This is a genomic window from Pseudarcicella hirudinis (genome assembly GCF_900115665.1).
Lineage (GTDB): Bacteria > Bacteroidota > Bacteroidia > Cytophagales > Spirosomataceae > Pseudarcicella > Pseudarcicella hirudinis.
Genome location: NZ_FOXH01000003.1, coordinates 478,724 through 536,394 on the forward strand (window position 1 = coordinate 478,724; position 57,671 = coordinate 536,394).

General features: G+C 38.8%; 44 protein-coding genes and 1 tRNA gene (2 of these 45 running past the window's edge). 33 read left to right on the plus strand and 12 right to left on the minus strand.

What is annotated here, in order from left to right; genetic code table 11:
• From uvrA to msrC, 9 genes are all read left to right on the plus strand, one after another.
• On the plus strand, positions 1–638 hold the 3' portion of the coding sequence (uvrA, locus tag BM179_RS07840) for an excinuclease ABC subunit UvrA (protein ID WP_092014778.1). The gene continues 2,206 nt to the left of window position 1, outside the view; the window shows 638 of its 2,844 coding nt (coding positions 2,207–2,844); the start codon falls outside the window, past its left edge; the stop codon is at positions 636–638.
• A gap of 437 nt (positions 639–1,075) precedes the next feature.
• Positions 1,076–2,407: a 4Fe-4S dicluster domain-containing protein gene (locus BM179_RS07845; RefSeq protein ID WP_092014781.1), complete on the plus strand. Its 1,332-nt coding sequence runs from the start codon at positions 1,076–1,078 to the stop codon at positions 2,405–2,407.
• Between the two features lie 54 nt (positions 2,408–2,461).
• Positions 2,462–3,460 (plus strand): alpha/beta hydrolase, encoded by a 999-nt coding sequence (locus BM179_RS07850; RefSeq protein WP_092014785.1) that lies wholly within the window; start codon positions 2,462–2,464, stop codon positions 3,458–3,460.
• Positions 3,461–3,487: 27 nt separating this feature from the next.
• On the plus strand, positions 3,488–4,375 hold the full coding sequence (locus tag BM179_RS07855; protein WP_092014797.1) for a sterol desaturase family protein: 888 nt from the start codon (positions 3,488–3,490) through the stop codon (positions 4,373–4,375).
• Between the two features lie 77 nt (positions 4,376–4,452).
• Complete coding sequence (locus BM179_RS07860) at positions 4,453–5,247, plus strand: (Fe-S)-binding protein (protein WP_177219325.1); 795 nt, start codon at positions 4,453–4,455, stop codon at positions 5,245–5,247.
• Positions 5,248–5,281: 34 nt separating this feature from the next.
• The gene (locus BM179_RS07865) at positions 5,282–5,776 is read left to right on the plus strand and encodes a hypothetical protein (RefSeq protein WP_092014798.1); all 495 of its coding nucleotides are present in this window, start codon (positions 5,282–5,284) and stop codon (positions 5,774–5,776) included.
• A gap of 56 nt (positions 5,777–5,832) precedes the next feature.
• Complete coding sequence (locus BM179_RS07870) at positions 5,833–8,010, plus strand: glycosyltransferase family protein (RefSeq protein WP_092014800.1); 2,178 nt, start codon at positions 5,833–5,835, stop codon at positions 8,008–8,010.
• A 309-nt stretch (positions 8,011–8,319) separates the two neighbouring features.
• Positions 8,320–10,311 carry a glycosyltransferase family protein gene (locus BM179_RS07875; RefSeq protein ID WP_218159177.1) on the plus strand — a complete coding sequence of 664 codons (1,992 nt, stop codon included), beginning with the start codon at positions 8,320–8,322 and terminating at the stop codon, positions 10,309–10,311.
• A 31-nt stretch (positions 10,312–10,342) separates the two neighbouring features.
• Complete coding sequence (gene msrC / locus BM179_RS07880) at positions 10,343–10,828, plus strand: free L-methionine (R)-S-oxide reductase MsrC (protein WP_092014804.1); 486 nt, start codon at positions 10,343–10,345, stop codon at positions 10,826–10,828.
• Between the two features lie 42 nt (positions 10,829–10,870).
• Here the strand turns inward: msrC and BM179_RS07885 are convergent, their stop codons facing one another.
• Positions 10,871–11,530, minus strand: a complete 660-nt coding sequence (locus BM179_RS07885; RefSeq protein ID WP_092015045.1) for a phosphatidylserine decarboxylase family protein — start codon at positions 11,528–11,530, stop codon at positions 10,871–10,873.
• Between the two features lie 353 nt (positions 11,531–11,883).
• Between BM179_RS07885 and BM179_RS07890 the strand changes: the two genes are divergently transcribed.
• The 3 genes from BM179_RS07890 to BM179_RS07900 are packed head-to-tail and all read left to right on the plus strand — an operon-like array spanning position 11,884 to position 18,731.
• Complete coding sequence (locus BM179_RS07890; RefSeq protein ID WP_143095174.1) at positions 11,884–13,251, plus strand: glycoside hydrolase family 2 TIM barrel-domain containing protein; 1,368 nt, start codon at positions 11,884–11,886, stop codon at positions 13,249–13,251.
• The gene (locus BM179_RS25225; protein WP_177219326.1) at positions 13,252–17,028 is read left to right on the plus strand and encodes a glycosyltransferase family 2 protein; all 3,777 of its coding nucleotides are present in this window, start codon (positions 13,252–13,254) and stop codon (positions 17,026–17,028) included.
• A 26-nt stretch (positions 17,029–17,054) separates the two neighbouring features.
• On the plus strand, positions 17,055–18,731 hold the full coding sequence (locus BM179_RS07900) for a glycoside hydrolase family 26 protein (RefSeq protein WP_143095175.1): 1,677 nt from the start codon (positions 17,055–17,057) through the stop codon (positions 18,729–18,731).
• Positions 18,732–18,792: 61 nt separating this feature from the next.
• On the opposite strand, the gene BM179_RS07905 is transcribed toward BM179_RS07900, so the two are convergent.
• A complete protein-coding gene (locus tag BM179_RS07905; RefSeq protein ID WP_092014808.1) occupies positions 18,793–19,914 on the minus strand; it encodes an FAD-dependent oxidoreductase in 1,122 nt (373 codons plus the stop codon).
• Positions 19,915–19,963: 49 nt separating this feature from the next.
• Positions 19,964–20,797, minus strand: coding sequence for a helix-turn-helix domain-containing protein (locus BM179_RS07910; protein ID WP_092014811.1), 834 nt, complete (start codon positions 20,795–20,797; stop codon positions 19,964–19,966).
• 473 nt (positions 20,798–21,270) lie between these two features.
• On the opposite strand from BM179_RS07910, the gene BM179_RS07915 reads away from it, so the two are divergent.
• Positions 21,271–22,269 carry a hypothetical protein gene (locus BM179_RS07915; protein ID WP_092014814.1) on the plus strand — a complete coding sequence of 333 codons (999 nt, stop codon included), beginning with the start codon at positions 21,271–21,273 and terminating at the stop codon, positions 22,267–22,269.
• A 63-nt stretch (positions 22,270–22,332) separates the two neighbouring features.
• Here the strand turns inward: BM179_RS07915 and BM179_RS07920 are convergent.
• From BM179_RS07920 to BM179_RS07930, 3 genes are all read right to left on the minus strand, one after another.
• Positions 22,333–22,404: transfer RNA gene (locus tag BM179_RS07920), tRNA-Arg, on the minus strand.
• 94 nt (positions 22,405–22,498) lie between these two features.
• Positions 22,499–23,215: an RluA family pseudouridine synthase gene (locus BM179_RS07925; RefSeq protein WP_092014816.1), complete on the minus strand. Its 717-nt coding sequence runs from the start codon at positions 23,213–23,215 to the stop codon at positions 22,499–22,501.
• Positions 23,216–23,246: 31 nt separating this feature from the next.
• A complete protein-coding gene (locus tag BM179_RS07930; RefSeq protein ID WP_092014819.1) occupies positions 23,247–24,446 on the minus strand; it encodes an anhydro-N-acetylmuramic acid kinase in 1,200 nt (399 codons plus the stop codon).
• A gap of 302 nt (positions 24,447–24,748) precedes the next feature.
• Between BM179_RS07930 and BM179_RS07935 the strand changes: the two genes are divergently transcribed.
• From BM179_RS07935 to BM179_RS07945, 3 genes are all read left to right on the plus strand, one after another.
• Complete coding sequence (locus BM179_RS07935; protein WP_092014822.1) at positions 24,749–25,285, plus strand: hypothetical protein; 537 nt, start codon at positions 24,749–24,751, stop codon at positions 25,283–25,285.
• Between the two features lie 109 nt (positions 25,286–25,394).
• Positions 25,395–26,594, plus strand: coding sequence for an L-2-hydroxyglutarate dehydrogenase (gene lhgD, locus BM179_RS07940; protein WP_092014824.1), 1,200 nt, complete (start codon positions 25,395–25,397; stop codon positions 26,592–26,594).
• 212 nt (positions 26,595–26,806) lie between these two features.
• Positions 26,807–28,570: an ABC transporter ATP-binding protein gene (locus tag BM179_RS07945; RefSeq protein ID WP_092014827.1), complete on the plus strand. Its 1,764-nt coding sequence runs from the start codon at positions 26,807–26,809 to the stop codon at positions 28,568–28,570.
• Positions 28,571–28,624: 54 nt separating this feature from the next.
• On the opposite strand, the gene BM179_RS07950 is transcribed toward BM179_RS07945, so the two are convergent.
• Positions 28,625–29,911, minus strand: a complete 1,287-nt coding sequence (locus BM179_RS07950) for an esterase-like activity of phytase family protein (RefSeq protein WP_092014830.1) — start codon at positions 29,909–29,911, stop codon at positions 28,625–28,627.
• Positions 29,912–30,607: 696 nt separating this feature from the next.
• Here BM179_RS07950 and ilvD point away from each other — a divergent pair.
• From ilvD to ilvA, 5 genes are all read left to right on the plus strand, one after another.
• Positions 30,608–32,290: a dihydroxy-acid dehydratase gene (ilvD, locus tag BM179_RS07955; protein WP_092014833.1), complete on the plus strand. Its 1,683-nt coding sequence runs from the start codon at positions 30,608–30,610 to the stop codon at positions 32,288–32,290.
• A 90-nt stretch (positions 32,291–32,380) separates the two neighbouring features.
• Positions 32,381–34,123 (plus strand): biosynthetic-type acetolactate synthase large subunit, encoded by a 1,743-nt coding sequence (gene ilvB / locus BM179_RS07960; protein WP_092014836.1) that lies wholly within the window; start codon positions 32,381–32,383, stop codon positions 34,121–34,123.
• A gap of 138 nt (positions 34,124–34,261) precedes the next feature.
• Positions 34,262–34,792, plus strand: coding sequence for an acetolactate synthase small subunit (gene ilvN / locus BM179_RS07965; RefSeq protein WP_092014839.1), 531 nt, complete (start codon positions 34,262–34,264; stop codon positions 34,790–34,792).
• 58 nt (positions 34,793–34,850) lie between these two features.
• The gene (gene ilvC, locus BM179_RS07970) at positions 34,851–35,894 is read left to right on the plus strand and encodes a ketol-acid reductoisomerase (protein WP_092014842.1); all 1,044 of its coding nucleotides are present in this window, start codon (positions 34,851–34,853) and stop codon (positions 35,892–35,894) included.
• A gap of 170 nt (positions 35,895–36,064) precedes the next feature.
• The gene (gene ilvA / locus BM179_RS07975) at positions 36,065–37,333 is read left to right on the plus strand and encodes a threonine ammonia-lyase IlvA (RefSeq protein WP_092014845.1); all 1,269 of its coding nucleotides are present in this window, start codon (positions 36,065–36,067) and stop codon (positions 37,331–37,333) included.
• A gap of 45 nt (positions 37,334–37,378) precedes the next feature.
• Here ilvA and BM179_RS07980 read toward each other — a convergent pair whose 3' ends face one another.
• Entirely contained in the window at positions 37,379–39,814 is a 2,436-nt protein-coding gene (locus BM179_RS07980) for a TonB-dependent receptor domain-containing protein (protein WP_092014854.1), read from the minus strand.
• Positions 39,815–39,963: 149 nt separating this feature from the next.
• Between BM179_RS07980 and BM179_RS07985 the strand changes: the two genes are divergently transcribed.
• The 3 genes from BM179_RS07985 (at position 39,964) to BM179_RS07995 (ending at position 42,879) form a co-directional block, all read left to right on the plus strand.
• Complete coding sequence (locus BM179_RS07985) at positions 39,964–40,827, plus strand: helix-turn-helix transcriptional regulator (RefSeq protein WP_092014857.1); 864 nt, start codon at positions 39,964–39,966, stop codon at positions 40,825–40,827.
• 44 nt (positions 40,828–40,871) lie between these two features.
• Positions 40,872–42,122, plus strand: a complete 1,251-nt coding sequence (locus BM179_RS07990; RefSeq protein ID WP_092014860.1) for an MFS transporter — start codon at positions 40,872–40,874, stop codon at positions 42,120–42,122.
• A gap of 73 nt (positions 42,123–42,195) precedes the next feature.
• Positions 42,196–42,879 (plus strand): Crp/Fnr family transcriptional regulator, encoded by a 684-nt coding sequence (locus BM179_RS07995; protein WP_092014863.1) that lies wholly within the window; start codon positions 42,196–42,198, stop codon positions 42,877–42,879.
• Between the two features lie 15 nt (positions 42,880–42,894).
• Here BM179_RS07995 and BM179_RS08000 read toward each other — a convergent pair whose 3' ends face one another.
• Complete coding sequence (locus tag BM179_RS08000; protein WP_092014866.1) at positions 42,895–43,536, minus strand: LysE family translocator; 642 nt, start codon at positions 43,534–43,536, stop codon at positions 42,895–42,897.
• A gap of 37 nt (positions 43,537–43,573) precedes the next feature.
• Positions 43,574–44,287, minus strand: a complete 714-nt coding sequence (locus tag BM179_RS08005; RefSeq protein WP_177219327.1) for an NRDE family protein — start codon at positions 44,285–44,287, stop codon at positions 43,574–43,576.
• Between the two features lie 363 nt (positions 44,288–44,650).
• Between BM179_RS08005 and BM179_RS08010 the strand changes: the two genes are divergently transcribed.
• From BM179_RS08010 to BM179_RS08045, 8 genes are all read left to right on the plus strand, one after another.
• Positions 44,651–45,196, plus strand: coding sequence for a YbhB/YbcL family Raf kinase inhibitor-like protein (locus BM179_RS08010; protein ID WP_092015051.1), 546 nt, complete (start codon positions 44,651–44,653; stop codon positions 45,194–45,196).
• A gap of 41 nt (positions 45,197–45,237) precedes the next feature.
• Positions 45,238–46,641 carry a 3-isopropylmalate dehydratase large subunit gene (gene leuC, locus BM179_RS08015; protein WP_092014872.1) on the plus strand — a complete coding sequence of 468 codons (1,404 nt, stop codon included), beginning with the start codon at positions 45,238–45,240 and terminating at the stop codon, positions 46,639–46,641.
• A gap of 61 nt (positions 46,642–46,702) precedes the next feature.
• Complete coding sequence (locus BM179_RS08020) at positions 46,703–47,062, plus strand: four helix bundle protein (RefSeq protein ID WP_092014875.1); 360 nt, start codon at positions 46,703–46,705, stop codon at positions 47,060–47,062.
• Between the two features lie 60 nt (positions 47,063–47,122).
• Positions 47,123–47,719 carry a 3-isopropylmalate dehydratase small subunit gene (gene leuD, locus BM179_RS08025; RefSeq protein ID WP_092014878.1) on the plus strand — a complete coding sequence of 199 codons (597 nt, stop codon included), beginning with the start codon at positions 47,123–47,125 and terminating at the stop codon, positions 47,717–47,719.
• Between the two features lie 75 nt (positions 47,720–47,794).
• Positions 47,795–49,318 (plus strand): hydroxymethylglutaryl-CoA lyase-like TIM-barrel protein, encoded by a 1,524-nt coding sequence (locus BM179_RS08030; protein ID WP_092014881.1) that lies wholly within the window; start codon positions 47,795–47,797, stop codon positions 49,316–49,318.
• A 163-nt stretch (positions 49,319–49,481) separates the two neighbouring features.
• A complete protein-coding gene (gene leuB, locus BM179_RS08035; RefSeq protein ID WP_092014888.1) occupies positions 49,482–50,552 on the plus strand; it encodes a 3-isopropylmalate dehydrogenase in 1,071 nt (356 codons plus the stop codon).
• 109 nt (positions 50,553–50,661) lie between these two features.
• Entirely contained in the window at positions 50,662–51,759 is a 1,098-nt protein-coding gene (locus BM179_RS08040; RefSeq protein ID WP_092014892.1) for an acyltransferase family protein, read from the plus strand.
• A 323-nt stretch (positions 51,760–52,082) separates the two neighbouring features.
• Complete coding sequence (locus BM179_RS08045; protein ID WP_092014895.1) at positions 52,083–53,222, plus strand: 2-isopropylmalate synthase; 1,140 nt, start codon at positions 52,083–52,085, stop codon at positions 53,220–53,222.
• 83 nt (positions 53,223–53,305) lie between these two features.
• On the opposite strand, the gene BM179_RS08050 is transcribed toward BM179_RS08045, so the two are convergent.
• On the minus strand, positions 53,306–53,935 hold the full coding sequence (locus BM179_RS08050; protein WP_177219328.1) for a phosphatase PAP2-related protein: 630 nt from the start codon (positions 53,933–53,935) through the stop codon (positions 53,306–53,308).
• 374 nt (positions 53,936–54,309) lie between these two features.
• Here BM179_RS08050 and msrA point away from each other — a divergent pair, with 374 nt between their 5' ends.
• The gene (gene msrA / locus BM179_RS08055; RefSeq protein WP_229632920.1) at positions 54,310–54,882 is read left to right on the plus strand and encodes a peptide-methionine (S)-S-oxide reductase MsrA; all 573 of its coding nucleotides are present in this window, start codon (positions 54,310–54,312) and stop codon (positions 54,880–54,882) included.
• A 95-nt stretch (positions 54,883–54,977) separates the two neighbouring features.
• Here the strand turns inward: msrA and BM179_RS08060 are convergent, their stop codons facing one another.
• On the minus strand, positions 54,978–57,671 hold the 3' portion of the coding sequence (locus BM179_RS08060) for a putative LPS assembly protein LptD (protein WP_092014901.1). It continues 186 nt past the right edge of the window; the window shows 2,694 of its 2,880 coding nt (coding positions 187–2,880); its start codon lies beyond the right edge, outside the window; the stop codon is at positions 54,978–54,980.

Sequence of the window (57,671 nt, forward strand, 5' to 3'; positions counted from 1 at the left end):
GTTTTAATGTAAAAGGAGGGCGCTGTGAAACCTGTGAGGGAGCAGGGATGAAGAAAATCGAAATGGAATTTCTTCCGGATGTACATGTTGCCTGCGAAACCTGTAAAGGAAAGCGTTTTAACCGTGAAACATTGGAGGTACGATTCAAAGGAAAATCGATCGCAGATATTCTGGATATGACTGTAGAGCAGGCTGTGACATTCTTTGAAAATCAGCCTAAAATTCTGAGAAAAGTTCAGACCCTTTCAGACGTAGGTTTAGGATATATTACCTTAGGACAGCATGCCACGACTCTTTCAGGCGGAGAAGCACAAAGGGTGAAACTGGCAGAAGAATTATCCAAAAAAGATACAGGAAAAACTATGTATATTCTGGACGAACCTACTACAGGTCTTCATTTTCAGGATATCAGCCATTTATTGGATGTTTTGAACAAACTGGCTGACAAAGGGAACACCGTATTAATTATTGAACATAACCTGGATGTAATTAAAGTGTCTGATCATATTATCGATCTGGGGCCGGAAGGTGGAAATAAAGGAGGACAAATTATTGCAGAAGGAAGCCCTGAAGAAGTGGCGAAGTCTAAGAAAAGTTATACAGCAAAATTCCTGAAGGCAGAACTGGAAATGAAATAATTACGAAAGAGTATCAGATTGAAAATAACGCAAAGGAGCAGGTGAAAGCCTGCTCTTTTGCGTTATTTTCAAGTCTAATTATAAAGAGGAGTCAGGCATATTTGCTATTATTTAATAAACCTCAGAGATAATAGTTAAACAGAAAGAGATAAATTTGGAAGGGCTCCCATAATGCATTTATATGAAACAATTTTCCTTTTTAATATGAAATAGCCTGAATTTGATCCCGATAAGTTTTCCGGAACAATATTTTGAAAATAACATGCAATTTGAATAATTTTCAAATGTTATGCTTGCATACTAATATTGATTTTATCATCTTTGTATTGTACAGTTTAATAGGGAAATTGTTTAAATTGACTATAAAAAAGGCGGAGGTTTTGAGAACAATACTCTGTAAACTGTCTGACAGGCACTCAAATTGAAATTATAAAACCATGCACATTCTTCAACAAATATTATTTTTAGTCATTCTGACTGCGGCAGGTTATTTAATAAGCAGAAGAGTAAGGACTATTAAAAGGACGATTGAACTTGGTCGCCCGGAAGATCGCTCCGATAATCCATCCCTGCGAATGGCCACCATGCTCAGAATTGCTTTCGGTCAGAAAAAAATGTTTGACAGGCCTATTATAGGACTGATGCATTTTATAGTATATGCAGGTTTTTTACTGATAAATATTGAAGTCCTTGAAATTGTCCTGGACGGAATTTTAGGAACGCATCGCCTTTTTGCTCCTTTTTTAGGAAATACTTATTTGTATCTCATAGATTTCTTTGAGTTTTTGGCAGTTGGTGTACTTCTCGTTTGTGCAATTTTTCTTATTCGCAGAAATATTACGAAAGTCGAACGACTGCAACCAACACGTCATCGGGAATTAAATGGTTTTCCGGTGATTGATGCCAATATCATTCTGACTTCTGAAATTGTGTTAATGATCGCATTACTTTCTATGAATGCAGTGGATAGTATTTTGCAGCAAAGAGGAAATGAGCATTATCACCTGATAGGTACTTTTGCTTTCAGTGGTTTTTTGAAACCGATTTTTTCTGGCTGGACTGATTCAGCGCTTGTTATTTATGAGAGAATTGCCTGGTGGTTTCACATCGCGGGTATTTTGGCATTCGCTGTTTATGTGACTTACTCGAAGCATCTTCACATTTTTCTGGCCTTTCCAAATACCTATTTTTCAAATCTGAATCCGAAAGGAGAAATGTCAAATATGCCTTCTGTGACAAAAGAAGTTCAGATTATGCTGGGTTTGGTACAGCCTGATAATGAAGCTCCGGCCGAAATTGCAAGATTCGGAGCAAAGGATGTCAAAGACCTTTCCTGGAAAAATCTGATGGATGCCTATTCCTGTACAGAATGCGGGCGTTGTACATCTCAATGTCCTGCCAACTTAACCGGAAAGCAGCTTTCTCCGAGAAAAATTATGATGGACACGCGCGACAGGCTTGAAATTGTCGGGAAAAACATGGAAGCCAATGGCGGGAATTTTGTAGATGACGGAAAATCTTTACTGGGGGATCATATTTCAGCGGAAGAACTGAGAGCCTGTACAACCTGTAATGCCTGTGTGCAGGAGTGCCCGATTAACATTTCGCCGCTTGATATTATTTTACAGTTAAGACGTTTTCAGATTATGGAAGAGTCTGACGCACCTGCTTCCTGGAATGCAATGTTTTCGAATCTTGAAAATAATCAGGCTCCCTGGAAATTTTCAACAAATGACAGATTTAACTGGGCTGACAGCCTGAAAAGTTAGCAGATATTGTAACAATTGACCTTTAAAACAGCTAAAACTCTCTTTTGTTCAGTTATGAAAAATTTCATTAAAGTTCTTTTTGGTCTGGCAATCTTTCTGGTGATAGGGTATATGGCCGGTCCAAAGCCGGAGGCACCAAAGTTTGAGACTAAAACTTTTGTTTTACCTGATGCCTTACCCGATCTGGAAAAACAGATCAATGAGGAAGAACTTTTGGTAAAAGGACTTCGTCCTGATAACCAGGCAAGGATTGTCTGGGCTGATTCTTCTCAGAAGGTTAAAACGAAGATAGCTTTGCTTTATATACATGGTTTTTCAGCAAGTCAGGGAGAAGGAGATCCAGTGCATAGGGATTTGGCTAAAAAATTCGGAGCAAACCTTTATCTGGCCCGTTTGGCAGATCATGGAATTGATCTGGGAGATTCTACGATGAACCATGTTACTTCGGATGACTATGTTAATTCTGCTGAAAAGGCTTTGGCAATAGCTAAAAAAATAGGGGATGAGGTAATTGTTGTAGGAACTTCTTTCGGGGGAGCCTTAACCTTATATCTGGCTTCAAAACACCCTGAAATTAAATCAATTGTACTCTACTCTCCCTGCATTAAGGTATATGATAAAAATGCTGAATTGCTTGATAATCACTGGGGAAGACAGCTGGCAAAACTGGTAACAGGTTCAGAAACCAGGGTTATTAACTCACCAAGTGCAAAATATAGTCAGTACTGGTCAACCAGATATGATATAAATGGCGTAATAGCCCTCCAGAATTTCCTGACCCATGCGATGAATAAAGAGACATTTGAAAAGGTGAAATGTCCTGTTTTTCTGGCATACTGGTATAAAAATGAAGAAGAACAGGATAAGGTAGTTTCCGTTCCGGCTATGCTAAAGATGTATGACGAATTAGGTGTTCCGCTTAAATTGAAGAAGAAAGAGGCTTTCCCTAATGCCGGACATCATGTTTTAGCTTCTTATGTGGTTTCGAAAGATTATCAGGGAGTTGAAAGAGAAACGGAGGCTTTTTTGAAAGAGGTTTTAAGTTATAAATAAACCCGTAAATATATTCAGGTTAATACAATGGGCCCTAGTTTAATATTATATGCTGTCCCCTTTTTTCTGATTACTGTTATACTGGAAGCAGTGCTGGTAACGCGTGAACAAAAGGATTTTATCGATAAAACTGATTCTTTCACTTCTATCGCATTAGGAATTGGGAATTTACTTACAGGATTGATTACCAAAGGCTTTATCTGGGGTGTGTATGTCTTGTTGTATGAAAAATTCAGAATTTTTACCCTGGATATGTCGGTCTGGTGGGTTTGGGTTTTAGCATTTTTTGCTGATGATTTCAGTTATTACTGGTTTCACAGAGAAGCTCATTTGATTCGTTATTTCTGGGCGTCTCATAAAGTGCATCATTCTTCTCAGAAATATAATCTTGCCACAGCATTGAGGCAAACCTGGACAGGAAATCTGACAGGTTCTTACATATTTTATCTGTGGATGCCTCTGGTAGGATTTCATCCGATAATTATTGTTACGATGCAGCAGGTTAGTCTTTTGTATCAATACTGGATTCATACAGAGACTATTAATAAAATGTGGAAACCTTTTGAGTTTTTGTTTAATACCCCTTCTCATCACAGGGTTCATCATGGTTCTGATGTGAAATACCTTGACTGTAATTATGCAGGAATTCTGATTATCTGGGACAGAATGTTCGGAACATTTGTAAAGGAGCAGGAGCGTCCGAGATATGGTTTAACCAATAACCTGAATACCCATAACCCGGTTAAAATTGCATTCAGTGAATGGGTCGATATTATCAGGGATTTAGGAAAAGCGGGAAGCCTGAAAAATGCGTTTATGTATATTTTTGCGCCTCCGGGCTGGAGTCCTGACGGCTCTACAAAAACAGCTAAGGAAATGCAGAAAGAACTTGATTTTATGGAAAAAAATCGATAATCTCAATCTGACAGCAAATAAAGTTTTGGTTACCGGGAGAGTTCATTGTTTCGGACTCCCTCAGAAATAAAGAAGATATGTCACAGGAAATGGAATATAAAGTGCCGACTATGGCTGAAATGCTCGCTGCGAATGAATCACCTGAAATTCTTTTTTGGGTTGGCTGCGCAGGGTCTTTTGATGATCGGTATAAAAAAGTAACAATTGCTTTTTGTAAGATTTTAAATAAAACAGGAATTAAATTTGCCGTATTGGGTACAGAAGAATCCTGTACCGGAGATCCGGCAAGAAGGGCCGGAAATGAGTTTCTTTTCCAGATGCAGGCTACGATGAATATTCAGGTGCTTGATGGATATGGTGTAAAAAAGATTGTAACAGCCTGTCCGCATTGCTTCAATACGCTTAAAAATGAGTATCCTGAACTTGGCGGGAATTATGAAGTAATCCACCATTCCGAATTTTTGCAACAGCTGATTAATGCCGGGAAAATAAAAATGGAAGGCGGAGGGGAGTTTAAAGGGAAAAAGATTACCTATCATGATTCCTGTTATCTGGGAAGAGCTAATGATGTATATGAAGCTCCGCGTGCCGTGCTGGAAGCCCTTGATACGGATTTGGTGGAAATGAAACGTTGCCGTACAAAAGGTCTTTGTTGCGGAGCGGGAGGAGCGCAAATGTTCAAAGAACCTGAAAAAGGGAAAAAAGACATTAATGTTGAGCGAATAGAAGATGCTTTGGCAACAGGCGCAAATACAATTGCAGTGGCTTGTCCGTTTTGTATGGTCATGATGTCAGATGGCGTTAAAAACAAGGAAAAAGAAGATTCTGTAAAAGTTTATGACCTGGCGGAACTCATTGAGGCCAGTATGTAGTTTTACGGTTATCAATCATTAATCAGAAAGAAGGATGTTAGTTCATTATGATAAAATGCCTGAAACGGCAAGAGTGTGGATTTACCAGGCCGACAGAAATTTAAGCGATGCTGAAGTGATACATGTTCAACAACTATTGGAAGGTCAATTGTCTGAATGGGCAGCGCATGGTGCTTCACTCACAGCGGCGGTGAAGGTTTTCTTCAGAAGATTTGTGGTAATAACGCTTGACGAATTTCAAAATGCAGCCTCAGGCTGTTCTATTGATACTTCCGTGAGATGGCTGAAAGATCTTGGCGCTGAAACGGGAATAAACTTCTTCGATCGTTCTATTGCTTTCTGGCATAATAATGAAATTAAAACGGTTGAATTAACTCAGATAAAGTCATTGGTTTCTGAAGGTATTTTGACACCTGATACTTTGATTTTCAATAATTTAGTTGCTCAGAAATCTGAGTTTCAAAGCAAATGGCAGCAAAAAGCCGGGGAAAGCTGGATGAAAAGATATTTTCAGCAGATTCCGGCTTAATAAGGTTCGCTCATTTTTGAAAAAGGAGTATCTTTGCTCCGAACAAAATTGAGAATATGTCTGTTTTTTTGCTACTTTTTACCTTTTTCAATTTCCTGATAGTTTTTAAAAAACGAAATGAAATTGAAAAAGGAGTTTTTACCCGGTATCGAATTGCCATTCTGGAATCCCTGCTGGCCATATCATTTCTGATATTTATCTTCGTAGAAGTCCTTTCATTTTTCAATAGGTTAAATAGCTTTTACCTGTCAGTTTGCTGGTTTTTTGCTTTTTTGTTAAGCAGTATTATTGCTTATCCGCAAAGAGACGCTTTGTCTGACGGGAAAAAACTACTTAGTCAGTTTGGTATATTGAATCAAAAATACCGCTGGTTCCTTTTCTTTTTGCTCTTATCCGGGATAATTCCCTTGTTATTTCTGGCCATCTATAATGCACCAAATAACAGGGATTCGATGGATTATCATCTTGCCAGAATAGTTCAGTGGGTGCAGAATGGAAATGTAGATCATTTTGCCACAAATTTTCCCCAGCAATTATACCACAATGTTTTTGCGGAATATGTAGTAACCAATGTCATGTTGCTCTGTGGCAATGATTACTTCATCAATTGTATTCAGTTTGTTGCCATGTTGGCAGTTTTGCTTTATGGTACTTTGATTGCAAAACATTTTGGGTTGAGTTATAAAGGCCAGATAATGGCCCTGGTGCTTATTTTTTCGTTTCCCATTGAGTTACTGGAAAGTACTACTACTCAAAACGACATTTTTGCCAGTTTCTACCTTATGGCCTTTGTTTATTATGGCCTGAAACTGATTAATAATCAGCAATTTGTATGGAGGGACGGGTTTTTTATGGTATTGGCTTTAAGTTTGGGTGGTTTTACCAAATATCCGGTATTTTTCTTCGCTTTGCCATTCAGCTTATGGTTTGGAATTGTCTGTTTGAGAAGATTTGGATTGCCACAGAGTATGAAATTACTGGCTTTAGGATTTTGCGGATTAGCACTCGTTTTTTCATCATTTTATGTCAGAAACTATGAATTGTTCGACTCAGTTTTAAGCCCTAGAAAGAATACCAGAATATATGTCGAAAATATTGATGCCGAAAAGCACGGTGTCAGAGAGACATTGGCAAATTTATCTAAAAACCTGAGCTTGCATGTAGGTTTACCAAGTCAGTCATACAATGAGGCCGTAGCCTTAAAAGTGAAGGAATTTAATAACTGGATGGGAATCGATGCAGATGATGAACGGCTTTCCTTAAATGGTGGTGGAAAATATGAAGTATTATTTTCCTTAAATGAAGACACAACCGGAAATTTTTTACTGCTTATTCTTCTGGCTATATCCATACCGCTGTTCTTTTTTATGAAGAATAAACCGAAAGACTCAACCCTGTTTCTGATTTGTATTTTGGCAGGCTATGTAGTTTTTAGTAGTCTGGTAAAATGGCAGGCATTCAGTTCAAGAACACAGATTGGCTTTTTTGTAGGGGCTGCCATTTTCATAGCTATGGTCTTCTCAAGCTTCAGAAAGTTTCCTGCGCTGGGCTTTATGTATGTGTTACTTCTGAGCTCTTTTCCATTTATTTATGGTAACCCGAATAAGCCCGTGTTGCCGTTTAATTACCTGGCGAAAAAAATGATAGGATATGCTCCCAAATCAATTCTGATTGTGGATAAAGAGCAAAATGTGGAAACGTATAAGGAAAATCCGTTGATTCAGCGATATTATGATTTTGAGAAACCTTTTTGCCCCTTAAAAGCCCCTGTAAATAAAACAGAAGAAAGACAGATTTTTCAGACACTCGATTCGCTGAAATATTTCGATTATTTAAAGACAGATGTATTCAATACAACGCGTTATGAACAGTATTTTATTCATGATTCAAATATAAAAGGAGATAAAGATTTTGCAGAACTTTTGAAACACCTTCCTGCCAATACACAGAATCTGGGCATGATGTTTCAGGCAAGAATGGGTTTCTATCATTTATGGAAAATGTTTAGAGATAAATATGGTGATCACGCTTCCATGAAATACATTGTTTACCTGAAAGATTATCAGAAACTGGATAATGTGAAGAAACCTTTTCCTTATCAGTATATTGTAGCCGACAGCGAAAGTCTGGTTAATGAAAATATAATTAAAGGAGATATTGAAAACGTTGAGAAATTCGGTGAATTTCTCCTGATTAAGCTAAAGAAAGTATCCGATAAACATTATCTGCTTTAAAATCTGTAAAAATGTTTATGATGGTGATTGATGCAGGATTAGACTGAATTGTTTTAAGCTGTTTGAAAAAAGCGTAAATTTGAGAACAATAAATATGAATATATGTTCTTACTGTTTTTAATACTTACTGTTGTAAATCTTACAGTTTTTTTTAAAAAGAGTCAACTAACACATCAAGGAGTTTTTACAAAATGGAGAGTGGCAATTTTAGAATCGTTGCTTACTGTATCTTTCCTGACCTATTTGTTCGTTGAAATTCTCTCTTTTTTCAATATATTTAATCAGATCTGTCTTAGCGTTTGCTGGTTCATGGCATTTGGTTTTACGGTAAGACTGGCAAACCGGTCTGACAAAAAAGAGTGGCTGGAATTATTCCGGCAATTTACCCTGCTTAAAAAAAACTATTTCTGGTTTTTAATTCTCTTTTTAACCTTAGGACTTGCTCCTCTTTTATTTCTGGCGATTTATAATGCGCCCAATAACCTTGATTCAATGAATTATCACCTTGCCAGAATAACGCAATGGATTCAGAATCAGAATGTAGGGCATTATGCAACAAATCATCCCCAGCAATTATACCACAATGTTTTTGCAGAATACCTTTTGGCTAATGTATTACTATTGACAGGAAATGATTACCTGGTTGATTGTGTACAGTTTTCTATGATGATTGCTGCATTGATTGCGGGGACATTGATTGCCAGACAGTTTGGCCTGAACTATAAAAACCAATTGATTGCAATGATGCTGATGTTTTCATTGCCCATCAGTTTATTGGAAAGTACCACTACCCAGAATGATTTAACAGCAGGATTTTATTTTTTGGCTTTTTTGTTTTTTGGGATAAAATTCATTCAGAATCAGGAGTTTATATGGCGGGATGCTTTGTTTATGGCACTTGCTCTGGGTTTAGGAGGATTTACCAAATATCCCGTTTTTTTCTTTGCTTTACCTTTTTGCTTTTGGTTTGGAATTGTGTGTCTCAGCAAATACGGTATTCTCCAAAGTCTCAGATTACTTGGTTTGGGTATGGGTTTGATTGTCTTGATCTTTACTCCGTTTTTTATAAGGAATTATACCCTTTTCGAATCCGTGCTGAGTCCGGAGATGAGCTCTTTGATCCATACTGAAAACATAGAAGCCAGTCAGCATGGCATAAAAGAGTCTTTAGCCAATGTTTCCAAGAATCTGGGACTTCATTTAGGATTGCCATCAGGTTCGTATAATACAGCGGTGGAGTCTGCAATAGTTAAATTCAACCATTTTCTCGGATTTGACATTAATGATGAAAGATTGTCTCTTGTCGGGAAAAATGCGTTATTTAAGGTTCAGTTTTTCTTTAACGAGGATACTTCGGGTAACTTTTTAATGTTGTTCCTTCTGATTATTGCCCTGTTTCTGCTCATTTTTCAACGCAAAAATAGCCTTGAACTCAAATTATATACCATATCTATCATAATTGCATATATCGTTTATTGCAGTTTAGTGAAATGGCAAATGTTCAGTTCAAGAACACAATTGGGTGTTTTTCTGGCAAGTGCTGTGCTGGTTGCCTGTGTATTCTCAAGATATAGCAGATTTCCAAGACTGCTTTTGCTTTATTTTCTCCTGCTGGTTTCTATTCCTTACATTTATGGGAATCCCATGAAACCCGTTTTTCCGGTAAACTATTTAGCTAAAAAAGTTATTCATTATATCCCTTCTGCACTGGCAGTAGCAAAAGATGATCCTAATGCTTCGCATTACCCTGAAAGTGCATTACTCAGGAAATATTATGATTTCAGTAAGCCTTTTGCCCCTTTAAAATTCACACCGGATAAAAAGGAAAAAGTATTGGTATTTAATACCCTCGATACATTTGGGTATTACCGGAAAATGGAAGAAGATGTCTTTAATACGAGTCGTTTTCAACAGTATTTTATGCACGATCCCAATCAGGATGGCTATAAGGATTTTGAACTTGTTTTGCAGCATTTACCTGCCGATACAAAACATTTGGGAATGATTTTCGCGAAAAGGGTTGGCTTTTATCATCTTTGGTCGATGTTTAAGACGAACAGAGGAAACGATATTGCAATGAAGCATGTTCTTTATGCAATCAATTATGAAAAACTGCCAAACGTTGAAAAACCTTTTATCTACCAATATATTATCTCTGATAATGAAAAACTGATTAAAGATTTTATTAATCCGGCGGATATAGCTTCAATTCAGAGATGCGGAGAGTTTTTATTGATTAAAATGAAACAATCGTCGGACAAGCGATACACGTATGACCGTCCGATTGAAGGAAAATATTAAGTAATACGAGTTAACAATTTCAGAGAAGAAAATGGCTGAGAGTTTATTGATACCTGAAAGCGGGTCAAGAAAAGAAATTTATGATGCAATTATTCCTCAGATAAAAGCCTTAGTGGAGGGAGAAACAGACCTTACGGCTAATCTGGCTAATATTTCGGCAGTTTTGAAAGAGGCTTTTGGCTTTTTTTGGGTAGGATTCTATTTGAAAAAAGGCCAGCAATTGGTATTAGGCCCATTTCAAGGGCCAATCGCCTGTACCAGAATCAATTTTGACAAAGGTGTTTGCGGCTATAGCTATACCACCAAAGAGGTAGTTTTGGTACCTGATGTTGAAGCTTTTCCGGGGCATATTGCCTGTTCATCTGCTTCAAAATCAGAGATTGTACTGCCGGCTTTAGACAAAAACGGAGATGTATTTCTTGTTTTGGATGTAGACTCGGATAAGTTGGATGATTTTTCAGAAGAGGATTCTGATGGACTTTCAAAAGTAATTAAAATAATAGAGGGGCTTATTTAGCCCCTCAGAATATCTTATAATCCAATCGGATTCAGCTTAATATTACACAAGTTCTGCGATAACAGTCTCACCACCTACAGGTCTGTCTTCCAGATTTACAAGGATTTTGGCATCCAAAGGCAAATAAATGTCAATTCTTGAACCGAATTTAATAAATCCGAATTCTGAACCCTGTTCAACTTTCTGGCCTTCTTTTACATACCAGCAGATTCTTCTTGCCAAAGCTCCGGCAATCTGACGGAAAAGCACTTCTGTTCCGTTATCATGTTTTACAACTACTGTTGTACGTTCGTTATCAGTACTTGATTTAGGATGCCAGGCTACAAGATATTTACCAGGATGGTATTTGAAATAAGATACAATACCGGCAATCGGATTAAAGTTGATATGTACGTTAACCGGAGACATAAAAATTGAAACCTGACGACGAGGGCCTTTAAAATATTCAGTTTCAACAGTTTCTTCAATCACAACGACTTTCCCGTCAGCCGGAGCAATTACGTGCTTAGGGTTAACAGGAGTAGTTCTGGTAGGTTTTCTGAAAAACTGGAGGATAATAAGAGCGAAGAAAACGCTAAATACAATTGTGATTTTTCGTACAAGATCATTTTCCGGAAAGAAATAGGCAATTGCCCCGTTTAAAACTGCCAGAAAAATTGTAGTAACTAAAATTGTACCGGTGCCTTCTTTGTGAATTGTCATTTTTTGTGTAAAAAATTTTGTTTGAGAAATCGTCTTAGCCGCAAAAATAATCAAAAGAATCCGGAGTTAAAAGTCAAAGCTTTAACTCTCTGATTCATAATGAAAATAAGCGCCTGTTTTAAGGTACAGATTCTTCCTGATGATTAAGCACAATGCCGGATAAAAAAATGAGAATTTAACCTTAGCATTATTTAAGCGTTGTCCGGATTTTATGAAGTATGATAGCAGAGTGCATTTTTGCAATTATATTCAGAGTACCATAAAAAAGGGTAATAAATTTGTAAACAAAAGGGTTTTTCTGGCAAATGTGTTAATTTAATCACTAAATTTCCTCTGTAATTTATGAAATTCCTATGTCTTACCATTTAAACCTTAAAGACAGGTATTTCTTCTTGGTAGAATTAAACAGAACACTATTGTTGAAATTCTTTTTTTCTGGCCTTTTATCGATCCTTTTTCTCTCCGGATGTAAAACAGACTCTCGGGAGAAGAATGGATTGGTACATATAGAGCAACATTCCGGGAAGTATATTGTATTTCGGAATAATAAACCCTTTGAAATAAAAGGGGCATCCGGATTTACAAACCTTGAACAATTGTCTCTGGCAGGAGGAAATACCTTCAGGACCTGGGATACTACCAATCTGTCTGCTATTCTTGACGAAGCCAGCCGGAATCATCTGGCGGTTATTGTCGGCTTGCCCATGCCTTTGAATGAAGGAGAGGAATTATCTTTCTACAGTAATGAAAAAGCAGTAGCACAGTTAAATGCTGCTTATACCACTCTGGTGAATAAATTCAGGAAACATCCTGCCTTACTTTTCTGGTGTCTTGGCAATGAACTTTCTTTTCCCAATAAGCCCAAATATCTTAAATTCTACCAGAGTTTTAATGACCTGGTTGACATGATTCATCGGGTAGATCCTGATCATCCGGTGACTACCACAATGATTAATTTTCATCAAAAAAATGTATTTAATATCAAATTCAGGACAGATATTGATATTATTTCTTTTAACACTTTCGGAGGGTTAAGGTCATTGTCTGAAGAATTGAAAGATTTTGAATGGATTTGGGATGGCCCTTTTCTGGTTACGGAATGGGGAATTGACGGCCCCTGGCCCGGACATGATCAAACACTTTGGGGAGCTTATATAGAGCAGACCAGTACAAAAAAGGCAGAACAGTATCTGGCAGTGTATAAGAAGTTTATGCCGGTTGATAATCCTCGTTTTCTGGGAGCATTGGTATTTTATTGGGGAAGTAAACAGGAAACAACACCCACCTGGTTTAGTTTATTTGATGAAAATGGTGCGGCTTCGGAAGCTGTTGGGACAATGCAATATATCTGGACCAATAAATGGCCTGCCAGAAAACCTCCCCGAATCAAATACATGCTTCTCGATAATAAAGGGGCTAAAGATAATATTTTGTACAACCCTCATACTAAAGTTGTGGCCAGAGTTCTGACCGATCATTCTGATACCAGTCATTATACTTATCGCTGGCATATTGAGCCCGAAGACTGGTATGTGTATAATTATGTGGCAAATAGTAGAAAACAAAAGCCTATCGACCATTTGTTTATCGAAGAACAGGATACTACGGCCATTTTCAGAGCACCGGAACGGGAAGGCCCTTACAGAGTCTTTGTCAGTGTTTATGACCGGAATGGTCTGTTTTCAACCACCAATACTCCCTTTTACGTAGTTGAACCATAGATGAGAAAAGTTGCTGAAATAGAAGCACCGGACAAAAGGAAAAAACTGGCATTACGGACGATGATCCTGATTGGGGTGTTTTGTATGCTTTTTTTCTTCCATAGCCTGCTCAGCCAATCAACGATAGGCAGTGTGCCTCTTTTTTGGCTGCTTATCAGTACATTTATTTATACCTGTTTCAAAATTCTGTATGAATGGTATCATTACTGGGATATTTCAGTAAGCAAAGCCCCTAAGACCGGGGAAATATACACAGTAGATATTTTTACTACTTTTTGTGCCGGAGAACCGTATGAAATGATCCAGGAAACGCTTTCGGCTGTGCTGGCGATCCGTTATCCTCATAAAACCTATTTATGTGATGAAGCGGACGATCCTTTTCTGAAGGAATGGTGCAAAGCAAACGGTGTTTATCATATCACCAGAAGCACTAAGGAGAATGCAAAAGCAGGCAATATCAATAATGCGTTAAAACAATCTTCCGGAGAGTTGTGTGTGGTACTGGATCCGGATCACGTTCCCTTACCGGAGTTTTTAGACCAGATAGTAGATCATTTTAATAATCCTGAAATCGGGTTTGTACAGATCGTTCAGGCTTATTATAATCATCACCAAAGTCTGATTGCCAAAGGAGCAGCCCAGCAGACTTACCAGTTTTACGGGCCGATGATGATGACCATGAATTCCTACGGGACAGTCCAGGCAATAGGAGCGAATTGTACTTTCCGGAGGACTGCTTTAGAGTCAATAGGAGGGCATGCCGCAGGATTGGCAGAGGATATGCATACCGCAATGCAACTGCATGCCAAAGGCTGGAAATCGGTTTATGTACCTGCTGTATTGGCGAAGGGGCTTGTTCCGGCTACTTTGTCAGCTTATTACAAACAGCAGCTGAAATGGTCGAGGGGAGTATTTGAACTATTAGTGACCTCTTACCTGAAATTGTTCCGGCAGTTCAACTGGAGACAAAAATTGCATTATGGATTGATTCCCGGCTTTTATCTTTCCGGTCTGGTTTTTCTGATCAACTTTCTTATTCCTATTGTTTCTCTGTTGGGAGATATTTATCCTGTTCAGATTAATTTTTCGGCTTTTTCAATAATCAGCCTGCCCTTAATCACCTCTATTGTACTGATCAGGCTGTATGTACAGCGCTGGGTTCTGGAAGATGATGAGAGAGGAGTTCATGTAGTCGGAGGCCTTTTACTTATCGGAACCTGGTGGATTTTTCTGACGGGCATGATTTATACCATAATCAGAAAAAAGGTGCCTTATATTCCTACTCCCAAAGACCTTAATGCTGAAAATAATCTTAAAATCAATCTTCCCAATATTTTTGTTTTTATACTCTCTCTGATCGCTATAGGATACGGGCTATACAATAACCTGAACCCGTTTTCATTTATAATGGCTGGAATTGCCGGATTGAACTGCTTTTTCATGATGTTTATGTTCGTAGCAGGAGAGGAGCTGAAATGGCAGAAATATCAATTTCGTTATAAGTTGATACACTTTCTGCTGAATTACCTACATAATGCCAAAAAACAATTCTGGCTGTTTCGGAGAAGGGTCTATGCCGGCATCAGAAATATAGCCCTGATGCTTATTGTATTGGTAGTTTGTTTCAGCTTTTATCTGATCTGGTATCCTCTCAAAACGGAGTCAGGAAGGCAAAATTCTTTTCAGAAAAAAGACTTGTTTCTTTCAGGTATTTTTGCCCCTTCAGAAGATAAAGGTCTTTCTTCTCTCAGCCTGATACGAAATCTGGAATCCGGAAATGCCAGTCACTTTGACATCATTTCATTCTATATTCCCTGGGGAAATGAACCGGGTTGCTTTCTGCCATCTGCTTCGATAGATTCTGTGTACCAGAGTCATTCTCTGCCTATGATTACCTGGGAACCCTGGCAGGCTCTTTTTGAAAAGAATGGTATTTCGGAGAAATACGTTGACAAAAATGTCTTTTCTCATATCCTTGAAGGGAAATATGACAGATATATCCATGATTTTGCTTTTCAGATGAGAGCATTGAACCGTCCGGTGTTTCTCAGATTTGCTCATGAAGCCGATAATCCTTTTTATCCCTGGTCTCCCCGAGGAGGTAATACTGCTTCAGATTTTAAGGCTGCATGGCAATACATTTATCAGATTTTCAGAGAAAATCATGCTTATAATGTCATCTGGGTCTGGAATCCATGGAAGCCAGATGCTGTGGAATCATATTTTCCGGGAAAGGAATACGTCGACTGGATCGGAGTAACAGGTTTAAACTTCGGAGCATACAGTCCTGATTACAAATCTTATTCTTTTGAGCAACTCTATCTGCCTTTTCATCGAAAAAAACTTTTCAGGTCCGGTTTGCCGGTAATGGTAACAGAGATGGGTTCATTGAAAGCAGAAGAATCCTCGGGAAACTGGCTTGAAGCCGGTTTCAAAAAGATCAGGTTATTCTTTCCCGAAATCAGAGGATATGTCCTTTTTCATTCAGGTCTGGATAAAAATATTCCTGATGGAAGCAAGGGTTTCTTAGACTGGAGAACTTCTTTTACCCCGGAGACGATTTCAGTGATTGAAAGAAAAAGAAGCAAGATTTCAGGATCTGTTTTTTCCCTGTCAGCAGAACACCTGAAAAAAAATCAGCCAGTGCTTCCTGACAGTAATAAAATGTTTCTTTCTCTGAGAGGCGTAAATTATATAAAAGGGCAATATTGGTATAATAACATCCAGCCTCTGACAAGAAGAATTTTGTCTGAAGATTTTTTGGCAATGAAAGCGGCCGGAATCAATACAATTAAGTTGGTTGGTCCGGGGACATTTGACAGGCTTACTTTGGATGTGGCGGAAAAACAGTCTTTAAACATTCATTATAGTTTCTGGATTCCGGATGAAATTGACTTTGCACAAGATCAGGGGGAAGCAAAGCAGCTGGCAGAGAAAATTCTGAATGCGGTGGAAAGAAATAAGAATCACAAACATATTATTGCCTGGAATATCAGCAATCTGTTTTTACAAAATTTATCCCGAAAGTTTTATAAACCGGAATTGCTATATCAGCAACAGGCATATTTGCAATGGTTAAGACAATTGCTCGGATCAGTAAAGGCTATTGACCCGGGAAGAATGATTACGGCAGATGTGGAGGTTTCAGACACACTGGAAGAAACAGCACAGATGATGAGAGATTTTGTGCCTCAAATAGACTCATTCGGTTTGATTCTGACAGGAAAACCCAAAGAATATGCTCTGATCAAAAGCCTGAAGGTACCTTATTTTATCAGCAGCACTTCCGCGGAATTATACCTGAAGAATTTCAGAAGTAATATCGGTACATTTATAAAAGACTGGCAGGATGTACAGACCGGGAATCTGGTAACCTTTGACGGATTGAAAGATGTATGGGGTCGGAACAAGTCAGGTTTGCTTCAAATCAGCAAATACTGGAAAGGAAAAACCAAAGGAAGTTATTTGCCAGCTGTAAAAATACTTCGACCTGCCTTTGCTACTGAAGCAGGCAAAACATTGCCTTATCATGCTCTGGTATATGCCTACGATAAATGGAATTTTGCCGGCTATATGAAAACAGGGCTGAAATTTGAATGGTATCTGGTTAAAACCGATGGCTATGGTAACGGGATTTCCATGAAAAAACTGGGAGATGGAGCTGATATAATGATAACCATGCCGCAAAATGCCAATATTTATAAATTATACCTGATAGGTTCAGAGGGTCAGAGTATTACAATTGCCCAATCTATTCTGAATATTCCTTTTTATTGATTGATCCAGAAACCTTAATCCAGACAGTGAAAAAAAAGAGCCCCGGTTTATTGCTTATTGCATTATTTCTTGTCTTCCTGGCTTTTGTACTTTTTAACCCGGGAAAAAGGTTTATCAAATCTGTATTGCTGGAGGAGTTTCTGGAAAGAAATTTTGAACCGGTTACAGGTATTTTCCATGGAGAAGAAATTAAACCCGGTACCCTGAAACATTATAGTCTGATCTGGAAAGATACCGGGATCTGGCTAAATCGAACGATTCTCTCTGAAAAAATACAACAGGAAAATGTCTTATTGACAATCGAAACCTGGTCAGGAAATAATGAAAATGTACTGGAAGAAACACTGAGTGGAAAATTTGATCAGAAGGTCGAAGAATTAGCCAAAATACTTTCTCAAAGCCCTAAACAGATTTATATCCGCTGGAATCCGGATATGGAAGTGCCTGTCAGTGAATTTCCCTGGCAATATCAATCTCCTGAATTGTATATCAAATCATTCAATTATTTCGCATCAAAGTTTAAAAGGCTCGCACCCCGCGTTAAAATAGTCTGGGGACCTTCCGGATATCCCGGCGATACTGAATATTGGCCGGGTTCAGAGAATGTGGATTTATTAAGCATTACACTGGGGAGTATTTCGGAAAAAAAAGCAGTGAATTATCCTTTTTCTGATCAGAATCCGGCGGAATTACTCCGGCAGAAATTGCATAGAATGAGGTTTATGAACAAAGCTGTCATTATTCTGGGTTCAGAAAAGATCAATCCTTCAAACTTCAGAGGTAAATGGATTGGTCAGATAGACTCTCTGTTTTTTAAATACAGGAAGAATATTTATCCTCCGGCAGATTTTGCCGTTACTGATCGCCCGAAATTATTTGCCAGAAAGGAATTGAAATTAGGTGTTTATGATCCTGCAAAATTGTTGATAAATGAACCGGGGATTACTACAGAGCATATTTTTACCGATTTAGGAGAAGTGCAAAACGGACTTTTTGAGAAAAAATTTACCGAAATCACAGCAAGAAAACATGATGTGATTGTAACGATGGAACCCTGGAGAGATACCACTGGCAGAGCAGATCCCGATCCTCTTAACCATTTGCTGGCGGGGCGTTATGATCAGGAAATATCCAGACTTTTTAAAGTTCTTTATCAGACTAACCAGACGGTTTATCTCAGATTTGCTCATGAAATGGAAATCCCGATTCACAGGTATCCCTGGCAGAGTCAGGATCCATTGACTTACATACGGGCATTCAGGTATTTTATGCAATCTGATACAAAAAGGGCAAAAAATATCCGGAAAGTCTGGGGGCCGGCAGGAGACAGGGGGTCGGTCGACTGGTGGCCGGGAAATGATGTGGTAGATTTCATTAGCATTGCCATCTATGGATTACCGGATAAAAACATTGAAGATCATAAAAAGCAGGAGGCCTTTTCTACGATATTCAGGCGGAAAGTATATCGGATGAGATTTTTGGATAAACCCATATTCATTACAGAATTCGGAGTAAAAGGTCCGGAACAATATCAGAAAATCTGGCTGGAAGATGCCGCCGGAATACTTCGGGAAAATAAACAGGTATTTGGAGCCAGCTATTTTAATTTGCATGACAATCCCAAAGCATGGGGGAAAATTGAGGCCCCCGACTGGAGTATTTCCCGGAAAACTTTCGGGTATTTTTATCGCAGATTGCCATAAAAATACTCCGGGTGTCAATACTTGTTTCCTTTCAAACGAGCCACAATAAATCATGGATAACTTATTGATAAAATTTTTGGAATGAAAAGTCAGGATGGCACATCTCTGTTTCATTTTTGCCTGTTTCCTGTTGTGCTTCCGCTGCATATACAAACATTTGCTGTTCATAGTCGTGAATTGCAGCTGCTATAGTGTCGTGTTTTCCGTTTGTCAGGTTATCAGATAAAATCAATGCGTCCATCAGCCCTGTATTCACGCCCTTGCCTGCGAAAGGCGGCATTATATGTGCAGCATCTCCAATAAGTGTCAGGGGCAAAGGGCGATTGTTTTTCCAGGGTTTATCCAGGGGTATTTTTCTCGTTGACCATATAACAAAAGAAGAAGTTGACCGGAATAATTGTTTGTAACATTCATCCCAGTCGGAAAGTCGACTCAAAAGAAATCCGATAATATCATCTGTATGCTGAACATTTTCCTGTTCCCATTCTTCGGGCTTTTTAAAAATGACACTGTAGCTCAATAAGCCACCGTTTTTGGGGTTTGCCACTAATAAATTGCCTTTGCTGGCAGTCATTAATATACTATCATTACACAGTTTGAAGAATTCAGTGCATGTTATTTCCGGTTGAAGTACATCCCCCTGTAAAATAAGGGTTCCGGTGTATTTGATAGTTGCATCAGTAACAAACCTTCGTGCTTGGGACATCCCTCCGTTTGCTCCGATAACAAGGTCTGCCGTTGCATTTAAACCATTTTCAAATTGCAGAAGCCATTTCCCATCATGTGCTGAAAGTCCTGTGAATTTTCTGTTCCACACAACAGTATTGCTTGTTAAACTGTCAAGCAATAGCTTCCTTAAATCGTTTCTGTTTATTTCAGGATTGTCATATTGGTCCTCGCAGGTAGGTTTTTTAGAAAATAACCGATTGCCTTGTTCGTCAGCAATGGTTCTTCCCATGGGTATAGCCATAGCATAGTAACGTTCCAGCAATCCGGCTTCTTTCAAAGCATCCTGCCCTGAACCTTTATGTAAGTCAAGGGTACCACCTGAGATTCTTGTTTGCGCATCTTTATCTCTTTCATAAACGGTTACATCTATTCCTTTTTGCTGAAGTAATTTTGCCATTGTCAAACCAACTGGTCCCGCACCGATGATGACTACTTTTTTGTCTTTCAATAACATGATTTTGTATTGTTTAATTATGAATACAAAATTCCGGGATGTTCCTGACTTAGGCTTGTATAAATGCGACAAAATCGGCGTCCAGGGTACTTTGCCCTGTTTTTGCTTTTCGGGCGAATGCCGCTGGCGTAGTACCGCTGTAACGTTTGAAATCTTTGGTGAGATGGGCCTGATCCGTATAGCCCAGCTCATGAGCCAAGCCGGCAAGGTTGGAATCCGGATAAAGCCATAAATGGTTTCTTACCTGTTCAAAACGCATCAGACCCGATACGTCTTTTACACTATAACCGGAAGATTGCTTAAATTTTCTTTCCAAGGTTCGGACTGTAGCATGAGCCGCTTCAGCTACCTGACTTACGGGGATAGTTCCGTTCGCTTTCCTCATGGCAATTCCGGCTTTGAATAACAGGCTGTCAGGAGCAATTCCCGACCGTGCATTGAGGAAATACTGCTTTACCAGTGCCATCGCTTCCGCTATTTTGCCGGTATTGATACATTCTTCTAAAATAGATTGAAGCTGAGCGATCGGGTGTTCAAAAATATGCAGTTTGTCCTGGCCGGAAGGCAGGCCAAGCAAATCGAATACAGTCCAGGGAAAGCACCTGATTCCAATGATTTCTAAACAGTTTTTCGTATAAAAAACAACCGGTTGATTAAGCAGTCCCATCAGAAAAGGGGACGGCAAGGGTTGCAGGCCTCCATTGTAAGAGATGCTGCAGGCATTTCCAAAATGAAAAATAATTTCAGCATAGCCATCAGGGATTACTTCAAAACCCGATTGCAGCTCTCCAGAATCTCTTTTGTCGTACCAAAAGCATTTTATGGCATCCTGTAGTTCTTCAGGAGGGGCAAATTCCTGGTGTTGAATGTTAGGAGATAGCATAGGTTATTCTTTTACCGAAGATAAATGTTTCTCTGCCGGAAGCAAATTAAACAGGTCTTTTTCGGGTTGAAAAACCTTCCTGTTTCCCTTAATATTTTCAGGATTAAATGAAAAAGCAAAACCTATAGAGGCAAATCATCCTTCGTTTTTTATGAAATATTTACAAAATAATGAAAACTAAAACTAACTGATCAAGTCGTGCGGGTCAGATAAAAGATTCGTACAGATTTCATCTGAGGAATACTCTGTTTTACTGTTTTAATGTATTTCCGAAACTATTTTGCCCAGCCATATTCATAGTACAAAGATGATAATCAGTCTTACAATCCGCAAGCGTTTCGTTTACTGAGATCCGTTTTACTGTTATTTGTTTTCCGATGTATTTAAAATTTTCCAAAGGTGGAAAAATAGATTATATTTAACTATTGAAACACCTATCGGAACTATGAAAATCACCTAAAACAAATATTAAAATGAGTTCTGTAATCAGACAATCATACGAAGAAACTTCAGAGAGTATATCTCCTGAGAAATTAAAAGAAATACTTGCCCAGCGGAAATGGCAAACTGTCGAAATTAAAATTTCGCAGGAAGACCTCGAAAAAAACATTAAGTTTTTAGACGACGCAGTTGTTTTAAGAGCAAGTGCAGAGGGCGTACCGTTAATGACCACCACGGCTATTTACGGACCGATTCGTCCCGGTACCAAGGTTGCTTTAACACCCGGAGAGGGTACCGGAGTTCGTTTAATAGCGGAAAACTGTCAGGAAGAATCGCTTATTAAGATTCTTGAAGAACTGGAAAGTAATGCCTCAAGACCTAAAGAGGGTAATGCTGTAACGGTTCATGCTAATTGGGTAAGCAGTAAAGATGGCGGAGCATTGCCAAATCTTGACGCATCAGCCAATGTATTCGGGAGTACAGGTTCATTGTACGTAAATGATAAAGCAGTTGTCTTGCCGGTGCTTGACGTCAATCATCCCGACTATCATGAAACGCTTGCCTTTTACGGAGGCAAACTCCTTAAACCGCAGGAAGCATTTTGTCTGGGCTTCAATCAAATATTATTTGGTATGGAATATGACACATCGCTGCCCGATTATATACGAAACTATGCAATGTCACCTTCCGGTGGAGGAGGAATGTTTGTGGAACACCACCCATTCCCGCACATTTTTCTGCCAAAACCTACAGTAAAAGGCGAGGTATTTTGCGAAGCCAAAGTGACATTAGGGCGCAAAGCTAAAAAATTACTTGGCGGTAACGATGTTCCCAAATTTATATTTACCACGTTCAGGATTCCATCTGACGGATCAGCTATTGCAATCAAGCCCTCTGCCATTCATAACGATAGCTTTACAAATGGCAGACTGGCGGTTTTTGTCGCTAACACTCCGGCAGATACCGTAGCCTTCCGGGAAACATCGCCATTTAAAAATATAAGTGTAAAGGATAATGAGTTCAGGAGTTAGGAAGTGAGTTTGAAACTCCCCTGAAAAAGCAAAACCCCCGCTGTTTGTTGCAGCGGGGGTTTGTAGCCCCGGCAGGAATCGAACCTGCATCTTAGGTACCGGAAACCCACATTCTATCCATTGAACTACGGAGCCATTTTACCATTATATGGAATGTTTTGCCTAAAGTGCTGATTCTGAAAGAAATCCGAAAAATCAGGCTGAATTATATTCTCATATCCCTGCAAATTTAAGAAAACTTCTCCAACTGCTTAACCAAAACATCAAAATCTTTCGGATATGGCGCTTCTACTGTAATTCTTTCTCCATTCATCAATGCGAATGTCAATGACCTCGCATGCAGAGCAACCCTTTGCATCAGCGGTAATTCTTCTGTGTCTTTTTTAAGATTGAAACCTTTTTTGATCTCAGAAAGATAGATCATATCTCCTCCATAAGTCGGGTCACAGACAATCGGGGCTTTCAGACAGGTGAGGTGAATACGGATTTGATGCATTCTTCCTGTAATAGGCATGCATTCTACCAGAGTATGTCTTCTGTAAGCTTTAATAGTATTGAAAATGGTCTCGGCATCTTTCCCTTTTTGTCTGTCAATTTTCACTATTCCATCCTTCATCGCAAGAATAGGAAGATAAACTGAAATCATATCCAGATCATGGACTCCATTTACTACTGCGTGATAACGTTTGGCTACCTGACGATGTTCAAACTGCATAGCTAGATGACGATAGGCTTCCGGATTTTTAGCAATTGCCAGAATCCCTGAAGTTTCCTTATCCAGTCGGTGAGCCACCTGGGCATCATCTGAATAGGCTTTTGCCAGCCTTAATATACTGATTGAATTATCTGCCTGCCGCTCATCTAACGTAGAGACATACGGCGGTTTGTTGATTACAATAAAATCTTCGTTTTCAAAAAGTATTAAATCCTGAAACTTTATTTTCATAAGAAATATCAGACGCGGAGGCCTGAGTTAATTAAGAAGGGAAGGAAATTTTACCCATTGAAACTGATGGAATCCCTTTTCGTTCCCCAAAGTTACTAAATCCTCCTGAAACAGTTTCATTTGCAAGGATCGCAAAGAGAATTGCTTCTTTGGCATCGCCCGAAATACCAAGCTCATTAGTCGGAGAAAAATGGCAGTTCGGAAGCAATTCTTTAATCCATTGAATTAAAAGAGGATTATGCATTCCTCCTCCGGAAAGATAAATGTAATAGGTCGAAGATGAATCAAGAACCTGCTCAATTGCTTCCACAATCGTTTCTGCACTAAAGCGGGTCAGCGTGGCAAGTAAATCATTCACAGAAATGCTTTCGGTGTTACTGATTTCCCTGGCTTTTTTTACATAATCAATACTGAAAAGTTCCGGGCCTGTAGTTTTTGGGAAAGGTTTATGGAAGAAATCGTCATTTTTTAAGGCTTTCAGCAAAGCGTTGTTTACTTCGCCTTTTTTTGCAATTTCTGCATCTTTATCATAAGCTTTTTCCGGAAAATAATGGCGGGTAAAGGCATCAATAAGGGTGTTTCCTGTTCCGGTATCTGTTACAAAAACCTCTTCAGGGTTCATATTCGCTGGTAAATAGGTGAAATTAGCAATTCCTCCCATATTCAGCATGATGCGGTTTTCTCCCTTTTTGCCAAAAATAAAATAATCTCCGTAAACGGCCAGGGGAGCTCCTTCACCACCCGCAGCAATATGTTTTTGCCTGAAGTCAGAAAGCGTAATAATTCCGGTTTTTACAGCAATGTGATCGCCATCTCCTATTTGAAGCGTAGCGTTACCAAATTTTTCCTGACCATGCAAAATTTTCGGGGCATGCATAACCGTTTGTCCATGTGAGGCAATAAGATCTACTTCATCTGCCGGAATATCCCATTTTTGAAGACAGGAAATAATCATCTCTGCATGGAGCAAACCGATCCATTCATTGAGCATGGCTAAATGCGGGAAATCTATTGTCTGCTTAGCGAAAACCTTCCTGATTTCGTTTTTTACTTCTTCTGAATAATCTACTGTTTCAAAATCAAGAAGCTCAACTGTCGTATTTTCACCGTCCCCGGTTATTTTGCAAAGAGCAACATCCAGCCCATCCATAGAAGTACCGGACATCAGTCCAATGATTTTGCGTGAAGGTTTTTGTGCAATTTTATAAAGTTTATCGATGTTTGGGTTCATGTTTGAAAACGAAATAGAATAATTGAAGAGTAAAGAATTATGTATTAAAGGCAATTTCGAAATATACTCCTTAAAACGATAATTTTCATCTTCATTTCCGGTGTTTTTTATAAATTCTGACAAAAACTGATATGGCTTGATTTTTGCTTTAGTCTGACTCTCATACAGTTCTGCAAAATGATTTTTGATATATGTATCCGTATAAAAGTAATTTATGTGGTAAATTTGTCAGTTAATGTTGATGAATCGGGTTTTAATCCGATATTTTATCGAAAGCCTGCACTTTTTAAAATAATATAACCATGAAGAACTTAATTTTATTAACGACTGCTTTGTTCGCTATTTTTATAGTGACAGGATGTGATGAACGGATTCCGACCCCGGGTTCGGCCACAGGAAATTCCGGAGAGACAAATAATGCTGCCATTAAGGCTGCATTAGCAGTGAATACCTGGCAATATGATGAATACTCTTTTAAAGCCGGAGACTCAACAAGAGTAGTTTACCGTCGCAGTGACCCAAGATACGATGATCCGACCTTAAAAGCTTCTTATATTACGTTTAAAACGGATGGAACTTTAGTCGGAACTTTACCTACCGGTACGCAAAACGGTACATGGAAATTGATTGATAATAACGGAAAACTCCAGGTAACAATTGACGGAGATATCAAAAATTACCAGATTACTAAACTTAATGCTCAATCTTTCGAATATATTGAAGTTTTTAAAAAGTCAGACCCTGGAGTAACAAATTGGGACCTGACGCTGAAAGCATTGTATTTACCGGCAAATTTAACAGAATATACAGGGGTGAGTATTATGTCTCCTAAAAAGTAATTTAAAAATCCGGAAAGATACTTTAGTACTGGCCTGTGCAGATTAATTCTCACAGGTCTTTTTTGTATCTTTGTATCCGCGATACAATGTTTAATTTAGAAAATCAAAAATGCAGCAGGATATTATTGTAATTGGAGGTGGAATTGTAGGATTAGCTACAGCACTCAGAATAAAAGAGCAAAGACCCGAACTGAAAGTACTGGTGCTGGAAAAGGAACGTGAAGTGGCAGTGCATCAGACAGGGAATAACTCTGGTGTAATTCACTCCGGACTTTATTATAAACCAGGATCTTTGAAGGCTACAAACTGTATCAGGGGATATCATATGCTGATTGACTTTTGTGAACAGGAGAATATTCCTTTTGAGCTGACCGGAAAAATCGTTGTTGCTACTAAAGAAGAACAGAAGCCCCTTCTTGAAAATTTATACATCCGCGGACAACAGAACGGTCTTGAAGGACTTCGGAAATTGTCTGTATCGGAAATGAAAGAATACGAGCCTCATGTAACCGGTGTGGAAGGAATGTGGGTTCCGCAAACAGGAATCGTAGATTACAAAGTGGTTTCGCAGAAATATGCTGAAAAACTTAGAAATATAGGCGCAGAGTTATTATTTAATGAAAAGGTAACAGGTGTAACGAAAGGAAATTCTCTTTCAATTGTTAAAACAGAAAGAAATACTTTTGAAACAAAACTGGTAATCAATTGTGCGGGTTTGTATTCAGATAAAGTAGCTCAGATGTCTCAGGACGAACCTTTAAATGTTAGAATTGTTCCGTTCAGAGGTGAATATTATAAAATCAGACCAGAGAAACATTATCTGGTAAGAAACCTGATTTATCCGGTTCCGGATCCTAATTTCCCGTTTTTGGGGGTACACTTTACCCGTATGATGCGTGGAGGTATTGAGGCTGGCCCGAATGCGGTACTTGCTTTCAGAAAAGAAGGTTACAGAAAAATGGATATCAATGCCAAGGAACTTTGGGAAACACTTACCTGGCCGGGTTTTCAGAAAGTAGCCGCAAAATACTGGGAAACGGGTTTCGGAGAAATGTACAGAAGTTTTTCAAAAGCTGCTTTTACAAAAGCTTTACAGGAATTAATCCCGGAAATACAGGAAAATGACCTGATTGAAGGAGGTGCAGGAGTGAGAGCTCAGGCCTGCGACCGCGATGGAGGTTTATTGGATGACTTCTCAATTATTGAAGATAATAAGGTAATAAATATCCTGAATGCGCCTTCCCCGGCAGCAACTTCGTCACTTGCAATTGGCCAGACTGTATCAGAAATGGCTTTAAGAAGATTTTAGTATAAAGTGATAATTTTTAAGTTCGTGGCCGGTAATTTTTCAGCCACGAACTTTTAGAACATTATTTGGGTTAATCAAACTGTGTAGTTACATATAAATCATAAATTCATTGCCGGGCAGGTTAAAAAAGCTGAATAATATCATACATTCGTAATTTGTGAGATATTGTTGTCAGCATTTGTATTTGCTTGGTTTTAATTGAATTAACCCTAATGAAAATACTTTTCCAATACCTTCAGAAGTATAGATTGACTGTAGCCGGAGCCCTGGCACTGGCAGCTGTAAACCAGATTTTTTCTCTGCTTGATCCTTTTATTTTTCGGAAAATAATTGATGATGTCGCATCGGTTTACCGCTCTGATACACATACAACAGAGCAGTTTTTTAAGGCAATCATTCCGCTTTCTGCTGCCTCAGTAGGAGTCGCATTCATCAGCCGTGTAGCTAAAAATTTTCAGGATTATTTTATCAACACCGTGACTCAAAGAGTCGGTGCGCAAATTTATGCTGATGGAATAAGACACTCTCTGGAACTACCTTATGAAACTTTTGAAGATCAGCGTTCAGGAGAAACATTGGGAAAACTTCAGAAAGTAAGAGTTGATGTGGAAAAACTGATTACGGTCGGGATTAACATTTTGTTTCAATCTTCCATTGCGCTGATCTTTATTTCTGTATATGCCTATTCTGTTCACTGGGCAATTTTGCCTTTATTCCTGCTTACCGGGCCGCTTATTGCTGTAGTCAGTTCGGTTTTAAGCAAGAAAATAAAGGTTATTCAAACCCAGATTGTAAAGGAGTCAACCGCTTTGGCGGGTTCAACAACTGAGTCTCTGAGAAATATAGAGCTTGTGAAGTCACTGGGTCTGGCCAAGCAGGAAATTAACCAGCTTAATGCCACCACACAGAAGATCCTGGCATTGGAACTGAAGAAAGTTCGCTATGTTCGTTCGATGTCTTTTGTACAGGGAACCTGCGTGAATTTGTTGAGAACAATGATGGTTTTGGTTCTTATTTATTTGATTTATAAAGGTCAGATTACGATAGGACAGTTTTACTCGCTGAATATTTACTCCTTCTTCCTTTTTAATCCCCTTCAGGAAATCGGGAATGTCGTAAACACTTATCGTGAAGCAGAGGTGTCATTGCAAAACTTCGAGAATATTTTCAAAATCCCGATTGAACAGAAACCTGCAAACCCTTACCGGATTGATAAAATAGAAACGCTTGAATTTGAAGAGGTGAAATTCAGACATCAGTCTGCCACGAAAGATGCTTTGAGAAAAATTTCATTCCAGATAAAATTGGGAGAAACCATCGCATTTGTGGGTCCTTCGGGTTCAGGGAAATCGACTTTAGTGAAATTATTAGTAGGCTTGTACAAACCGCAGGAAGGGAAAATCTTATATAACGGACATTCCGGAAATGAGATTGATTTTGACCAGATGCGGGAAAAAATCGGTTTCGTAACGCAGGATACACAGCTTTTTTCCGGCTCAATTCGTGAAAACCTTTTGTTTGTTAATCCTACTGCAACCGATGAGCAATGTATGGAAGTTCTTCAGAAAGCTTCCTGTATGACTTTGCTGGAAAGGGCAGAAAACGGTTTGAATACATTGATAGGTGAAGGTGGTGTGAAGGTTTCCGGAGGAGAAAAGCAACGTTTAAGTATTGCAAGAGCTTTATTAAGAAACCCTAATTTACTGGTATTTGATGAGGCTACTTCAGCTCTTGACTCACTGACTGAGGAGGAAATTTCAGAAACAATCCGCCAGGTTTCGGAAGAAAGCCGTCACCTGACTATTTTAATTGCCCACCGATTGTCAACAATTATGCATGCAGATAAGATTTTTGTTCTTGAAAAAGGCAGAATTGTAGAGAATGGATCACATGAAGAATTACTTGATGGAAAGGGATTGTATTATGCTATGTGGAGACAACAGGTTGGTGAAAAAGACGTAATTGATTTCGAATAGAATCATTGAAAAACAAAATCCCCGGGTTTCATTCAGAAAACCCGGGGATTTTTGTTATTTTAAAGGAGTGGAAAGCTTGATAAAATAAATTGTATTGCGGTCAACTGTATTGGTTGAGGGTAATATTTTCTGAGCAAATGCCTTGTTAACATCCGTTACGCCAAAATCATCATCGTTGCTGATAGCAATTAGGGTAGGAGAGATAATGGCAATTCCTTCTACTTTGTCGTGTGGATATGTCGGGATTACTTTTACCACATCTGCGACAAGTGATTTTGTAACAGGTTTAATTCCGGCAGTCTGTAATTCAGTCTCAGAAAGCTGATCAATTGTTTTTCCATTAATCAATTTTCCTGAATCTTTATTCTCTGCATCAGAAATGTCTGTGGCATTGCTAAGGTCTATTTTATAAATCAATTTAGCTGGAGCTGTTTTCCCGGTTTCCAGGTAGTTTCCATCTCTTTCAATTACCAGGAAAGTTGTATTCGTTATAGCTGTAATCTCACTTGCTCCGGTCATGCTTGTGTTATCCATCAGATAAGCATATTGTTTGGTTGTTCCTGAGGCAATATCCAAAGTTACCACTCTGATTACCCTTGAATCTTTTACCGCAGCAGCCGATGGATTTATCAGCGGAGACTGCATAATACCTACCAGTGTTTTTTCATCAGGAGTAATCGCTAAACCTTCCATTCCTCTGTTTACTTTGCGTTTGGCTAATACCTTTGGTAAAGCTCTTGCGCCGGAGAAAGGGTTGATTTTTTCAATCGTTTTTCCGGTGGCATCAAGATGAACAATATGCGGTCCATATTCATCTGAAACCCAGAAAGAACCGTCTTTCATTACCACCAATCCTTCTGAATCAACACCATTCGGATCACTGTTCAGGGTTACATTGTTTAAATCAAGAGCAATTTCTCCGGTTCCTCCCAATCCGGCAGGGTTAGGAAGGCCTGTCATTTTATTTCCGGAAGCATCTTTCAGTTCAATGGTTTGAATCAGTTTTAAAGAATCTCCTTCAAGTTTGAACTTTCCGATCTGGGGCGTAAAACCTGCCAGCGGAAATACTTTAGAATTGGTAAGAGGGCCATCAGTATTCGGGCCTCTGTCGGTTAGTAAATAGAATACACCTTCTTGTTTAGGATCAGGAACCAGGGCAGATCCGTATCCTCCGTTCATGATCTTCACGCCGGCAGAAGTAGTAAAAAGTATTTTCGGAGAAGCGGCAGTAGCCTTGCCCGGATATGAAACAGGTGTAACTGAATCAGTAGTACTACAGCTTAGAGTAATGCCTGCCAAAGCAAGAATCTGCAGGCAGCTTTTTAAGGAATTGTGAGTCATAATCTTGTTTTTATTTTTCGAAAATCAAGATTACTTCCTAAATATTATCCAATGTTTAATAGAGTATTAACTTTACAACAAATACCTGTGATTAATACAAAATCACCTGAAAATCATTTAGCGAAATTTCGCTAAATGATTTTTTTGAATTTTATCTAAAAATAAAATAGTTTGAAAGCGAAGCTGATTTTAGAATAAATCACTTGCAAAATTTAAAAAATGAAAATTTTCTACTGAATCCTGATTCTTTTAACAAAAATTATAATTTGTGTATTGGGGTATTTTCAAAATTTTATTTGGGGTTTTCTTGGAAATGAAAAATATATGTCTGTATATTTGTGTCATAATAAATAATGCGTTAGCGAAATTTCGCCACATAATTATGAATTCTTACAAAGCCATCAATATTATTCTCGTCATCATTCTACTCTGCCAGACGGTGTGAGACGGGCTCTTATTATATCTAATCAGACAAAAGACCTTTCTCACAAACCTGAGAAAGGTCTTTTGTTATCAAGCCAGTCTGGTCTTGGAAATAGATAATAAATCTTTGTAAAGTTCAAAAATGTATCCGGAGTAAAGTCTGGCTTTAGCTGACATTTCAGGTGTAATTACTAAGCTATTTTAATAGAACAAGAACCAATAATTTAAACCCGCAACATTCAAATTCTGTTGTTTGAATTGATAAGATAAATTATGTCACAGGAACTAAACAAATTCTCAAGAACACTTACTCAGGAAGTAACAAATCCGGCAGCCAAAGCAATGCTTTATGGTATTGGCTTGACTAAGGAAGACATGCAAAAGCCACAGATTGGTATTGCTAGCACAGGTTATGAAGGAAATACCTGTAATATGCACCTGAACGGACTCTCTGTCCATGTTAAAAAAGGTGTTCAGGAAAATGGTTTAGTCGGCTTGATTTTTCATACAATCGGAGTATCCGACGGAATGACCAACGGAAATAACGGTATGTCATATTCGTTGCCTTCCCGTGATTTGATTGCTGACTCTATAGAAAACGTAGTAGGAGCGCAATGGTATGACGGAGTAATTGCGGTAGTAGGATGTGATAAAAATATGCCGGGAGCAATGATGGCACTTGCACGTTTGAATCGCCCTGGTATGCTGGTATATGGCGGTACAATTCGTACCGGTGAGTATAAGGGACAAAAGCTGGATATTGTTTCTGCATTTGAGGCATTGGGGAAAAAGTTCGCAGGAACAATTTCTGATGAAGATTATGAAGGAGTAATTCAAAATGCTATCCCGGGAGAAGGTGCCTGCGGAGGTATGTACACCGCCAATACGATGGCTTCTTCAATGGAAGCAATGGGTTTGACGCTTCCGAATTCTTCGACTTATCCTGCCACACATGAAGGTAAAAAAGCTGAATGTCTTGCAATCGGTGCGGCGATGAGAAATTTACTTGAATTGAATATATGCCCTCGTGATATCATGACCCGTAAAGCATTTGAAAATGCAATGACGGTAGTAATGGCAATGGGAGGTTCTACCAATGCAGTATTACATTATCTGGCAATTGCCCGTGCTGCCGAGGTTAACTTCACGCTAAAAGATATTCAGGAAATATCAGATCGTACACCATTAATCGCTGATTTGAAGCCTTCTGGAAAATATTATATGGAAGATATGCTTTCGATCGGCGGTGTTCCTGCTGTAATGAAATATTTACTGGAAATTGGTCTTCTTCATGGTGATTGTCTGACTATTACAGGAAAAACCATTGCGGAAAATCTTGCTGATGTTCCTTCAATTGATTTTGAAACGCAGAAAATTATAAAACCAATAGCTGCACCAATCAAACCTACAGGACACTTACAAATCCTTTACGGCAATCTTGCCACAGAAGGTGCTGTAGCAAAAATCACAGGAAAAGAAGGAGAGAAATTTGAAGGCATCGCAAAAGTATGCGAATGTGAAGAAGAAGTAATTGAATATTTACATAAAGGCGAAATCAAAGAAGGACATGTAATTGTAATTCGTAATGAAGGCCCTAAAGGTGGTCCGGGAATGCCTGAAATGTTAAAACCTACTTCCGCAGTAATGGGAGCTGGTCTGGGAGACAAAGTAGCCATGATTACTGATGGACGTTTCTCAGGAGGAACACATGGATTTGTGGTAGGACATATTACTCCGGAAGCTCAGGAAGGCGGGAATATTGCCCTGGTAAAAGATGGAGATAAAATCACAATTGATGCAGTAAATAATGTATTGCAATTACATGTTTCTGATGAAGAATTGGCAGAAAGACGTAAATCATGGAAACCTTCACCATCTCCGTTTAAGGCAGGGGTACTTAGAAAATACGTTAAAAACGTAAGCTCTGCCAGCCTTGGCTGTGTGACAGATTTGTAAAGGTGAATTGCAAATTCATTACAGGTTGCTTACAGATTGCAAATCCGTAAGAGCGTAAGATAGGAACATAAATTAGAAAACATTATAAATATGGCACAGACGCAAACTATGACTGAAGAAGCCACTAAAACTGAAGCAGATAAATACCTTACAGGTGCTCAGGCCATCATGCAATGCCTTGTAGAGCAAGGGGTTGATACAATTTTTGGTTATCCGGGTGGAGCAATTATGCCTACTTACGATGCTTTGTATGATTATCAGGATAGAATTAAACATATTCTGGTTCGTCATGAGCAAGGTGCAGGACATGCCGCACAGGGATATGCCCGTATGACAAACCGTGCAGGTGTTGCAATGGTTACTTCCGGTCCCGGTGCAACCAATATGATGACTCCTATTGCAGATGCTATGCTTGATTCTACACCGATGGTTTGTCTGGTAGGCCAGGTAAAAGCTAATTTGCTGGGAACTGATGCTTTTCAGGAATGTGATATCATCGGAATGTCTATGCCAATTACAAAATGGAATTATCAGGTTGTTGATGCCAATGAAATTCCGGAAGTAATGGCAAAAGCTTTCCATATCGCTGAATCCGGCAGACCAGGACCCGTATTGATAGACCTTACCCGTACTGCCCAGGCTGATAAAATGACTATTCCTTTCAGCTATAAAAAAGAAGTAGATATTATCAGTTATCGTCCTCGTCTGATTCCTAAACAGGAGCATGTTGAGGCTGCTGCCAAATTAATTAATGCTGCTAAAAAACCCTATATTTTTGCTGGTCATGGTATTCTGATTTCTCAGGCTCAGGAAGAATTGGATGCATTTCTGGTTAAAACTGATATTCCTGTTGCGACAACCCTGCTTGGGATGTCAGCTGTTTCCTTTGACCATCCTAATTACGTGGGCTGGCTGGGAATGCACGGAAATTACGGAGCTAATATCTTAACTGATGAAACAGACCTTGTTATCGCAATCGGAATGCGTTTCGATGACCGTGTAACCGGTGATCTGGAGAAATACATCAAACAGGCTAAGGTTGTTCATATTGATGTGGATCCGGCAGAAATCAACAAGAATATTAATGCCGATGCACCGGTGGTAGGAGATGCCAGAGAAACGTTGAAGGCCTTATTGCCTTTAGTGAAGGAGAATAAGCATACTGAATGGAGAGCGGAGTTTAAGAAATATGATGAAATAGAATTTGAGAAGATTTCGAAGAAAGATTTATTCCACGAGGGCGACCATATTAAAATGGGAGAGGCTGTGGCAATGCTTTCCAAAAAAACCAAAGGAGAAGCGGTAACGGTTACGGATGTCGGACAGCATCAGATGATTGTAAACCGTTACTATGAATATAAAAAATGGAATTCATTGGTAACTTCCGGAGGCGCCGGAACAATGGGTTTTGCCTTACCGGCTGCATTCGGCGCTAAAGTAGGTGCACCTGACCGTGAGGTAGTAGCAATTATCGGAGATGGTGGTTTTCAGATGACTTTGCAGGAATTGGGAACAATTGCACAAAGTGGACTGCCTGTAAAAATCATTATCCTGAATAATAATTTCCTTGGAATGGTACGTCAATGGCAGGCCCTGTTCTTTGACAAACGTTATTCCTTCGTTGAATTACAAAACCCTGATTTTATCACTATTGCAAAAGGTTTTGGTATCAGCGGACATACTGTTTCTGATAGAGGACAGCTTTCTGAGTCTCTGGATACACTTTTGAACTCAGATAAGCCTTATTTACTGGAAATTATCTGTGAGAAAGAAGAAAATGTATTCCCGATGGTTCCGGCGGGAGCAAGTGTAGCAGCTATCCGTCTGGAGTAAGCAAATGAGATTTTCTCATTTTGATGAGCATTTTCTAAAATAGAACATTAATAAAATTACGGAAAGTAATATTGATCAGAAGCAGACTGATAAATCTCTTTTAATCAGTATTCAGATATAAAATCCGAATTCAAAAAAATGACAACATACACACTTTCGGTTTTTACCACCAATACGATCGGTTTATTAAACCGGATTACAATCATATTTACCAGAAGGCGTATGAATATCGAATCGCTTACGGTTTGTGAAACAGAACGCAAAGGTGTTTCCCGTTTTACCATCGTGATTCGTCATGAAAGTCGCGATGCCGTTGAAAAACTGGTTCGTCAGATTCGTAAGGTGGTAGATGTTCTGGCAGTTTTTGGTTATTTGGATCATGAAATTGTCTTTAATGAAATTGCACTTTTTAAAATTGCCACGCCACTTGGGGGAACACCCCTCGAAATAAAAACCATTAACCTTGACTGGAATGCGAAAGTAGTTCACTGGGGGCTGGATTATGTAGTTGTGGAGAAAAACGGTACCGAAACTGAGATTGCCGAATTTTATCAGTATATCAAAAACTGGGAGATCCTGGAGTATCTTAAATCGGGAAGAGTAGCGGTCGGTAAAACCGAGAAAGGATTAGTAGAATACCTTCCTGAAGGAGAATGGGAAACCGTTTAAAGTTCAGGAAAAAATAAGAAACAATCATTTAAAATTAAATCAAAAAACAAATCAAATCATGGCACAAATTAATTTTGGCGGAACGGTTGAGGATGTAGTAACACGCGAAGAATTCCCTCTTGAAAAAGCAAGACAAGTATTGTCAGATCAGACTATCGCTGTAATTGGTTATGGCGTACAAGGTCCTGGTCAGGCATTGAACATGAAAGATAATGGCTTGAATGTAATTGTTGGACAACGTAAAGGAAAAACCTACGATAAAGCAGTTGCTGATGGATGGGTTCCGGGCGAAACTTTATTCGAAATCGAAGAAGCGTTAGAAAAAGGTACAATTATTTGTTATTTGCTTTCTGATGCAGCACAAATTGAATTGTGGCCAACTGTTAAAAAATATCTGACTGCAGGAAAATCATTGTATTTCTCTCATGGTTTCGGTATCACTTACAAAGAGAAAACAGGTATCGTTCCTCCTGCTGATGTAGATGTATTCCTTGCTGCTCCTAAAGGATCAGGAACTTCTCTTCGTCGTTTGTTCGTAGAAGGTAAAGGTTTGAACTCATCTTTCGCTGTTTATCAGGATGCTACAGGAACTGCCCGTGAAAAATGTATCGCAATGGCAATCGGAGTTGGTTCAGGATATTTGTTTGAAACTGATTTCTACAAAGAAGTAACTTCTGACTTAACTGGCGAACGTGGTACTTTGATGGGTGCTATCCAGGGTATTTTCGCTGCTCAATACGAAGTATTACGTGAAAACGGTCACTCTCCTTCAGAAGCATTTAACGAAACAGTTGAAGAATTAACGCAGTCATTGATGCCATTAGTTGCTGAAAACGGAATGGACTGGATGTATGCTAACTGTTCAACAACAGCTCAGCGTGGTGCTTTGGATTGGTGGAAACCATTCAAAGAAGCTACAAAACCTGTTTTTGCTAAATTATATGATTCAGTAAAAACTCAGGCCGAAGCGGCCCGTTCTATCGATTTGAACTCTCAACCAGACTATCGTCCTAAGTTGGAAGCTGAATTGAAAGACTTACGTGAATCAGAAATGTGGCAGGCAGGTGCAGCTGTACGCAGCTTGCGTCCTGAAAGAAACTAATCTTCTGATTTAGAATAAGATAGTGAGTGGATGATAGAATGTAGTATGTTCTGTTGTTCACTCATTATTGTTAATTTACAATTTTGCTTTCCTGTAAAATATGTAATACCCCCCGGAAGAGTGAGTAAGTCTGTACTCTTATGATTTTCTCCTCTGCAAGCCACAAATATATGAGTACTAAAAATCAACCGACCGAAGCCCCTACATTAGAGACTATTTATAAAGCTGCTGAGAATATCCGTTCAGTAGCCATACATACTCCGCTAGTTGAAAACCTTATTCTTTCTGAACGATTTGAAGCAAATATCCTCCTGAAAAGAGAAGATTTGCAAATTGTACGTTCCTATAAAATCAGAGGAGCTTATAATAAAATGGCATCACTTTCAAGAAAAGAACTTGACAAGGGTGTTGTTTGTGCCAGCGCAGGAAATCATGCCCAGGGATTGGCATATGCCTGCCATAAAATGAAAGTAAAAGGCACAATTTTTATGCCTACCACTACACCGAATCAAAAGATTAAATCAGTAAAAATGTTTGGAAGGGAAGAAGTAGAAATCGTTTTGGTGGGTGACACCTATGATGATGCTTCAAATGCTGCCATGAAGTTTTGCGAAGAGCAAAAAGCAACTTATGTGCACCCTTTTGACGATATGGATATTATTTCAGGGCAAGGGACTGTCGGCCTGGAGATATTTAAGGATGCCAATGTAAGAATCGACTATCTTCTCATTGCTATCGGAGGAGGAGGAGTTGCTGCGGGTGCTTCCTCTGTTTTTAAGAAATTGTCCCCGGAAACTAAAATTATTGGCGTAGAACCTGCCGGAGCTGCTTCTATGAAGGAAAGTATTAAAGCCGGCCATGTTGTTGAGCTGGAGGAAATCGACAAATTTGTGGATGGAGCCGCTGTAAAAAAAGTTGGAGATAAGACTTTTGAGATTTGTAAAAGAAATCTGGATGATATCATTCTGGTTCCTGAAGGGAAAGTTTGCACAACGATTCTGGAATTGTACAATGAATCTGCAATAGTGGTAGAACCTGCCGGAGCTTTAACGATCGCGGCACTTGATTTTATTAAAGATGAAATAAAAGGAAAAAATGTAGTTTGTCTGGTTTCAGGGGGAAATAATGATATTACCCGAACGGAGGAAATCAAAGAGCGTTCTTTGCTATATGAAGGACTAAAACACTATTTTATCATCCGTTTTCCTCAAAGGGCAGGTGCCTTGAAAAACTTCCTGAATAATGTGCTCGGACCAGATGATGACATTGCCCTGTTTGAATATCACAAGAAAACAAACCGGGAATCCGGGCCGGTGTTATTAGGAATAGAATTAAAAAATAAAGAAGATTTTGAGCCTTTATTGAAAAGGATGGAAGAACAAAAGATTCAATATCAGATGCTTAATGAAAAGCCTGATTTATTTACATTTTTGGTATAAAAAAAGCTCCCGGTTTTCAAAACCGGGAGCTTTTTAAATTTAACATTAATTTCTGCCTCCTTTTCCGCCACCATCACCATCTCCGGAATTTACAGAACGCTGATTTACCTTTACGTTAGTGTTTCCAAAATTGTAAGTGAAGTTGACTCTGAAGCGCTGGTTATCCCAACGATAAGTTCCTGTACTTACTAAATTATTGGTAGTAAGTGTATTTCTGAAGTTATTCAGGTTAGCCGGGTCATCAATAGATAATTTGATGGTTCCTTTCTTATCCCAGATAAATTTCTTGAAACCAATATTGAAATTACCCTGCGGTTTTCCTGTCTCAAAACCCCAGGTTTCTCCGGAAGTAACAAATCCTGATAACTCAGCAGTAAGTGTTTTTGTAAGAGTGAAGGTCTGCTGAATATAAGTTCCTCCGTATGGCTGGCTTACATTAACAACCGCATCTGCTCTCTGATAGTTGTACACGTTGATACCGGACCAGATATTAATGTTTACGTTCCACCATTTGGTAACATTGAATGGTAAAGAAACATCAAAACTCCACCAGTTTACTTTACCTTTAATGTTTTCAAAGGACTCCCGAACCAGCCTTTTTCCAGGGATATAAGTTGTGTCAACATCATACACATCAGAGGCGAACTGATCTACATTCACAAAGCTGAAAGAGAAACTGAAGGCATCTTTAAACGTGTGTGTTAATGAAATACTGTTGTTCAGCGATGGCAAAATGTTCGGATTTCCCTCAAAATACTGGAATGGTGAATAGAAACGTTTGAAGGTGTTGAAATTATTTGCCCAGGGTCTGTTGATTCTTCGGCTATAGCCTAACGAAACGGTGTAATCCTTTGTCACTTTCTGATTTAAAGAAACTGTAGGAAACAGATTGAAGTAATTTTGTTTTGAAATCTGATTGCCCAGTCTGTCTTCCCCCAGCGTATTGGTTTGTTCCCCTCTTAAACCTAATTGAAGATTTAGCTTTTTTGTCAGCTCACTATTTAACATCACATAACCGGCATTGATATTTTCTTTGAACCTGAAAAAGGAATTTACCAATGCGCCATTATCTCTGAAGTTATCATCGAAGTCTTTATCACTCGAAGAAAAACTTGTCTTGAAACCTGTTTCAAGTTTAACCTTTTTTGAAAGGTTTTTAATGAAATCTGATTTCAGAACAAAAGTATGTGTATTTGAAGGGGCAATAATCTGATTGTTGACAAGGGTCTGGTTCTCATTGGCGATCGTGGTTGTTTTGAACAATGAGTTGTTATAATCACGATTGAAAATCATGTCAAAATCTACATTCAGACTTGTTCCTGAAGTATCAAAAGTTTGCTTAAGGTGTGTATTGAAAGTATAATTCCGGTTTTCACCAATTTGATTCCTGATCATATTGATCTGCTGGGTAAGGCTTGATGTTTGGCTTAACTGGTCTGTTGTTCTGGTCATATTATTATCCGAAATAGCAGCTAATGCCGTAATTCCCACAACGGTATTTTTACTTAAATCATAATCCAGACCAACCTTGGCATTCCAGTTACCATTAGCACCCTTGTTTAAACCTTTGTTGATACGCGTTTCGTCGAGTTCCTGACTTTCTCCTAATAACCTTTGGTTTTCATTTTGAGTATTGAACCAGGTGTTATAATTCCGGCTGACATTGGCATACAGGGCAAATTTCTCTTTTTTGGTTGACATGGTAATACCCTGGCTGTTTTTAGGAAAATTTCCCTGTTCCTTGTAGGAGGAATAACCCAACCCAAGATCAAGGATATAGTTTGTACCAAAATTTTTACCTTTTTTAGTCTTGATATTGATGATTCCGGTTGCTCCTGCCGCGTCATATCGGGCAGAAGGGTTGGTAATCACTTCAATTTTTTCGATATCATCACTCTTAAGGGTTTTTAGAAATGCAGCTAATTGTTCTTCCGATAAATAGGTCTGACGATCATCAATCATAACCAAAACCCCGGACTTCCCTTTCAGTTTGATAGTTTCAGAGTTTTTGTCAACCGTAATTCCCGGCACTTTTTCCAGTAATTCAAGACCTGTAAGTCCTGATGTAATAGGACTTGCCTCAACATTCAGGATCATTTTGTCTCCTGTACGTTCGATCAGCGGCTTCTTGGCAGTGACAACAACCTCCCCTAAGGTTTGGTTTTCTACCTCAAGCTGAACATCACCTATGGCAAGATCTGCTGATTTTACTTCAATGGTTTTATAATATTTTTTGTAACCTATTGCTGTGATACTTAGCAGATATGTATTACCTGCAACCTGAGAAAGTGTAAAATATCCGTCTGTATCCGCAATACCTCCTTTTACAAAAGAGGAGTCTTTTTTATTGAGAATCAGTATGTTAGCAAAGGATGAACCTTGCTTTTTTTCATCTACCACCCGTCCTGAAACAGTAGATTGTGCGGCTAATTGGAATGTAGTAATAACCAATAGACTTAGAAGTGTAAAAATTTTCGACATGATTTGAGCTAGTTTGAAGCAATGATGTAAAGTTCAGCGCAAACGTTGCATACTAAAAGTTAAAAAAAATTAAAAAGTGTTAAAAAAGGTTATAAAAGTGCTGAAATCAGATGTTTTGCAAAGTGCTTTCAGATTCGTAATTTAGAATTATGATAAGAGTTCCTTCCTTAATTCATGCCGGAGAGTTTCAGTCTTTGAAAATTCAGGACATGACCTTTGTTGCCTATCGCAATCAGGATCCACCTTTAAGAAATGAGGTTTTTTTTGAAGAGCATGCTATGATTTTTGTCCTGGAAGGAGAAAAAAAATTTGTTTCTTCTACCCAGGAGATTCATGTGCGAAAGGGAAGTTTTGTGTTTATCAGACGAGGATATTATCTGATGCAGGAAACCATAGATAAAAGCTACCGGAGTTTGGTTTTTTTCTTTAATGAGCGCTTGCTGAAGGAATTTGTAGCCCAGCATCTGGAACTTTTTGAAGAAAAAGACCTCAACCTTATTTCATCCTCAGAAGAAGGTAATCCTTTATTGGTTTTCGAAATAACAGAAAGTCTCAGCAAATTTACAGAATCCATTTTTCCGTATTTTCACCTGAAAACCAATCTTTTAAATCATTTTTTACGACTGAAATTACAGGAATTACTGCTTCATACCCTTGAGATAGATTTTACCCGGCGGTTTAAGTCAATCCTTTTCAGTCTTTACAAAGGAGAAAAAGCCGACCTGGAATTTCTAATGGACAGTTACTACCTGAAACCTTTGTCGATGAATGAGTTATCAAGACTGTCAGGAAGAAGCCTTTCCGCTTTTAAGAGAGATTTTCAGAAACAATTCGGGATTTCTCCTGCACTCTGGTTAAAAAATAAGAGATTAGAACATGCAAGGCTTTTACTGGAAAATTCTTCCAAAAATGTTTCTGAAATAAGCATGGAAATAGGCTATGAAAGCGTATCTCATTTCATCAAAGCTTTTAAAGAGAAATACGGAGTGACACCATCCGGTTTGAAAAATTAAGATTTTAATAACAAATCTGAACATTATAATTAACCGACCGTCCTATGAAAATTCGTTACAAGATTTTAATGTTTCTCTTTGCCCTTTCAATTATTACTTATCTCGACCGTGTCTGTATGAACGTTGTCGGTAAATATGTAAAAGCTGATTTAGGATTGGATAATGCTTCATTCGGATATATTCTCGGGGCTTTTTCCCTTTCTTATGCTTTGTTTGAAATGCCTACCGGAATCCTGGGTGACCGTATCGGCCCCCGAAGAGTCCTGACCAGAGTGGTATGCTGGTGGTCAGGATTTACAGCTTTGACGGGAACGGCCTTTGGTTTCATTTATTTACTGATTGTCCGGTTTTTGTTTGGGGCAGGAGAGGCAGGTGCGTATCCTAATGCTTCAATTGTTATTTATAAATGGTTTCCATCAGTAGAGGCTGGAAGAGCGCAGTCGGTCATCTGGGCTGCCGGAAGAATAGGTGGAGCCTTAACCCCATTGCTGGTAATACCATTGGTTCATGTGGCTGGCTGGCGTTGGGCTTTTGTCATTTTGGGAATAATCGGGATAATCTGGGCAATTTGCTGGCATGTCTGGTTCAGAGATAATCCTTCTGAAATGAAAAATATCTCCCGGGAGGAGCTTTCAGAAATTGAAGAAAACCAGAAAGATGTTAAATCTCACAGAATAGACTGGAAAACAATCATAGGTAATCCTAATATCTGGACATTGATGCTGATGTGCCATTTATTTTTCTACGCCTCCTATTTCTTCACAAACTGGTCTTCCACTTATTTTCAGGAAGGAAGAGGAATGACAGAAGAACAATCCAAAAATTTCGTTTCTCTTTCGTATCTGCTCGGAGCCATCGGATGTATAACCGGAGGTTTTCTGAGTGATTTTCTTGTTAAAAAGCTTGGATTGAAAGCCGGAAGGAGAATTGTAGGAATCAGCGGGCTTGGACTTTCCGGAATTGCTTTTCTGGCAGCCGGAGCAACAACTGATAATCAGTTAGCCGGGCAATTGCTGGCGGTTTGTGTATTTCTGAAAGATTTAACTTTACCTGTCGCTTTTGCCGTTTGTAATGATATCGGAAAAAGAAATTCCGGAACAGTGGCCGGAGCAATGAATTTTGCAGGACAATTGGGTGGTTTTTTCATCACCATCATATTTGGTAATATTGTCCATATAACCGGAAATTTTAACTACCCGCTTTTTCTGATTGCAGGCTGTCTGATCATCGCTTCATTGCTTTGGATGAAGATAGATCCGACTAAAAGCCTTGAAAAAGAAGAGGTTTACAGCTAATGAATTGCCAGAATCTTTTGACTCTTAAAACGTTATTAAAACAAATAGAATTTTATAAATACCCAGCGTAACCATGCAAGAGGAAGCCAAATATTGGTATTTACACGATCATCAGCTCTTTTCAGTCCTTTCCAGGGAAGAAAACAGGGCTTTATGTCTTATCCCTAATTTTAAAACTGTAAAAAAGAGTGAGATTGTATATTTTGCTCATGATGATGAACAAAGGATTTATACAATTAAAAAAGGGACGCTGAAAATAGTTTCTGTAGATGCAGAAGGGAATGAGACGGTGAAAGAAATTTTAAGAACCGGGGATTTATTCGGACAGCTGACGCTTGATGAGGGGGAAAGTCTGGAAGATGAATATGCTATTGCCGTTTCTGATAAAGTGATTATCTGTAGTTTTAAAGTGAAGGATTTTGAGGAAATTCTTGAGAAAAACGCCCATTTGGCCATCAGATACACTAAACTTGTTGGTTTTAGAATCAGGAGAATTTCAAACAGCTATTCTAATCTGATGTTTAAAGACGTCAGAACCAGATTTGCCCTTTTTCTCAAAGACTGGGCTGAAAAGGAAGGAAATGGCCAAACAAAGCATATTACTGTAAAAAATTACCTGACGCACAATGATATTGCAGGATTGATTTGCAGTACACGGCAGACGATTACTTTACTTTTCAATGAGTTTAAAACCAAAGGATTAATCGATTATACCAGAAGTGAGATTGTTGTTCATGATCTGGAAAAGCTCCGGTAAGCGTAAAGAAATTGCTTAACTCTTATAGTTTAAAATGATTCTGCTGAGTTGAAGAATAGCTAATCCGATAAAAGTGCATCCAATTAACAGATTGAGCCTTGTGTCGCCGAGGTATTTGAAAACCAGTTCTCTTTTCCGGTTGGCCAGATAGGAATAGGTATAAACAAGTCCGAACGTGCCGCTTCCGGCTCCGATTGAAAATATTATTTTTTCAGAAAAGGTGTTGATTTTCAGTTCAGAATAATCTTCATAGCCCAGTAAAATAACCAGCCAGAAAGCCAGAAGCTGCGGGTTGAATAAGGAAAGAGAAATGCCTTTTACAAAAGAAAGGATTTTGCCGTTAATGGTTTTTTCAAACGAAACAGAAACTGAGTTTTTCTGAAAAATCGTAAAGATTCCTACTGTCAGCAGAATGATAATAATAATCCATTGCATCCATTGAACAATTTTCGGATAATGATCAAAAAGTTGCAGGCCCTCAGTGGCAAGATAGGCATATAAGGTTTCACACAAAACGCCTCCCCATGCTACCCACATAGCTTCTGTAATTCCTTTTTTTAAGGTCGTCCGGGTAACAAAAAGACTCAGAGGGCCGGGTTGAATAGTTGCCAGATAGCTGATAAAAGCAGTAACAAAATATATAATTATAAATTTCAAGGCTTAAAAGTTTAGCAGAAAGAAGGTTGATTGGAAATTACAATACTTTATAATTTAGCAGCTGTTCGTTTTCCAGGTCATAATATCTGATATTTGAAGCGAACTCGTACTTTTCAATTTGAATAATGGTTTGTGTCGCATGCGTTTCCCTGTTTAACCTGAGGTCATTTTGACCATCGCCGATTCCTCCCTGAAGATGAAAGTCCAGAATTTCATCTTTTTGATAAGGCTGCTGCTGTAAATTCAGCCAGTTTTCAAACCATTCTTCCCGCTGATGAATCATTTCAGCAGAATATAAAGTGGCAGAAGACCAAATGTAAGGTTTATTGCAGTTTTTTTCCGCAAAGAACAGCTCTTCACCAGTCCATCTCAATTCAGATATACACAGCGAATTTTCATGAGAAATAATAATCAATGTAAAAGGTTCTAAATCATAGAAGTTGTACCCTGTCAGGAAATCCTCAACATTTTTAAACTGAAAGAAATCCGGAATAATCCTGCCTCTGCTTTGCCTGTAATGTGATTTGGGAATATGGTTTTCGAATGCCCCGTTTAAAAGACAAAGCGTGGTCAGCGAAGAGGTGGCAAACCAGGTTCCTCCGGCCTTAACATCCTGCGGAAAGATAACCTTTTTTCTATTTAAAAGATATGGTTTCGGAGGAATAGCTTTGAGCCTGTTTTTGTGCTCATCCCTGCTCGAAGTCAGAAGGAAGCTCTTCTCATCCAATGGGAGATAAGTAAGTACACACATATGTTGGGTTTTGATTGAAATTTTTAACCGGGACGGCTGAAAATCTTTTTTCTGAAATTGTGTAAACATACGAAAAGGCAGAATAATATTTTTTCAGAAAAGGATTTCGGCTTATTCAAAATTGCAGAAAAAGAAGTTTACAATATGTCATGGAGATTGCATAAAAGGGTAAAAATGAGATAAATCTGTCTTTTTATGTTCGGGGAAATGTATAATTATGATGCTGATTTGTGTAAATTCAGGAGTTTGGACTAAAAACACTATTGTTTGAACTTCTGACGTTACTATATTTTATGGATATTTTGCAACTTTGTATTGCAATACTATTTGTCAGAAATTTATATTAAACAAATCAGAGAAAGCATGAGAAAAGCCGGATTGATTTTAGCAATGCTGGGACTGAGTGTATCTCTTTCGAGGGCACAGACGTTTACCTTAAAAAGCAAGGATCTTGGCGGACAAGCTACTATTAAACAGGTTTTTAATGGTTTTGGCTGCAAGGGAGAAAATATTTCTCCTCAGCTTTCCTGGGAAAATGCCCCTGCTCAGACCAAAAGTTTTGTTGTGACGGTTTATGATCCTGATGCTCCGACCGGAAGCGGATGGTGGCATTGGCTGGTTTTCGACATTCCGGCAAATGTTAATGAGCTGAAAAGCGGAGCGGGAGATATTTTGAAAAACCTTATTCCGCAGGGTGCAGTGCAAAGCAAAACAGATTTTGGCTCATACGGATACGGAGGGCCATGCCCGCCGGAGGGAGATGATTTTCACCGGTATGTATTTACAATTCATGCCCTGAAAGTTGAAAAATTAGGTTTGGATAAAAATGCCAATCCGGCTTTGGTAGGATTTTATTTGAAACAGAATACAATTGCAAAGGCTTCTGTTATAGCATATTACAAGAGATAAATTTACCAACACAGATAACAGATATAAAACAAGCAACATAAATGAATAACCCGAAAACAACCTTATTCGACAAAGTGTGGGATGCACACGTTGTTCGTAAAATTGAGGATGGTCCTGATGTATTTCTGATTGACCGCCACTTTATCCACGAAGTAACCAGTCCGGTAGCATTTTTAGGTTTAGAAAACAGAGGTATTGGTGTAATGTTCCCTGAACGTACTTTTGCCACTGCCGATCATAATACGCCAACTATTAATCAGCATTTACCGGTTTCAGATCCGCTTTCTGCAAATCAGTTGAAAGCTTTGGAAACCAATAGTGCAAAATACGGAATTTCACACTGGGGTTTAGGGCATCAGAAAAACGGGATTGTTCACGTAGTAGGACCTGAAAACGGTATTACTCTTCCGGGGATGACGATCGTTTGTGGTGACTCACATACTTCAACGCATGGTGCTTTCGGTGCCATTGCTTTTGGAATCGGTACTTCAGAGGTTGAAATGGTTCTTTCATCTCAGTGTATCATGCAGCCTAAACCGAAGAAAATGCGTGTAAACGTAAATGGTCAGTTAGGTAAAGCAGTAACACCTAAAGATGTTACTTTATATATTATCTCAAAACTGACAACTGCCGGAGCGACAGGATATTTTGTTGAATATGCAGGAGATGTTTTTGAAAATATGTCGATGGAAGGTCGTATGACTGTCTGCAACATGAGTATTGAAATGGGTGCACGTGGTGGTATGATTGCTCCTGACGAAACAACATTTGCCTATATCAACGGCCGCGAAAAAGCACCAAAAGGAGAGGCATGGGATAAGGCTTTGGCTTACTGGAAGACATTGAAAACTGACGAAGGTGCTGTTTTTGACAAAGAATATACTTTCGATGCTGCTGATATTGAACCAATGATTACTTATGGTACAAATCCGGGAATGGGAATGGGAATTTCCAACCATATTCCTACAGCAGATTCTGTGGAAGGCGGTAAAGCTACTTTCGACAAATCATTGAACTATATGGGATTCTCTGAAAGCGAATCAATGCTTGGTAAAAAGGTTGATTATGTTTTCATCGGTAGCTGTACAAATGGCCGTATTGAAGATTTCCGTGCTTTTGCCTCAATTATCAAAGGTCGTAAGAAAGCAGAAGGTGTAACAGCATGGATTGTTCCGGGTTCTCATATTGTAGAAGCTCAGATTAAAGAAGAAGGAATTCTTGACATTTTGACTGAAGCTGGTTTTCAGTTGCGTCAGCCGGGATGTTCAGCTTGTCTTGCTATGAACGATGACAAGATTCCAGCCGGAAAATATGCGGTAAGTACATCTAACCGTAACTTCGAAGGCCGTCAGGGACCAGGTGCACGTACACTTCTGGCAAGCCCGCTGGTAGCTGCTGCTGCCGCAGTTACAGGAGTTGTTACAGATCCACGGACGTTGCTGTAATATTACTTCGGCTGTCGGCTTTCGGCAGTCAGATTTTTGATATTATCTACACTATTGCTAAATGAGAGATTTTAGAAAATATACTGTGTGGGAGCAAGGTCATAAACTTGTTCTTGAACTTTACAGAATAACTAAAACTTTTCCGGCAGAAGAAAAATTTGGATTAACCTCCCAGATAAGAAGGTCAGGCATATCCATTCCAACCAATATTGCTGAAGGTTGTGGAAAACCGAGTGAAAAGGATTTTGCACGTTTCTTAGGAATATCTTTTGGATCCTGTCAGGAGATTGAATATTTGATGTTATTGGCGAGAGATTTAGATTATCTGAACGAAGCTAATTATGATTCAATCTTTTTAGAAATAGTGTCAATCAAAAAACAGCTATATCATCTTATTAAAAAATTAAACGCTGAAAGTTAACGATGTCTTGCTTGGTATAATGCCGAAAGCTGACAGCCGAGAGCTGAACGCCCCAATAAAATGGCTTACGATAAATTTAATATATTAAGAAGTTCTGCTGTTCCGATGCCAATCGAAAATGTTGATACGGATCAGATCATCCCTGCTCGTTTTTTGAAAGCAACAAAACGTGAAGGATTCGGCGATAACTTATTCAGAGACTGGCGTTACAATTCAGATGATTCTCCTAAACAGGATTTCGTTTTGAATAACCCGATTTATTCAGGAAAAATCCTTGTTGGAGGACATAACTTCGGAAGCGGCTCAAGCCGTGAACATGCTGCATGGGCTATCTATGATTATGGTTTCCGCTGCGTAGTTTCAAGCTTCTTTGCAGATATTTTCAAAGGAAATGCATTGAACATTGGTATTTTACCGGTTCAGGTAAGTCCTGAATTCTTAAATAAGATATTCCTGGCCATTGAAGCTGATCCAAAAGCTGAACTGGAAATCAATCTTTCAGAACAAACGATTACGATTCTCAGCTCAGGAGAGCAGGAAGGTTTTTCTATTAACGGTTATAAAAAACATAACATGTTGAACGGCTTCGATGATATTGATTATCTGCAGGCTATGAAAGAGGAGATAAAATCATTTACGGCTAACAGCCTTTATTAATAGAGAATTCCGTAACAGCAAACCGACAGAGAGAACATTCTTTCTGTCAATTTGCTGTTAGAAATCGATTATCGGATGACTAAACGTCGCATTGAAATAATGGACACGACACTCCGGGATGGTGAACAAACCAGCGGAGTGTCTTTTTCTGCTTCTGAGAAACTGACAATAGCACAACTGCTTTTGAAAGAAGTAATGGTTGACAGGTTGGAAATCGCCTCGGCCAGGGTGTCCGAAGGAGAATTTCAGGCAGTGAAAAAAATTACAGGCTGGGCAAAAGAACATGATTGTCTGGACAAAATTGAGGTACTGACTTTTGTAGACGGGGAAACTTCCGTAAACTGGATGGTGGAAGCCGGGGCAAAAGTCATGAATTTACTGACAAAAGGTTCTCTCAATCACCTTACACATCAGCTCCGCAAAACGCCTGAGCAGCATTTTTCTGAAATATCCGAGGTAATTACCCTTGCTCATAAAAATGATATTAAGTGTAATGTTTATCTTGAAGACTGGAGTAACGGAATGCGTAATTCAAGGGAATATGTTTTCCAATACCTTGATTTTCTCACCAAACAACCTGTAGAGAGAATTCTTTTGCCGGATACGCTGGGTGTTTTAACGCCGAATGAAACATATACCTTTTTGCAGTCAATCATTGAACGTTATCCTGAAACTCATTTTGACTTTCATGCGCATAATGACTATGATTTAAGCATTGCCAATGTACTTGAAGCAGTTCGTGCCGGAGTAAAAGGTTTGCATCTGACAGTGAACGGAATGGGAGAAAGAGCAGGAAATGCTCCTTTAGCCAGTACAATTGCTGTTTTGAATGACTTTGTTCCGGAAGTTGAAACTTCGGTAGTGGAAGAATCGCTTTATTCTGTCAGCAAAATTGTAGAAACGTTTTCAGGTTTCAGGGTTCCGGTAAATAAACCGATCGTCGGAGAGAATGTATTTACTCAGACCGCCGGTATTCATGCAGACGGAGATAATAAGAACAATCTCTATTTCAACGATTTAATGCCCGAACGTTTCGGAAGACAAAGAAAATATGCGCTTGGGAAAACTTCCGGTAAAGCTAATATTGAAAAGAATCTTCAGGAATTGGGAATCGTACTTTCTTCAGATGATTTAAAGAAAGTAACCCAGCGGATCATTGAATTGGGTGACCGCAAAGAAATGGTTACCGGAGAAGATCTGCCTTATATCATTTCCGATGTACTGGATAGTAATGCCATTCAGGAAAAGGTACTGATTCTGGACTTCCTTTTGTCAAGCTCTAAAAACCTTAAGCCTTCTGCTACGGTTCAGATTAAAATTGAGGATGAAATTTTTGAGGAAAATGCACAGGGAGACGGACAATACGACGCCTTCATGAATGCACTCAAAAAGGTTTATGTCAAAAAGGGATTTGAACTGCCGAAGCTTTCTGATTATGCCGTAAGAATACCTCCGGGAGGAAATACGGATGCGCTTTGTGAAACAATTATAACCTGGGAAATAGCCGGAAAAAGTATTAAAACCAGAGGTCTGGATTCAGATCAGACGGTTTCTGCGATTAAAGCAACTCAGAAAATGTTGAACATCATAAGTGAATGATTATAGCCGATATTCAGGAAAAAGGAAATTTAAAATGACCATTTTCTGAAGTTTGAGTACATAATCATCGATTTGAATTTAAAAATTAAAGAGATCTCATAAAATAAAAATAGCGTCTGGTGGCATCACATCTTGATGTTGGGGCTGCAATCTAATTGAAACAATGAAAAAACACATCTTAGTAGTTCCTGGAGACGGTATCGGTCAGGAAGTAACAACCGTCGGAAAAAAAGTTCTTGAGAAAATTGCCGAAAAATTCGGACATGAATTTACTTACGATGAAGGTTTGATCGGTCACGTAGCGATTGAAGCAACAGGAGAACCACTTCCTGAAGAAACTTTGGTAAAAATGCGTGCTTCTGATGCCATCCTTTTCGGAGCAGTAGGACATGCTAAATATGACAACGATCCTCATGCAAAAGTAAGACCGGAACAAGGTTTGTTGAAAATGCGTAAGGAATTGGGGTTATATGCAAACCTTCGTCCGATCAAATTGTTTGATGAGTTGCTTGAAGCATCCAGTATCAAACCTGAAATCCTGAAAGGAGCTGATATCTTATTTTTCCGTGAATTGACAGGAGACGTTTATTTCGGTAAAAGAGAAAGAATTGAAGAAGGAAACACGGCTTATGACACCATGATTTACAGCAAATATGAAGTAGAACGTATTGCCCGTAAAGCATTTGATGCTGCAATGACCCGTGGTAAAAAACTAATGTCTGTTGACAAAGCGAACGTGCTTGAATCAAGCCGTTTGTGGAGAGAAACTGTTTTGGAAGTAGCTAAAGATTATCCTGAAGTAGAATTGGAACACCAGTTTGTAGATGCGGCGGCAATGCTCCTTATCAAAGATCCGAAGAAATTTGATGTGGTAGTAACAGGAAACCTTTTCGGAGATATCCTTACCGATGAGGCTTCTCAGATTGCAGGTTCAATGGGTATGCTTGCTTCTGCTTCTGTGGGTGACAGTACAGGTGTTTATGAGCCGATTCACGGTTCTGCACATGATATTACCGGAAAAGGAATCGCTAATCCATTAGCTTCAGTTTTATCGGCGGCTTTATTACTTGATATTTCATTCGGACTAAAAGCTGAATCTGAGGCGGTTATTAATGCAGTAGATCAGGTATTAAAAGCCGGATACAGAACGGGTGATATTGCAACCAAAGACACTCCAAAAGATATGATTCTTGGAACAGTGGCAATGGGAGAGCAGATTTTAAGCAGATTGTAATTTCCCAAAAGTATATTCAAGCCTCCCTGAATTTTTCAGGGGGCTTTTTTATTTATAGCTTAATAAGTTATTTTTGTTCTGAACCTTTTGTTTAAACAGTCAATCTTTCATGAATCTTACCCATAAAAACCGAAATCAGGCTATTGATTTTTTAAGAGGTGTTGCAGTTGCATTAACGATATTCAGACATTTCGGGGTTAACCTTTTTCTATATAAAATTGGCTGGGTAGGGGTTGATTTATTCTTTGTACTAAGTGGTTTTCTGGTTTCAGGACTACTTTTCGGAGAATATAAAAAGACCGGAGGAATTGATTTTCCCCGTTTCTTTGTCAGAAGAGGATTGAAAATTTACCCTTTATTTTACCTTATCATTCTGGTTTATCTGATTCAGGTCAAACTTGATCCGGTTTTAAAAGTAGATTTCGGACAAATAAAAGCAGAGGCGTTGTTTTATAAAAATTACGTAGGAGGAAACCCTTTCTGGATCCATACCTGGTCGATTGACATAGAAGAACACTTTTATCTTTTCCTTCCTTTGCTGTTAATTACATTGGTTTTTCTCAATAAATCAGGGAAAACGCCCTTTTCGGCCATCCCTTATATTTTTGTCATTATTGCACTCACCTGTTTAAGCCTTAGAATTTATACTACTTTAACCAGGCCATTCGAACATCATACAAATGTATCTCCTACGCATTTACGTATAGATTCACTGTTCTTTGGTACGTTTCTTTCATATTTTTATCATTTTCACCGGGAAAGGCTTTTCGGATTTATTCAGAAGAATAAGGCATTCCTAAGAATTGCCAGCCTGATTTTTCTGTTGCCTTGTGCCATTTTTTGGGATAATGACCCGAATATGACTACCTGGGGGTTCTCTTCTTTGTATTTAGGTTTCGGAGGGATTATCATACTGAGTATTTTTTCCGATGAAAATTTTCCTGCCCCGATCAAAAGAATCTATTCTGCCACCGCTTCCATGGGTTTTTATTCATACGCCATTTACATTATTCACTGGCCTGTTTACTGGTGGTTTGTATTACCACATTCAGATTATCTGGATGCGAATTATCCGGTTAAACTGGCTGCATTTTTTGTGTATTTCGCCGCGACAATATTTATAGGAATCATTTTATCAAAAACGATCGAAATTCCGTTTTTATCTTTGAGAGACAAGTTGTTTCCAAGTAAATCTAAAGCATTTTAAGAATAGGATAGATTTTACTAAATTAATAGGAGGTTTCCCCAATATTAAACCTCAAACATCTTATCGGTCGTTCAATCGTATATGATTTCAGATTGATTATAGAAAAACATGCCATAAATTTCAAAAAAAAATAGAACAACTTATTTTGTGGTTTTAGACTATAATTCTTTTTTGTGTTTGTATTAAAGAAAAATAGTCTGTTTTGGGTGTTTTTTGTGTTGATTTTTAGAATAATAGTCTGCCTGCTGCCTTTCCGACATTTGCTTTTTCTTTTGTAAGGAGTTAATTTTGAGATAAATAAAATATTAAAATTCAAATTAACCATGAGTCAGAAAATCCAAGTTTTCGATACCACCCTTCGAGATGGTGAGCAAGTTCCGGGCTGTCAGTTGAACACTGAAGAAAAAGTAACTGTTGCTAAGGAACTTGAAAAACTGGGTGTTGATATTATTGAAGCAGGATTCCCTATTTCTTCGCCAGGAGATTTTCGCTCGGTTGAAGCAATATGTAAAGCCGTAACAGAACCAACAGTCTGTGCTTTAACCCGTGCTAAAAAAGAAGATATCGACGCTGCTGCTGCTGCCTTGAAGTTTGCGAAGAGACCACGTATTCATACAGGAATCGGGTCATCTGATACGCATATCCATTATAAATTCAATTCTACCCGTGAGAAAATTCTTGAGCAAGGTGTCTGGGCTGTTGAATATGCGAAAAGTTTTGTAGAAGATGTGGAGTTTTTTGCAGAGGATGCCGGTCGTGCCGACCTTGTTTTCCTTGCGCAATTGACAGAAGCTGTGATTAATGCCGGAGCTACTGTTGTGAATTTACCTGATACAACGGGGTATCTTTTACCGCATCAGATGTTCCAGAGAATCAACTATTTATTTGAGAATGTTCCGAATATTCACAAGGCTACGATTTCAATGCATAATCACAATGATTTAGGTTTGGCAACTGCCAATACTATTGCAGGGATTCAGGCCGGAGCAAGACAGGTAGAGGTAACAATTAACGGAATTGGCGAAAGAGCCGGAAATACGTCTCTGGAAGAAGTAGCCATGATCCTGAATGTTCATAAAGATCTGGGATTTGAGACAGGAATCAATCCTCAATACCTTTACCCAACCAGTACATTGGTTTCAAATATGATGGGAATGACTGTACAGGCCAATAAGGCTATTGTCGGAGCAAATGCGTTTGCACATTCTTCAGGTATTCATCAGGATGGTTTCTTAAAACACTCTGAGAACTATGAAATCATGAAACCGGAAGATGTGGGAGTTCCTTCATCTGCTATTGTACTGACTTCACGTTCGGGAAGAGCCGCACTTCGTCACCGTTTAAATTTGTTAGGATTTGAGTTTGAAAAACCTGAATTAGATAAACTTTATACCCGTTTCCTTCTTATGGCTGATGAGCGTAAAATGATTCAGGATGAAGATTTGAAAGAATTAGTAGGTTAGTAAACCTTACCGGAAATAAAAGAAAATGCCATTTAGATCCTCAGAGATTTAAATGGCATTTTTTATATGTTTTATCTCAGCTTTTATGGCATGAGCTTTGAACCATGAATTTTTTTGGCGATGAAATAAGCAAAAGGTGTAAAGAATAAGGCTCCGATGACATCGATCGTGTAATGCACATGCTGCACAAGCAACAGACTTGCCAGAATTCCGCATAACAAAAAGGCAATTCTTTTCTCCCATTTTCCGGAAAGAAACAGACATACCAGAATCATTGTGGCTGTATGACCTGAGAAAAATAAGTCTTTTGTTACAGGAACATTGTTGGCATAAATAAACATTTCAGCCAAAGGGTCTCTTAGAAAAACCAGGTCTTTAGGAGCATCAAGTGGAACGAAATAGATGCTCAACATCCTGAAAAGCGTTTCAAGATCATATGTAATAGCAAAAAGAAGAAAGTTTTTTGCATTCGGCAATAATCTGATGATCATGTATAAAACCGACAGATACATAATCGAAAAAATCGGAAGAGATACATCCAGAGCAGGGATATTATTCAAAACAATATCATTCAGCGCCAGCCCTTGCCTTGATTGCACATAAGCAAAATAGGCCGGAACTTTCCAGGGAAAAACAGAGAAAGCTAAAATACTCCCAATCAGCTTTATCCTGAAGTCGGCGGACTGCCAGGCATCCATCCAGTTTTTTTTCATCAACTGAAAGTAACTTTCTTGCGTCTTTTGGGGTTTTATTTCCGTAAGTATCATTATAATGTTGGTGTCTGTCAGATAGATTGCAAATAAAATGTATTCTGAGGATTAACTTTGAACCAAAAGTTCAACGTCTCATGAAGAAACCTGAAAATAGATCAATTCCACTTTATAGGTTCAGGATAATTTTCAGAAAATCCACTTATTCAATAAATCTAAACAAGTATCTGTAATTAATAAAGTCTGCAAAATTACTCAACTTTTAATTGTTCCTTAACATGAATACCAAAATTAAAATCTTAGCTCTTGGAATATTTACATTATTGTCGAATATTTCGTGTGGGCAAAAAGCTAATAATCAAAAAGATAGTAAAAAAATGAATCAAGAAAAAGTCAATTTGGACGGAGCCGAAGTAATTACTTTCGGTGCAGGGTGTTTTTGGTGCGTTGAAGCTGTTTTTCAACAATTGGACGGAGTGCTTAAAGTGGAATCAGGTTATTCCGGCGGGACGGTTAAAAACCCTAGCTACCGGGAAGTTTGTACCGGGCAGACAGGTCATGCCGAAGTTTGTCAGATTACTTATGATCCTAAAAAAATCTCTTTTGAGGAATTACTGGAGGTTTTCTGGAAAACCCATGATCCAACTACGCTTAACCGTCAGGGTGCTGATTCCGGAACGCAATACCGTTCCGCCATCTTTTACCACAATGAAGAACAGAAAAAACAAGCTGAGGAATGGAAGGCTAAATTGAATGCTGAAAGGGTTTTTCCAAATCCGATAGTGACAGAAATAACGGCTTTTACCAATTTCTATCCTGCTGAGGATTATCACAAAGACTACTATTTGTTGAATGGCCACGAACCATATTGCCAGATTGTGATAAAACCGAAACTAGACAAGTTTCATAAAGCCTTTAAGGAAAAATTGAAAAAAGAGTATGCTAATTAAAGGTATTTAGGTTGCAGTTTCATACACAAGCCTTTAAGGTAAAAGACAAGAGTGTTCGTCTTTTATCTTAAAGGCTTGTTTTTGTTTGCTGAAATTTAGAAACCACCTCTGTCGTAAAAACTGTTTCTCCGGCTTAGTTTTAACTCTTGCAGAAGTGAAGATTTAACTCTGAGATCAAATGAATAGTTACTGACCCTTCCATAAAGCGGGTTTGCTACAGGGGTCCAGTTGAAATTCATTTCCCAGCAATGCAAATCTCTGTGTACAGTTAGGTTTGTATATGTCAGACCTGAATTCTTAAAGTCGAAACCTGAACTTACTGAAAATTTCCATTTCTCTGTAATACTCAAATCTCCCTGAAAAGTCATACCACTGATGGTCTCTGGTGTTGCCAAACCGTTTTTGTTTAAACTGAACTGATAGCTGAAATTAAAACTCCAGGGTACATTCCAATCTACATAATCATTAATATTCTTATTAATTTGCTTCAGCTGGCCTTCCGTACCGTTTTTGCTTTCTTTTGGTTTATCTGCTCCGTGAGGAGAAAAACGACGTCCGAGCGAGAAGTTGAAATTCTGTAAACGGGCAAGGCCTTGTCCTTTAGAGAACATAAATTCGTTTACACGTCTTCCAACTTTCGGATACAAAGGATCCTGAACAAATAAATAAGGATCAAGAGAACCTCCCAGGTTGATGTCAAATTTTTGTACCCTTGAATTAGCGGTAAAGCTAAGATTCGAAAGATTATATTCCTGGGCGATAAGGTTATAACTTCCCGAGATACCGAAGTTATCGATAAGTGTGATTTTCTGTGATTCTTTGGCTGCAGTATCAGATTTGGACTTTACTTTAGCTTCCAGGGTGTTATTAATACCGAATCCTATGCTTCCTGAGGCTGCCCCGTAAAGAGAAGCGGTTTTGGTAGGGTCGAAGATAGAAACTCTTCGGATGTCTCCGCTTGTTATCGGCTTGCCGTCCTTGTCGAGGAAGTAATTCCCTTTAGAATCAAGAGTTACCCTGCTACTGTTATTGATTCTGACATTCTGATAGTATTGTTCTGTATAATCCGGTGTGTAACTAAAGCTGATAGAAGGCACCATCGTATGTCTGATTCCTTGCAGTCTTCCCTTGGTGAAACGCATCGTACCATATAAACGGGTGTTCATACTGGCAGAAAATGATAATTGATAGGGGGTTTTGAATGCTGGCCCGATGGTATCAATTTTTACTGCGGAATCGGCTTTAACATAAGAATACTTGTATTCTCTGGTGTACACATTTCCGGAAAGACTCATTCCGGGAGTAAGGTTAATGTATTTGGTTAATTTAATATTAGGTAATGAAATAGGGATATCGTATTTCAATGTTGAAATAGCATTGTCTTTAATCTTATTAAAATCTGATGTTATAACCGTTGTTTTTGAATTCGTCTGATTGCGGTCAGTAATAGTGGTAGTTGTCAGAATATCTCCTGGCCTTACAATAGAAGAAGCGTCTGTGCCTTTGGTATAAACCGGAAAGTCAAAAGGATTAGTGGCATTGGCAATCACGTTTGTGACACTCACAGAACCGTTAAAGTTAAGCCCGAATCTGAATTGATCTATAAACCGTTCCTGAACAGCATTCTTTTTCTTGAAAGGCTGGAACTGGTTTAATCCGAAGTTAAAATCGGTGCCAGCATCAAATACCTTTGTAGTAGTATTCTGGTTTACCCTTAAACTAATCCCGGTTCTGATAGTCTGGCCAAAGTTTTTGGTGTATTGAACCGATGAACTGGCTGTATTGGAAATATAATTCTGGGTATTGTAAGAGTTATTTTGGTTATAACTGTTTGACGCAATATTTACTGAAGCGGAGAAGCTGGAATTTCCTCTGCTTTGTGGTGAGTGCGCCCATTGCAAAGAGAAATCCTGTCTGGTCTGCGGGGTAATTTCACTGCCATTTGAGTTATTGGTAAAGGCAAGATTGAAATTACCTGCATAACGATAACGTCGTACATACTGAGAATTTACACCAAGTCCCCAGCCTCCTTTAGAATAGATTTGTCCGGTAAATCTGACACCTATGTTTGGACTGGCAGCCCAGTAGTATCCGCCATCTCTCAGGTAAAAACCCCTTCCTGTAGGTTCTTCACCGTATGTCGGAACAATAATACCGGATTTCCCGGATTCTTTGGGTTGTGAATAAGGGAAAAAACCAAAAGGTAAGGGAAGGGGAATCGGAATTTGATTGAGCTCAAACCTGAAAGGTCCGGAAACAATCTCTTTTTTGCCCACCACCTTAATTCTGGAAGCCCTTATACTAAAATGAGGATGTAATAAATTACAGGTTGTATAAACAGCATCACTGATATACAAATTGTCTTCATCATCCTTTTTTACTTTTCCTCCATGAATAAAACCATCACCCTGTTTGGTAATAATGGTCTGAATAATAGCCTTTTTAGATTTGAAATTATACCTTATTTCTTCAGAATCATATTTATCACTTCCCTGCGTAAAAACTGGTTTACCTTTTGCTCTGACTTTAGAAGAATCTCTTGTACCTCTGGCATAAACCTCATTTTTATCCCAGTTAAGCTGAATATAATCTGCCTGTAGGGAGATATCGCCGTATTTTACAGTGGCGTCACCATATAGATAAACAATTTGCTTTTCAGTATCCATAATAGTGGAATCTGAAGCGGAATAGGTAACGGTAGTTTGAAGTCCTTCTTCTTTCTTTAGTGAGTCAGTGGCAGCTTTGCTGAGAGAGTCTTTACCAGACCTAATCGTGTCCGTTAAAACTCT

What these genes read in the sequence shown, in the direction of transcription:
- BM179_RS07845 (WP_092014781.1), top strand. Translation starts at nt 1,076, where the DNA reads ATGCACATTCTTCAACAAATATTATTTTTAGTCATTCTGACTGCGGCA.
- BM179_RS07850 (WP_092014785.1), top strand. Translation starts at nt 2,462, where the DNA reads ATGAAAAATTTCATTAAAGTTCTTTTTGGTCTGGCAATCTTTCTGGTG.
- BM179_RS07855 (WP_092014797.1), top strand. Translation starts at nt 3,488, where the DNA reads ATGGGCCCTAGTTTAATATTATATGCTGTCCCCTTTTTTCTGATTACT.
- BM179_RS07860 (WP_177219325.1), top strand. Translation starts at nt 4,453, where the DNA reads ATGTCACAGGAAATGGAATATAAAGTGCCGACTATGGCTGAAATGCTC.
- BM179_RS07865 (WP_092014798.1), top strand. Translation starts at nt 5,282, where the DNA reads ATGTTAGTTCATTATGATAAAATGCCTGAAACGGCAAGAGTGTGGATT.
- BM179_RS07870 (WP_092014800.1), top strand. Translation starts at nt 5,833, where the DNA reads ATGTCTGTTTTTTTGCTACTTTTTACCTTTTTCAATTTCCTGATAGTT.
- BM179_RS07875 (WP_218159177.1), top strand. Translation starts at nt 8,320, where the DNA reads ATGGCATTTGGTTTTACGGTAAGACTGGCAAACCGGTCTGACAAAAAA.
- msrC (WP_092014804.1), top strand. Translation starts at nt 10,343, where the DNA reads ATGGCTGAGAGTTTATTGATACCTGAAAGCGGGTCAAGAAAAGAAATT.
- BM179_RS07885 (WP_092015045.1), bottom strand. Translation starts at nt 11,530, where the DNA reads ATGACAATTCACAAAGAAGGCACCGGTACAATTTTAGTTACTACAATT.
- BM179_RS07890 (WP_143095174.1), top strand. Translation starts at nt 11,884, where the DNA reads ATGTCTTACCATTTAAACCTTAAAGACAGGTATTTCTTCTTGGTAGAA.
- BM179_RS25225 (WP_177219326.1), top strand. Translation starts at nt 13,252, where the DNA reads ATGAGAAAAGTTGCTGAAATAGAAGCACCGGACAAAAGGAAAAAACTG.
- BM179_RS07905 (WP_092014808.1), bottom strand. Translation starts at nt 19,914, where the DNA reads ATGTTATTGAAAGACAAAAAAGTAGTCATCATCGGTGCGGGACCAGTT.
- BM179_RS07910 (WP_092014811.1), bottom strand. Translation starts at nt 20,797, where the DNA reads ATGCTATCTCCTAACATTCAACACCAGGAATTTGCCCCTCCTGAAGAA.
- BM179_RS07915 (WP_092014814.1), top strand. Translation starts at nt 21,271, where the DNA reads ATGAGTTCTGTAATCAGACAATCATACGAAGAAACTTCAGAGAGTATA.
- BM179_RS07925 (WP_092014816.1), bottom strand. Translation starts at nt 23,215, where the DNA reads ATGAAAATAAAGTTTCAGGATTTAATACTTTTTGAAAACGAAGATTTT.
- BM179_RS07930 (WP_092014819.1), bottom strand. Translation starts at nt 24,446, where the DNA reads ATGAACCCAAACATCGATAAACTTTATAAAATTGCACAAAAACCTTCA.
- BM179_RS07935 (WP_092014822.1), top strand. Translation starts at nt 24,749, where the DNA reads ATGAAGAACTTAATTTTATTAACGACTGCTTTGTTCGCTATTTTTATA.
- lhgD (WP_092014824.1), top strand. Translation starts at nt 25,395, where the DNA reads ATGCAGCAGGATATTATTGTAATTGGAGGTGGAATTGTAGGATTAGCT.
- BM179_RS07945 (WP_092014827.1), top strand. Translation starts at nt 26,807, where the DNA reads ATGAAAATACTTTTCCAATACCTTCAGAAGTATAGATTGACTGTAGCC.
- BM179_RS07950 (WP_092014830.1), bottom strand. Translation starts at nt 29,911, where the DNA reads ATGACTCACAATTCCTTAAAAAGCTGCCTGCAGATTCTTGCTTTGGCA.
- ilvD (WP_092014833.1), top strand. Translation starts at nt 30,608, where the DNA reads ATGTCACAGGAACTAAACAAATTCTCAAGAACACTTACTCAGGAAGTA.
- ilvB (WP_092014836.1), top strand. Translation starts at nt 32,381, where the DNA reads ATGGCACAGACGCAAACTATGACTGAAGAAGCCACTAAAACTGAAGCA.
- ilvN (WP_092014839.1), top strand. Translation starts at nt 34,262, where the DNA reads ATGACAACATACACACTTTCGGTTTTTACCACCAATACGATCGGTTTA.
- ilvC (WP_092014842.1), top strand. Translation starts at nt 34,851, where the DNA reads ATGGCACAAATTAATTTTGGCGGAACGGTTGAGGATGTAGTAACACGC.
- ilvA (WP_092014845.1), top strand. Translation starts at nt 36,065, where the DNA reads ATGAGTACTAAAAATCAACCGACCGAAGCCCCTACATTAGAGACTATT.
- BM179_RS07980 (WP_092014854.1), bottom strand. Translation starts at nt 39,814, where the DNA reads ATGTCGAAAATTTTTACACTTCTAAGTCTATTGGTTATTACTACATTC.
- BM179_RS07985 (WP_092014857.1), top strand. Translation starts at nt 39,964, where the DNA reads ATGATAAGAGTTCCTTCCTTAATTCATGCCGGAGAGTTTCAGTCTTTG.
- BM179_RS07990 (WP_092014860.1), top strand. Translation starts at nt 40,872, where the DNA reads ATGAAAATTCGTTACAAGATTTTAATGTTTCTCTTTGCCCTTTCAATT.
- BM179_RS07995 (WP_092014863.1), top strand. Translation starts at nt 42,196, where the DNA reads ATGCAAGAGGAAGCCAAATATTGGTATTTACACGATCATCAGCTCTTT.
- BM179_RS08005 (WP_177219327.1), bottom strand. Translation starts at nt 44,287, where the DNA reads ATGTGTGTACTTACTTATCTCCCATTGGATGAGAAGAGCTTCCTTCTG.
- BM179_RS08010 (WP_092015051.1), top strand. Translation starts at nt 44,651, where the DNA reads ATGAGAAAAGCCGGATTGATTTTAGCAATGCTGGGACTGAGTGTATCT.
- leuC (WP_092014872.1), top strand. Translation starts at nt 45,238, where the DNA reads ATGAATAACCCGAAAACAACCTTATTCGACAAAGTGTGGGATGCACAC.
- BM179_RS08020 (WP_092014875.1), top strand. Translation starts at nt 46,703, where the DNA reads ATGAGAGATTTTAGAAAATATACTGTGTGGGAGCAAGGTCATAAACTT.
- leuD (WP_092014878.1), top strand. Translation starts at nt 47,123, where the DNA reads ATGGCTTACGATAAATTTAATATATTAAGAAGTTCTGCTGTTCCGATG.
- BM179_RS08030 (WP_092014881.1), top strand. Translation starts at nt 47,795, where the DNA reads ATGACTAAACGTCGCATTGAAATAATGGACACGACACTCCGGGATGGT.
- leuB (WP_092014888.1), top strand. Translation starts at nt 49,482, where the DNA reads ATGAAAAAACACATCTTAGTAGTTCCTGGAGACGGTATCGGTCAGGAA.
- BM179_RS08040 (WP_092014892.1), top strand. Translation starts at nt 50,662, where the DNA reads ATGAATCTTACCCATAAAAACCGAAATCAGGCTATTGATTTTTTAAGA.
- BM179_RS08045 (WP_092014895.1), top strand. Translation starts at nt 52,083, where the DNA reads ATGAGTCAGAAAATCCAAGTTTTCGATACCACCCTTCGAGATGGTGAG.
- BM179_RS08050 (WP_177219328.1), bottom strand. Translation starts at nt 53,935, where the DNA reads ATGAAAAAAAACTGGATGGATGCCTGGCAGTCCGCCGACTTCAGGATA.
- msrA (WP_229632920.1), top strand. Translation starts at nt 54,310, where the DNA reads ATGAATCAAGAAAAAGTCAATTTGGACGGAGCCGAAGTAATTACTTTC.